This is a genomic window from Sphingopyxis sp. SCN 67-31 (assembly GCF_001725095.1).
On the sequence record NZ_MEFH01000016.1, the window covers coordinates 1 to 57,436 of the forward strand.

51 protein-coding genes, 1 tRNA gene and 1 pseudogene are annotated in these 57,436 nt (G+C 66.1%); 27 read left to right on the forward strand and 26 right to left on the reverse strand.

Translation table 11 applies throughout. The annotated features are described in order from the left end of the window. The first annotated feature begins 80 nt into the window (after positions 1–80). A pseudogene (locus ABS88_RS02400) lies at positions 81–853 on the forward strand (IS5 family transposase). A 13-nt stretch (positions 854–866) separates the two neighbouring features. On the opposite strand, the gene ABS88_RS02405 reads toward ABS88_RS02400, so the two are convergent. Further along, entirely contained in the window at positions 867–1,637 is a 771-nt protein-coding gene (locus tag ABS88_RS02405; RefSeq protein ID WP_286748968.1) for an alpha/beta hydrolase, read from the reverse strand. A gap of 100 nt (positions 1,638–1,737) precedes the next feature. Between ABS88_RS02405 and ABS88_RS02410 the strand changes: the two genes are divergently transcribed. Further along, the gene (locus ABS88_RS02410; RefSeq protein WP_076075865.1) at positions 1,738–2,817 is read left to right on the forward strand and encodes a FecCD family ABC transporter permease; all 1,080 of its coding nucleotides are present in this window, start codon (positions 1,738–1,740) and stop codon (positions 2,815–2,817) included. Continuing rightward, positions 2,814–3,593, forward strand: a complete 780-nt coding sequence (locus ABS88_RS02415) for an ABC transporter ATP-binding protein (protein ID WP_076075862.1) — start codon at positions 2,814–2,816, stop codon at positions 3,591–3,593. Before ABS88_RS02410 ends, ABS88_RS02415 begins: the two co-directional genes overlap by 4 nt. Positions 3,594–3,648: 55 nt before the next feature. On the opposite strand, the gene ABS88_RS02420 is transcribed toward ABS88_RS02415, so the two are convergent. From ABS88_RS02420 to ABS88_RS02430, 3 genes are read right to left on the reverse strand one after another with little or no spacing between them, the layout of a single operon-like run. After that, positions 3,649–4,710, reverse strand: coding sequence for a YncE family protein (locus ABS88_RS02420; RefSeq protein ID WP_076075859.1), 1,062 nt, complete (start codon positions 4,708–4,710; stop codon positions 3,649–3,651). Position 4,711: 1 nt separating this feature from the next. After that, the gene (locus tag ABS88_RS02425) at positions 4,712–5,878 is read right to left on the reverse strand and encodes an ABC transporter substrate-binding protein (RefSeq protein ID WP_076077941.1); all 1,167 of its coding nucleotides are present in this window, start codon (positions 5,876–5,878) and stop codon (positions 4,712–4,714) included. A gap of 17 nt (positions 5,879–5,895) precedes the next feature. Beyond that, positions 5,896–8,100 (reverse strand): TonB-dependent siderophore receptor, encoded by a 2,205-nt coding sequence (locus ABS88_RS02430; RefSeq protein WP_286748971.1) that lies wholly within the window; start codon positions 8,098–8,100, stop codon positions 5,896–5,898. A gap of 469 nt (positions 8,101–8,569) precedes the next feature. Between ABS88_RS02430 and ABS88_RS02435 the strand changes: the two genes are divergently transcribed. The 3 genes from ABS88_RS02435 (at position 8,570) to alaS (ending at position 12,539) form a co-directional block, all read left to right on the forward strand. Then, positions 8,570–9,196, forward strand: coding sequence for a glutathione S-transferase family protein (locus ABS88_RS02435; RefSeq protein ID WP_076075854.1), 627 nt, complete (start codon positions 8,570–8,572; stop codon positions 9,194–9,196). Continuing rightward, positions 9,186–9,785 (forward strand): hypothetical protein, encoded by a 600-nt coding sequence (locus tag ABS88_RS02440; protein ID WP_076075851.1) that lies wholly within the window; start codon positions 9,186–9,188, stop codon positions 9,783–9,785. The genes ABS88_RS02435 and ABS88_RS02440 overlap by 11 nt, the downstream gene beginning before the upstream one ends. A gap of 96 nt (positions 9,786–9,881) precedes the next feature. Continuing rightward, the gene (gene alaS, locus ABS88_RS02445; protein ID WP_104959507.1) at positions 9,882–12,539 is read left to right on the forward strand and encodes an alanine--tRNA ligase; all 2,658 of its coding nucleotides are present in this window, start codon (positions 9,882–9,884) and stop codon (positions 12,537–12,539) included. A 58-nt stretch (positions 12,540–12,597) separates the two neighbouring features. On the opposite strand, the gene ABS88_RS02450 is transcribed toward alaS, so the two are convergent. Further along, the gene (locus tag ABS88_RS02450; RefSeq protein ID WP_067105766.1) at positions 12,598–13,011 is read right to left on the reverse strand and encodes a holin family protein; all 414 of its coding nucleotides are present in this window, start codon (positions 13,009–13,011) and stop codon (positions 12,598–12,600) included. Positions 13,012–13,068: 57 nt separating this feature from the next. Further along, on the reverse strand, positions 13,069–13,638 hold the full coding sequence (locus ABS88_RS02455; protein WP_076075844.1) for a glycoside hydrolase family 108 protein: 570 nt from the start codon (positions 13,636–13,638) through the stop codon (positions 13,069–13,071). 70 nt (positions 13,639–13,708) lie between these two features. On the opposite strand from ABS88_RS02455, the gene ABS88_RS02460 reads away from it, so the two are divergent. Further along, positions 13,709–14,686 (forward strand): NADPH:quinone oxidoreductase family protein, encoded by a 978-nt coding sequence (locus tag ABS88_RS02460; RefSeq protein ID WP_076075841.1) that lies wholly within the window; start codon positions 13,709–13,711, stop codon positions 14,684–14,686. A gap of 12 nt (positions 14,687–14,698) precedes the next feature. Here the strand turns inward: ABS88_RS02460 and ABS88_RS02465 are convergent, their stop codons facing one another. Further along, positions 14,699–16,156 (reverse strand): helicase HerA domain-containing protein, encoded by a 1,458-nt coding sequence (locus tag ABS88_RS02465; protein ID WP_076075838.1) that lies wholly within the window; start codon positions 16,154–16,156, stop codon positions 14,699–14,701. Positions 16,157–16,249: 93 nt separating this feature from the next. Between ABS88_RS02465 and ABS88_RS02470 the strand changes: the two genes are divergently transcribed. Further along, positions 16,250–16,510 (forward strand): hypothetical protein, encoded by a 261-nt coding sequence (locus ABS88_RS02470; protein ID WP_076075835.1) that lies wholly within the window; start codon positions 16,250–16,252, stop codon positions 16,508–16,510. A gap of 160 nt (positions 16,511–16,670) precedes the next feature. Here ABS88_RS02470 and ABS88_RS02475 read toward each other — a convergent pair whose 3' ends face one another. Then, on the reverse strand, positions 16,671–19,340 hold the full coding sequence (locus tag ABS88_RS02475) for a TonB-dependent receptor plug domain-containing protein (protein WP_076075832.1): 2,670 nt from the start codon (positions 19,338–19,340) through the stop codon (positions 16,671–16,673). 42 nt (positions 19,341–19,382) lie between these two features. Next, positions 19,383–21,005 (reverse strand): serine hydrolase domain-containing protein, encoded by a 1,623-nt coding sequence (locus tag ABS88_RS02480; protein ID WP_076075829.1) that lies wholly within the window; start codon positions 21,003–21,005, stop codon positions 19,383–19,385. A gap of 210 nt (positions 21,006–21,215) precedes the next feature. On the opposite strand from ABS88_RS02480, the gene ABS88_RS02485 reads away from it, so the two are divergent. The 4 genes from ABS88_RS02485 (at position 21,216) to ABS88_RS02500 (ending at position 26,064) form a co-directional block, all read left to right on the forward strand. Further along, positions 21,216–21,881, forward strand: a complete 666-nt coding sequence (locus tag ABS88_RS02485) for a response regulator (RefSeq protein WP_067105752.1) — start codon at positions 21,216–21,218, stop codon at positions 21,879–21,881. A gap of 3 nt (positions 21,882–21,884) precedes the next feature. Continuing rightward, positions 21,885–23,378, forward strand: a complete 1,494-nt coding sequence (locus ABS88_RS02490) for a sensor histidine kinase (protein WP_076075827.1) — start codon at positions 21,885–21,887, stop codon at positions 23,376–23,378. 65 nt (positions 23,379–23,443) lie between these two features. Beyond that, positions 23,444–24,868 carry a CapA family protein gene (locus tag ABS88_RS02495; protein ID WP_083675109.1) on the forward strand — a complete coding sequence of 475 codons (1,425 nt, stop codon included), beginning with the start codon at positions 23,444–23,446 and terminating at the stop codon, positions 24,866–24,868. A 56-nt stretch (positions 24,869–24,924) separates the two neighbouring features. Continuing rightward, positions 24,925–26,064 (forward strand): NAD(P)/FAD-dependent oxidoreductase, encoded by a 1,140-nt coding sequence (locus ABS88_RS02500; RefSeq protein ID WP_076075824.1) that lies wholly within the window; start codon positions 24,925–24,927, stop codon positions 26,062–26,064. Positions 26,065–26,184: 120 nt separating this feature from the next. Here ABS88_RS02500 and ABS88_RS25000 read toward each other — a convergent pair whose 3' ends face one another. Next, entirely contained in the window at positions 26,185–26,286 is a 102-nt protein-coding gene (locus ABS88_RS25000; protein ID WP_104960323.1) for an MgtC/SapB family protein, read from the reverse strand. 313 nt (positions 26,287–26,599) lie between these two features. Between ABS88_RS25000 and ABS88_RS02505 the strand changes: the two genes are divergently transcribed. The 5 genes from ABS88_RS02505 to ABS88_RS02525 all read left to right on the forward strand — a co-directional run bounded on the left by ABS88_RS02505 (position 26,600) and on the right by ABS88_RS02525 (position 28,965). Then, positions 26,600–26,842: a KTSC domain-containing protein gene (locus tag ABS88_RS02505; protein ID WP_234002615.1), complete on the forward strand. Its 243-nt coding sequence runs from the start codon at positions 26,600–26,602 to the stop codon at positions 26,840–26,842. Positions 26,843–27,057: 215 nt separating this feature from the next. After that, positions 27,058–28,050 (forward strand): ornithine cyclodeaminase family protein, encoded by a 993-nt coding sequence (locus ABS88_RS02510; RefSeq protein ID WP_199775068.1) that lies wholly within the window; start codon positions 27,058–27,060, stop codon positions 28,048–28,050. A 179-nt stretch (positions 28,051–28,229) separates the two neighbouring features. Then, positions 28,230–28,469 (forward strand): hypothetical protein, encoded by a 240-nt coding sequence (locus ABS88_RS02515; protein ID WP_104959508.1) that lies wholly within the window; start codon positions 28,230–28,232, stop codon positions 28,467–28,469. Positions 28,470–28,480: 11 nt separating this feature from the next. Next, on the forward strand, positions 28,481–28,714 hold the full coding sequence (locus tag ABS88_RS02520; RefSeq protein ID WP_104959509.1) for a metallothionein: 234 nt from the start codon (positions 28,481–28,483) through the stop codon (positions 28,712–28,714). 23 nt (positions 28,715–28,737) lie between these two features. Beyond that, on the forward strand, positions 28,738–28,965 hold the full coding sequence (locus ABS88_RS02525) for a hypothetical protein (RefSeq protein ID WP_286748975.1): 228 nt from the start codon (positions 28,738–28,740) through the stop codon (positions 28,963–28,965). Between the two features lie 22 nt (positions 28,966–28,987). Here ABS88_RS02525 and ABS88_RS02530 read toward each other — a convergent pair whose 3' ends face one another. Genes ABS88_RS02530 through ABS88_RS02555 form a run of 6 tightly spaced genes read right to left on the reverse strand, consistent with a single transcriptional unit; the run spans position 28,988 to position 36,588 of the window. Then, positions 28,988–30,187: a thiolase family protein gene (locus ABS88_RS02530; protein WP_104959511.1), complete on the reverse strand. Its 1,200-nt coding sequence runs from the start codon at positions 30,185–30,187 to the stop codon at positions 28,988–28,990. 3 nt (positions 30,188–30,190) lie between these two features. Next, entirely contained in the window at positions 30,191–32,263 is a 2,073-nt protein-coding gene (locus ABS88_RS02535) for a 3-hydroxyacyl-CoA dehydrogenase NAD-binding domain-containing protein (RefSeq protein WP_286748976.1), read from the reverse strand. Between the two features lie 31 nt (positions 32,264–32,294). Continuing rightward, on the reverse strand, positions 32,295–33,122 hold the full coding sequence (locus tag ABS88_RS02540) for a mycofactocin-coupled SDR family oxidoreductase (RefSeq protein ID WP_104959513.1): 828 nt from the start codon (positions 33,120–33,122) through the stop codon (positions 32,295–32,297). Then, complete coding sequence (locus ABS88_RS02545) at positions 33,119–33,928, reverse strand: SDR family oxidoreductase (protein ID WP_104959514.1); 810 nt, start codon at positions 33,926–33,928, stop codon at positions 33,119–33,121. The genes ABS88_RS02540 and ABS88_RS02545 overlap by 4 nt, the downstream gene beginning before the upstream one ends. Beyond that, on the reverse strand, positions 33,909–35,462 hold the full coding sequence (locus ABS88_RS02550; protein WP_286748977.1) for a long-chain-fatty-acid--CoA ligase: 1,554 nt from the start codon (positions 35,460–35,462) through the stop codon (positions 33,909–33,911). The genes ABS88_RS02545 and ABS88_RS02550 overlap by 20 nt, the downstream gene beginning before the upstream one ends. A 10-nt stretch (positions 35,463–35,472) precedes the next feature. After that, entirely contained in the window at positions 35,473–36,588 is a 1,116-nt protein-coding gene (locus ABS88_RS02555) for a CaiB/BaiF CoA transferase family protein (protein ID WP_104959516.1), read from the reverse strand. Positions 36,589–36,732: 144 nt separating this feature from the next. Between ABS88_RS02555 and ABS88_RS02560 the strand changes: the two genes are divergently transcribed. Continuing rightward, positions 36,733–39,060 (forward strand): TonB-dependent receptor, encoded by a 2,328-nt coding sequence (locus tag ABS88_RS02560; RefSeq protein ID WP_158682138.1) that lies wholly within the window; start codon positions 36,733–36,735, stop codon positions 39,058–39,060. 100 nt (positions 39,061–39,160) lie between these two features. Next, entirely contained in the window at positions 39,161–39,811 is a 651-nt protein-coding gene (locus ABS88_RS02565; protein ID WP_104959518.1) for a TetR/AcrR family transcriptional regulator, read from the forward strand. Here ABS88_RS02565 and ABS88_RS02570 read toward each other — a convergent pair. From ABS88_RS02570 to ABS88_RS02600, 7 genes are all read right to left on the reverse strand, one after another. Further along, on the reverse strand, positions 39,781–41,349 hold the full coding sequence (locus tag ABS88_RS02570) for an AMP-binding protein (protein ID WP_104959519.1): 1,569 nt from the start codon (positions 41,347–41,349) through the stop codon (positions 39,781–39,783). The genes ABS88_RS02565 and ABS88_RS02570 overlap by 31 nt on opposite strands. A 10-nt stretch (positions 41,350–41,359) precedes the next feature. Continuing rightward, the gene (locus ABS88_RS02575) at positions 41,360–42,526 is read right to left on the reverse strand and encodes an acyl-CoA dehydrogenase family protein (protein ID WP_104959520.1); all 1,167 of its coding nucleotides are present in this window, start codon (positions 42,524–42,526) and stop codon (positions 41,360–41,362) included. A 76-nt stretch (positions 42,527–42,602) separates the two neighbouring features. Further along, complete coding sequence (locus tag ABS88_RS02580) at positions 42,603–43,484, reverse strand: SDR family NAD(P)-dependent oxidoreductase (RefSeq protein WP_199775069.1); 882 nt, start codon at positions 43,482–43,484, stop codon at positions 42,603–42,605. Further along, positions 43,481–44,167, reverse strand: coding sequence for a 2-oxo acid dehydrogenase subunit E2 (locus ABS88_RS02585; protein ID WP_104959522.1), 687 nt, complete (start codon positions 44,165–44,167; stop codon positions 43,481–43,483). The genes ABS88_RS02580 and ABS88_RS02585 overlap by 4 nt, the downstream gene beginning before the upstream one ends. A 1-nt stretch (position 44,168) precedes the next feature. Continuing rightward, on the reverse strand, positions 44,169–44,408 hold the full coding sequence (locus tag ABS88_RS02590) for a biotin/lipoyl-containing protein (protein WP_158682140.1): 240 nt from the start codon (positions 44,406–44,408) through the stop codon (positions 44,169–44,171). Positions 44,409–44,410: 2 nt separating this feature from the next. Beyond that, positions 44,411–45,427: an alpha-ketoacid dehydrogenase subunit beta gene (locus ABS88_RS02595; RefSeq protein ID WP_104959524.1), complete on the reverse strand. Its 1,017-nt coding sequence runs from the start codon at positions 45,425–45,427 to the stop codon at positions 44,411–44,413. Next, positions 45,424–46,392 (reverse strand): thiamine pyrophosphate-dependent dehydrogenase E1 component subunit alpha, encoded by a 969-nt coding sequence (locus ABS88_RS02600; RefSeq protein WP_158682142.1) that lies wholly within the window; start codon positions 46,390–46,392, stop codon positions 45,424–45,426. The genes ABS88_RS02595 and ABS88_RS02600 overlap by 4 nt, the downstream gene beginning before the upstream one ends. 214 nt (positions 46,393–46,606) lie before the next feature. Here ABS88_RS02600 and ABS88_RS02605 point away from each other — a divergent pair, with 214 nt between their 5' ends. From ABS88_RS02605 to ABS88_RS02620, 4 genes are all read left to right on the forward strand, one after another. After that, positions 46,607–48,085 (forward strand): acyl-CoA dehydrogenase family protein, encoded by a 1,479-nt coding sequence (locus tag ABS88_RS02605; RefSeq protein ID WP_158682144.1) that lies wholly within the window; start codon positions 46,607–46,609, stop codon positions 48,083–48,085. After that, a complete protein-coding gene (locus tag ABS88_RS02610) occupies positions 48,082–48,537 on the forward strand; it encodes a MaoC family dehydratase (protein ID WP_104959527.1) in 456 nt (151 codons plus the stop codon). Before ABS88_RS02605 ends, ABS88_RS02610 begins: the two co-directional genes overlap by 4 nt. A gap of 151 nt (positions 48,538–48,688) precedes the next feature. Further along, positions 48,689–49,930 carry an acetyl-CoA hydrolase/transferase family protein gene (locus ABS88_RS02615; RefSeq protein ID WP_104959528.1) on the forward strand — a complete coding sequence of 414 codons (1,242 nt, stop codon included), beginning with the start codon at positions 48,689–48,691 and terminating at the stop codon, positions 49,928–49,930. After that, entirely contained in the window at positions 49,927–51,246 is a 1,320-nt protein-coding gene (locus ABS88_RS02620) for an MFS transporter (protein WP_104959529.1), read from the forward strand. The genes ABS88_RS02615 and ABS88_RS02620 overlap by 4 nt, the downstream gene beginning before the upstream one ends. Before the next feature lie 181 nt (positions 51,247–51,427). Here the strand turns inward: ABS88_RS02620 and ABS88_RS02625 are convergent. Further along, a tRNA-Pro gene (locus ABS88_RS02625) sits at positions 51,428–51,504 on the reverse strand. Between the two features lie 266 nt (positions 51,505–51,770). On the opposite strand from ABS88_RS02625, the gene yajC reads away from it, so the two are divergent. From yajC to secF, 3 genes are read left to right on the forward strand one after another with little or no spacing between them, the layout of a single operon-like run. Continuing rightward, complete coding sequence (gene yajC, locus ABS88_RS02630; RefSeq protein ID WP_067105717.1) at positions 51,771–52,100, forward strand: preprotein translocase subunit YajC; 330 nt, start codon at positions 51,771–51,773, stop codon at positions 52,098–52,100. A gap of 49 nt (positions 52,101–52,149) precedes the next feature. Then, a complete protein-coding gene (gene secD, locus ABS88_RS02635; RefSeq protein ID WP_076075822.1) occupies positions 52,150–53,763 on the forward strand; it encodes a protein translocase subunit SecD in 1,614 nt (537 codons plus the stop codon). A gap of 12 nt (positions 53,764–53,775) precedes the next feature. Continuing rightward, a complete protein-coding gene (gene secF / locus ABS88_RS02640) occupies positions 53,776–54,756 on the forward strand; it encodes a protein translocase subunit SecF (protein WP_076075819.1) in 981 nt (326 codons plus the stop codon). Positions 54,757–54,769: 13 nt separating this feature from the next. Here secF and ABS88_RS02645 read toward each other — a convergent pair whose 3' ends face one another. Both ABS88_RS02645 and ABS88_RS02650 read right to left on the reverse strand, forming a co-directional pair. Then, positions 54,770–55,933, reverse strand: coding sequence for a glycosyltransferase (locus tag ABS88_RS02645; protein WP_076075817.1), 1,164 nt, complete (start codon positions 55,931–55,933; stop codon positions 54,770–54,772). A gap of 296 nt (positions 55,934–56,229) precedes the next feature. Then, positions 56,230–56,790 (reverse strand): helix-turn-helix domain-containing protein, encoded by a 561-nt coding sequence (locus tag ABS88_RS02650; RefSeq protein WP_076075814.1) that lies wholly within the window; start codon positions 56,788–56,790, stop codon positions 56,230–56,232. Between the two features lie 105 nt (positions 56,791–56,895). Between ABS88_RS02650 and ABS88_RS02655 the strand changes: the two genes are divergently transcribed. Next, a complete protein-coding gene (locus ABS88_RS02655) occupies positions 56,896–57,378 on the forward strand; it encodes a DUF6456 domain-containing protein (protein WP_311879805.1) in 483 nt (160 codons plus the stop codon). Positions 57,379–57,436: the final 58 nt, after the last annotated feature.

Sequence of the window (57,436 nt, forward strand, 5' to 3'; positions counted from 1 at the left end):
CCTAGGTTTCGTTTACATTCAGGATTTCCATTGGCGCAGGATTGTGATTCAAGCTGCTGGCTGTTTGGAGGTCGGCATGGATGGATCGACAGGAAGTAAGCGACGCGCTTTGGGAGCGGATTGAACCTCATTTGCCGGGCAAGGCAGGCGATCCTGGCCGGACGGGCCGAGACAATCGGCTGTTTGTCGAGGCGGTCTTGTGGCTGGCGCGGTCGGGAGCGCATTGGCGCGTTCTGCCGAAGGAGTTCGGGCGCTGGCACACGGTGTATCAGCGGTTCAACCGCTGGTGCCGCAATGGGGTCTGGGAACGGCTTTTTGCGGCGCTGAGCGATGATGCCGACTTCGAGTACATCCTCGTCGACAGCACCATCGTGCGGGCGCATCAGCATAGTGCCGGTGCCCCAAAAAAAGCGATCGATCCGAAGATCGGTTTGAAGCTCACGCGCTGGGCCGATCAAAAGGCGGCCTGAGCACCAAAATCCATGCTGCTACCGACGCTTTGGGTAACCCGATCCGCTTCCTCCTGACAGGCGGAGAGCGCAACGACATCACCCAGATCGAAGGCCTGCTCGACGGATTGCAGGCCAGACATGTTCTCGCGGACAAGGGATATGACGGGCAGCGCGCCATGGACGCCATCGCCGCCAGCGGCGCAAAACCAGTCGTCCCGCGGCGCCGAACAACCGCGCAATGGCGCAGCTTCGACTCCCATCTCTACAAAGAACGTAATCTCATCGAACGCTTCTTCAACAAGATCAAACACTTCCGACGCATCGCAACCCGATACGACAAGCTCGCCAGAAACTACGCTGGCTTCCTCAATCTCGTCGCAGCCATCAAATGTGCCGCGTGAATGTAAACGTCGCCTAGATGGCGGCGGATATGATCGACGCATGATCTTCTTCGGCAAGCATCCGGTACTGGATGTTCGCGGGGCCGAGACGGTCCGCGAGTAGCGCCGCCATGTCGCGGGCGCGCGCCACCATCTGCCGCTCGGCCCGCCGGTTGCGGACCGCATCGCTGTCCTGCCGCGCGGCCTGCCAGGGCGGCAGTTCCTCCTCCCACTCGCCGACGCAGAGCAGGACGCGCTGGCCGCCGAGCGGTGCGTTCCGCAAGGCGTCGCGCAGGCCTTCGGGGTCCCACCAGATCGACGGGCTGATCGCGGCGATCGCGGCGAACAGATGCGGGCGATGCGCCAGCATCCACAGCGCATGATAGCCGCCGAGCGAATGGCCGAAGAGGGTCAGGCGTCGCGGATCGAGCCGCGCGTGTGCCGCGACGGCGGCGAACACATCGGCCTCGACGAAACGCGCGAAATCCGACGCCCCGCCGCGCGCGCCGAAATCGCGTTCGCGATGACGGTCCTGCGGGTCGCGGTCGGGCGACGACAGGCCGATCAGGATCATCGGTCCGGTTCCCGTTGCGTCGGGACGGCGACTCATCCGCCGCAAGGCTTCCACCGCGGTCGCGAAGCAGCCTTCGCCGTCGAGCATCAGCATCGCGGGCCAGCCCCCGACGGGTGCTTCGCCCGCCGGGACGTGGAGGTCGACGCGATAGGCCGCATCCCCGCGCGGCAGGCTCAGCGACAGGCATTCGGCGATGCGTGGATCGGTGGCGGGGGTGGCGGAAGCGGTCATGGTCCGATTAGGGCTGGAATTGCGAGCGGTTTTCAATAAGGCGGATGGCATCGATGCGCCGTTCGATCAACCCATGCCAATCCAAGGGAAACAAAATGTCATGATCCGGTTAGCCGGACCCTCTCCGACGATGAAAGCCATGCTGGTCGATTATCGGCGCACGGTGCGGCGGCGCGTGATGGTCATCGCGCTGATCGCGGCAATCGCGGTGGCGGCTTTCGTCGCCGATCTGGTGACCGGCCCGTCGGGGATGGGGGCGCGCGACGTGCTGTACGGCATCGCCTATCCCGACCGGATCACGCCGGGACAGCGGGCGATCATCTGGGACGTGCGATTGCCTTATGCTATGATGGCGGTGATGGTCGGCGCATCGCTGTCGCTCGCGGGCGCCGAAATGCAGACGATCCTCGACAATCCGATGGCGAGTCCCTTTACGCTCGGCGTGTCGTCGGCCGCTTCCTTCGGTGCGTCGCTGGCGATCGTGCTGGGGATCGGTCTGCCGTTCGCGGGAAGCTGGGCGGCCGACTGGATGGTGTCGCTCAACGCCTTTCTCTTCGCTTTCCTCGCGATGCTGCTGCTTCAGGCGGTCGCGCGGCAGCGCGCGGCGGGCGCACAGACGCTCGTCCTGCTCGGCATCGCGCTCGTCTTCGCCTTCAACGCGCTGACCTCGCTCGTGCAGTTCCTCTCGTCGCAGGAAGCGTTGCAGCAGCTCGTCTTCTGGACGATGGGGTCGCTGTCGCGTGCGACGTGGAGCAATGTCAGCGTGCTCGCGCTCGTCCTGCTCGCCGTCGCGCCCTTTTCGCTGGCATCGGCCAGGGCGCTCACCGCGCTCCGGCTCGGCGAGGACCGGGCGCAGAGTTTCGGGGTCGACGTCGGGCGGCTGCGTTTCCTGTCGCTCTTTCGCATCAGCCTGCTGGCCGCGACCGCGGTGGCCTTCGTCGGCGCGATCGGGTTCATCGGTCTCGTCGGCCCGCATATCGCGCGCATGCTGCTGGGTGAGGATCATCGCTATCTGCTGCCGGCCAGCCTGTTCACCGGTGCCGCGATCATGTCGGTCGCGTCGGCGCTGTCGAAGCTGCTGGTGCCGGGGGTGCTGATGCCGGTCGGCATCGTGACCGCGATGATCGGCGTCCCGATCTTCCTGTTCCTGATCTTTCGCAGCGGAAGGCAGGGGGCATGAGCGCCGGCATCCAGGTCACCGACCTGTCGGCGGGATATCGCGACCGCGCGGTGATCGAGCATCTGTCGCTGCCGCCGATCGCGCGCGGCGAAACGGTCGCGCTGCTGGGCCCCAATGCGGCGGGGAAGAGCACGCTGCTTCGTGCGCTCGCCGGCCTGACGCCCGCGCGCGGCTCGATCCGGCTCGACGGGGACGAACTCAACGGCCTGCCGCTCGCCGACCGTGCGAAAGCGGTGACTTACATGCCGCAGACGCTGCCGCAGGGAATCGCGCTCACCGTGCTCGAAACGGTGATCGGCGCGCTCGAAGCGTCGCCCACCGGGCAGGGCCATGGTGGCGATGCGGCGGAGCGCGCGATGGCCGTGCTCGGGCGGGTCGGGATCGAAGCGCTGGCGATGCGCGGAATCGATCAGCTGTCGGGCGGGCAGCGGCAACTCGCGGCGCTCGCGCAGGCGCTCGTGCGCGCACCGCGCCTGCTGCTGCTCGATGAACCGACGAGTGCGCTCGACCTCAATCACCAGGTGCGCGTGCTCGATCTGGTGCGTTCGCTGGCGCGCGAGCAGGACATGATCGCCGTGCTCGTGCTTCACGACCTGCAGGCGGCGGCGCGGATCGCCGACCGCGTCGTGGTGTTGTCCGAAGGGCAGGTGGCCGCCGCGGGGCCGCCCGAAGAAGCGATCACGCCCGCGGTGCTGGCCGACGTCTGGCGAGTGCGGGCGCGCATCGATCATTGCGAGCGCGGGTCGCTGCGCATGGTGATCGACGATATATTGTAAGGAAGCCGCCCGTTCCGCTTGGGATCGGGCGGCTTTCGATTCTTTCCGCGGCCGGTCAGGGGCGGATCAGCGTGACCGTGTCGCCCTTCGGATCGTCGACCGGCGGCGTCCCCGGTGCGGCGTCGCGCGGCAGGCCGCGCGCCTTGTTCGTCACATAGACGCTGTTGTCGGCGCGATTGATCGCGATCGTCTGCGGGAAGGTACCCGTTTCCAGATCGGCGAGCTTCTCATAGGTTTTCGCATCGACGACGCTAACCGTCCCGGCGCGGCGGTTCGCGACATAGATCTGGTCCACGGCGCCGTTGTAGGCGACGCTGAGCGCGCCTTCCCCGGTGGGGACCGCCTTGATCAGCGAGCCGTCCCTTGCGTTGATCACGCCGAGCACGCCGTTGCCCTGGTTGGCGACGAACAGGCGCTGTGCCGTGCCGTCATAGGCAACGTTGATGGCATTCTCGCCGCCGCTCGGCCAGCGGGCCTTCACCGCGCCGCTGTCGCTGTCGAGGACGATCACGTCGTTGCTGCTCATGCCGGTCGAGAAGATCCGCTTTTTCGCCGGATCGAGCGCCAGTCCGGTGAGCGAAATGCCCGGCACCGCGATGACGCGGTCGAGCGTGTTGCTCTTGCCGTCGATCACCCAGATGGCGCTGGGCGTGTCGCTGCCGCGCATCGCGCCGACGACGGTGACATAGACCTTGTTCGCGCCCTCATCGACGGCGACCTGACGGACGTGGGCCTTTTCGCCGACCTTGACGGTTCCGACGACCTTGCCCGTTGCGAGGTCGACTGCCGATACCGATCCGTTGCGCGTATCGGTGCCGTAAAGGGTCTGCGTGGTCTGGTTGATCGCGAGGCCGTAGAGCGGGCTGGTCGAGACGTCGATCGACCCCTTCGGCTGCAGAGTCTTGCCGTCGAGGCGGACGATCGCGCCCTTGTCTTCGCCGCGCGGGCCGACCGCTGCGATATAGATGTCGTTGTCGGCGCCGTTCTGCACGATCTCGTAGAGCCCGCCCGGAGCGACCTTGACCGAGCGGTCGACCGCCGGCTCCGCCCATGCGGCCGTTGCACCAGCTAGCGTGACGAGAGCCACCGACAGTTTGAAGGCATTGCGCATAACCATGTCATTCTCCTGTTGAAGCGGGGGAGGGCTGGAGATCGGTCCAGTAGCTTCCGGTGTAGGGGACCGCGAGAAACCGCCTGTTGATTGTGTCGAGCGTCGCCTGCGGATCGAGATCGCCGAACAGGTCGGGATGTATCCACCTGGCGAGCGCCTCGGTCGCGACGATGTCGATGGGCGAATTGATCATCTGGTGCGACAGGCCGTGGACGCGTCCGGCGCGCACCGCCGACAGGCTGGCGATCCCGCGGCGTTCGGTCACCTTCCGCAGCGACGCGCGCGACCGCGCCTCGTCATATTGCGGGCCGACGACGAAGCCGCCGGCCTTTTCCAGATGCGGGCCGCCGGTGGCGATGTAGACGTCCGGATTGCGGTCGATGACATATTCGAGGTTGAGCTTGCCGAACGGCGCCTTGATCACATCCTCGCCGATATTCCTGCCGCCGACGAAGCTGATATAGTCGCCGACGTTGCCCTTGCCGGGCGAATTGCAGCAATCGGGGCCGTTGCCGGCATGCGCCTCCAGAAACACCGTCGGGCGCTTGTCGGCGGGGATGGCGGCGACGCGCTTGCTGATGACGTCGAGCTTGTCCTGACGGAATTTGTTGTAGGCCGCCGCCTGCTCCTCGCGACCGATCAGGCGCCCGAGCAGGGTCAGGCTGCGCGCCTGGTTTTCGAAGGGGTGCGAGAAAAAGTCGATGAAGACGACATCGACGCCGGCGCCGGTCAGTTGCGCGACCTGCGCGTCGGTCGGGCCGGAACCCAGCGAGACGACCGCCGCTTTCGGCGCCGCGGCGAGCACCGCCTCGACGCTGAACTCGTCGGACGAGTTGGGCGTCCTGGGCAGCGTGGCGAGCTTCGGAAAGCGCGCGACATAGGCTTTATACTGTTCGGGGCTGATCCGGTTGACGTCGCCCGACCACCCCGACAGCAGGCTGACCGGATCGGGATGGATCAGCGACAGCGCGATCAGGTAGCGGCCGTCGTCGATCGTCAGCGGCGTCGCAGGCAGCGTCAGGTCGAGCGGGCGGTCGCGCAGGTCGGTGAGCGGGGCATCCGCGCCCGCCTTGCGCCTGTCGTCGGCCTTGCCGCAGCCGGCAAGCACCAGCGGCAGGGCGCCGAGCAGCGTCAGCGCCGCGCGCCGCGACGGGATCGATCGTTCGATTTGCATCCGATGAATCTCCATCGTCACCAGCGATATTGCAGGCGCGCGGTCGCGGTGCGGCCCTGGCCGTAATAGCAGGCCTGCGTCGCGGTGCAGGTCGCGACATAGCGCTTGTCGGCGAGGTTGCGGACGTTGACCGCGAGCGACAGGCCCGAATCGGGTACGTCGTAGCGGAGGAACGCGTCGAAGAGCGTGTAGGAAGGGATCGCGAAGAGCGGGTCGTTGCTGACGAGCCCCCAGCTGTCCCCGGTGTAGCGCACGCCGCCGCCGAAACCGAAGCCGTCGAGCGGTCCGGCCTTGATGCGATAATCGGCAAAGAGCGATGCCTGCCAGTCGGGAATCTGCGGCAGGGCATTGCCGATCTGCGCCGCCGCGCCTTCGGTCACCTTCGCCTTGATCCGCGTCGCCGTGGCGATCAGCGTGAGCGCGTCGGTCGGCGTCGCGCGGCCTTCGAATTCGAGCCCGCGATAGCGTCCTTCGCCAAGCTGGACCTGACAGGGCGTCAGGGTCGGGCCGCAGCGGGTCCCCGCCGGATCGGCCGTCAGCAGGTTCTGCTGCGTGATCTGGAAAGCCGAAAGCGTCAGATAGATGTTCTGCCCGGGCGGCTGATAGCGCAGGCCGAACTCATATTGCTGCCCCGTCGTCGGCACGAAAGGGCGGCCGGTGGCATTGGTCACCGGATCGTTCTGCAGCGGCAGGAAGGATTCCGAATAGCTGGCGTAGGGGGCGAGACCGAAATCGAAGAGGTAGACGCCGCCGATGTTCCAGGTGAAGGCCTCCGCCTTCAGGCGAAAACCCGTGTTGTTCAAGCTGTTCGACAGATTGTCGGTCGCCCAGTCGTTGCGTGCACCGATCGAAAGGCGCAGATTGCCGACCGAAAGCTGGTCCTGCAGATAGAGGCCGGTCTGTTTCGACACGGCGCCGCCATAGATCTGCGGACTCAGCGCCGTGGCATAGCCCGAGGCACCGCGCGGAACGGGGTCGAAAATGTCGAGGAGCGGCAGCACCAGCGCCGGCGCGACGCCATCGCGGTCGTGCGACCAGTCGGTGTGGAAATAATCGACGCCGCCCAGCACGACATGTTCGATCGCGCCGGTCGCGAAGCGCGCCTCGATCTGCGTATCGGTCGCCCAGCCTTCGGATTCGCCGCGCCCCTGCACCGCGCGCCGCTGAATCGTCTGGCCGGGAATGCAGCCGGGGATGTTGGCGGGACAGGCGGTCAGCGTGTCGCCGCCCATCACCACCGCGCGATAGAAGCTGTCGATCTTCGTATAGCGCGTGTTGTTGCGGATCGCGAAGCCGTCGCCGAAGCGATGCTCGAAGAAGGAGGCGACCAGATACTGGTCGCGGTCGAAATCGTTCCAGCCGGGCTCGCCGAGATTGGCGTCGAGCGGGATATACTTGCCGTTCGACGCGTTGAGCGTGCCGCGCATCGGCAGGAACTGGAAGGTCGAAGCGCCCTCGTCGCGCTGATACTGGCCGAGCAGCGTCCATGTCGTGTCGGCGCCGAGGCGGAAGGTCACGCTCGGCGCGATGTAATAGCGCGAGTTCGGCATGTCCTTCGCGCGCGTTTCGCCATGCGAGGCGAGGCCGACGAACCGCACCGCGACATTGTCCGACAACGGTGCGCCGACATCGGCGCCCGCCAGCAGGCGCGCACGGTCGAGGTCTCCGAAGGCCTGGCCCTGGAACAGCACCTCGCCATGCGCGCGGAAGGTCGGCTTCTTGGTAACGAGGTTGACGATCCCGCCGGGCGCGGTCTGGCCGTACAGGACGCTCGACGGACCCTTCAGCACATCGACCTGTTGCAACCCGAACGGGTCGAAGGCGGGGCGCGTCCACTGTCCCCCCGCGGGAAGGCGCAGACCGTCGACGAAATTGTTGTTGCTGCCGAAGCCGCCGGCGCCGAAGCCGCGGACCGTGATCTCGTCGACCCGGTTGTCGTTGCCCTGCGGCTGCGCCTGCACCCCCGCGACATAGGAAAGCGCGTCGGACACCGTATCGACCGCGCGAATATCCATCTCGGCGCGATTGACGACGGTGATCGTCTGCGGATTTTCGATCAGCGGCGTGTCGGTCTTGGTGCTGGCCGACGCGGTGCTCTGGCCGGTGGCGATCACGACGATCTCGTTCGACATGGCGTCGCTGCCGTCGCCGGCATTCGTCTGGGCGGCGAGCGCAGAGGGGACGAGCGCGGCAATGGTCAGGCCGGTAAGGCGGGCACGCATAATGGGCTCCTGTGAATGCCGCTCCCATCGGCGGCTTCCTGTCCGCTAATAGGAATTAGTCGCATTAGCAACACTCCTTTGTGTCAAATCATGTCGGATGAGCGATGCCACTTGCGGGCTGGTCGGGCGAAACGGGGCTGGGAGCGGCCGAAAGGTTCGTTCGCGCGCGCGGCTTCGAAAGCCGATGAGCGTAACCTTCGATCTTTCGCCGCTTTGCCGATCTCGATCCCTCGCAGGTTTTCCCATCGCAGACCCGACATTGCTTCCATCCGAGCCCGATTGCGTTCTATGGTCGGTTGGGATTTGGCGTTCGGCGCGCTGCCTCATCCGTTCGTCATGCTGAACTTGTTTCAGCATCCATGGCCGGACCCCTCCTTTTGCGCCGCCTTTCAGGTGAGGGGCAGACCATGGACCCTGAAACAAGTTCAGGGTGACGAAAGGGACAAACCGTGCCGCGAAAGGAGAATCGATGAGCCTGATCGTCCACCACCTCAACAACAGCCGTTCGCAGCGCATCCTCTGGCTGCTCGAGGAAATCGGCGCGCCATATGACATCCGCTTCTATGACCGCGACCCGGCGACCAACCTCGCGCCGCCCGAACTGCTGGCGGTCCATCCGCTCGGCAAGTCGCCGGTGATCGAGGACGACGGCCGCGTGATCACCGAGTCGGGGGCGATCGTCGAATATCTGTGCGAGCGGCACGGCGGCGGGCATCTGGTTCCCGCGCACGGCACCGACGATCATGTCCGCCATCTCGAATGGCTGCATTTCGCCGAGGGATCGGCGATGACGCCGATCCTGCTGCGCATCTACACCGCGCGGCTCGGCGAGGCGGCGGCGGTCCTCGAACCGCGGATCGTGCAGCAGCTCGATGCGCATTTCGCCTATATGGAAAGCCGTCTCGGCACGAACGGCCATTTCATCGGCGACAGCCTGTCGGCCGCCGACATCATGCTGAGCTTTCCCGCCGAGATCGCGATCATGCAGGGCATGGCGCCGCGCTACCCGAAGCTGGCGGCGTTCGTGAACGCCTGCCACGACCGTCCGGCGTGGCGCCGCGCGCGCGACAAGGGCGGCGCCTATTATGGCTATTGATACTGCTCCCGTCCGGCGCATCGCATTGGCGATCGGCGCGGCGCTGTTCGCGGCCGGCCCCGCGATGGCGGCGCCGCCGCAGCTCGGCCCGGAGGTCGAGCGCGATGTCGTCGCGCCCGAAGGCGTCGCCTTCGCGCCCGCCGCGGCCGACGAGGAAGGGGCGATCGACCGCTTCGCCGCCTATGTCGCGGCGCTGGCGAAGCGCGATTACGATGCGGCCTATGCGATGCTGCGCCTGTCGCTGCAGGCGTCGAGCCCGCGGCTCGAATGGGAGATGAACCTGCGCAAGCGCGGCACATTGTGGGCCGACGGGAGGCTGCGCATCCTGCGGCTGAGCTGGTATCTCGACCCCGCAGGGCAGCCGCCCGGCGTCTATGCCGCGTTCGATTTCCGGGGCGACCGGGCGGATGGAACGATGGACTGCGGCTATGTCGTCGTCCATCGCGCCGCGCCGGGCGCCGGCTTCACCATCGTGCGCACCGATACCTCCGAAGTGCCGCCCGAACTGATCGAGGAGGGCGTGCCCAAGGCCGACGTGCTGCACCAGCTTCCCTGCTATCTGGGCAAGGGGATCGCGACGGCTTTCTGATGCGGAGGCGCCTGCCGCTGAACGGATGGAAGGCCGATAATCGTGCGGACCACTAATCACCTTGTCGCACCGCGCCAAAATCCCTAATTCGCGCGCATGACATCGACCAACGACATCCGCCGCTCCTTCCTCGACTATTTCGCGGGCGAAGGGCACCATATCGAACCGTCGGCGCCGCTGGTGCCGTTCAACGACCCGACGCTGATGTTCGTCAACGCGGGGATGGTGCCGTTCAAGAATGTCTTCACGGGGCTGGAGAAGAAGCCCTACAGCACCGCGGCTTCGTCGCAGAAGTGCGTCCGCGCGGGCGGCAAGCACAACGACCTCGACAATGTCGGCTATACCGCGCGCCATCACACTTTCTTCGAGATGCTGGGGAATTTCTCGTTCGGCGACTATTTCAAGGAACAGGCGATCCACCATGCCTGGACCCTCGTCCACAAGACGTGGGGCCTGCCCGCCGACAAGCTGACCGCCACCGTCTACCACACCGACGACGAGGCGTTCGACCTGTGGCGCAAGATTTCGGGGCTGCCCGAGGAACGGATCATCCGCATCCCGACCAGCGACAATTTCTGGTCGATGGGCGATACCGGTCCGTGCGGGCCGTGCAGCGAAATCTTCTATGATCATGGCGATCATATCTGGGGCGGCCCGCCGGGATCGGCCGAAGAGGACGGCGACCGTTTCATCGAGATCTGGAACCTGGTGTTCATGCAATATGAGCAGCTGCCCGGCGGCGAGCGCGTCGACCTGCCGCGGCCCAGCATCGACACCGGCATGGGACTGGAACGTCTTGCGGCGGTGCTGCAGGGCGTCCACGACAATTACGACATCGACACCTTCCGGGCGCTGATCGCCGCGTCGGTCGACCTGACCGGCGTTCCGGCCGAGGGCGCGACGCAGGCCAGCCACCGCGTGATCGCCGATCACCTGCGCGCGTCGAGTTTCCTGATCGCCGACGGCGTGCTGCCGTCGAACGAGGGGCGCGGCTACGTGCTGCGGCGTATCATGCGCCGCGCGATGCGCCACGCGCACCTGCTCGGCGCGCGGGACCCGCTGATGCACCGGCTGCTGCCGGCGCTGACCACCGAGATGGGCGCCGCCTATCCCGAGCTGATCCGCGCGCAGGCGCTGATCTCCGAAACGCTCGAGCGCGAGGAGATCAAGTTCCGCCAGACGCTCGACAAGGGGCTGCGGCTGCTCGACGAGGCGACGGTGGGAATGGCCAAGGGCGCGACGCTGCCCGGCGACGTCGCCTTCAAGCTCTATGACACCTACGGCTTTCCCTACGACCTGACCGAGGATGCGCTGCGCGCAGAGGGCATCGCGGTCGACCGCGCGGGTTTCGACGCCGCGATGGCGCAGCAGAAGGCAGCGGCGCGCGCGGCGTGGAAGGGCAGCGGCGAAAAGGCGTCGGACGAAATCTGGTTCGACCTCGCCGAAGCGAACGGCGGCACTGAATTCACCGGCTACACCTCGACCGAGGGCGAGGGCGAGGTGATCGCGCTCGTTCGCGACGGCGTTCCGGTCGAAGAGGCGAAGGCGGGCGACACCGTCGTCGTGCTCACCAACCAGACGCCCTTCTATGGCGAAAGCGGCGGCCAGATGGGCGACGCCGGAACGATCGACACGCTGGGCGGCGCGAAGGCGACGGTGCGCGACACGAGCAAGCCGCTCGGCCGGCTGCACGCGCATCAGGCGACGCTCGAGGCGGGCAGTCTCAAGGTCGGCGACACGGTGCGGCTGAGCGTCGATGCCGCGCGCCGCGACCGCATCCGCGCCAATCACAGCGCGACGCACCTGCTGCACGCGGCGCTCCGCAACCGGCTGGGCGCGCACGTCACGCAGAAGGGCAGCCTCGTCGCCGAGGACCGCTTCCGCTTCGACTTCTCGCACCCCAAGGCGCTGACCGCCGAGGAGATCGCCGACGTCGAGGCGCAGGTGAATGCGCATATCCGCGCCAACGAGCCGGTGTCGACGCGCCTGATGACCCCCGACGATGCGATCGCGGCGGGTGCGATGGCGCTGTTCGGCGAAAAATATGGCGACGAGGTGCGCGTGCTCAGCATGGGCAAGGCCGACGACCGCAGCTATTCGGTCGAACTGTGCGGCGGCACCCACGTCCGCGCGCTCGGCGACATCGCCCTGTTCAAGATCGTCAGCGAAAGCGCGGTGTCCTCCGGCGTGCGGCGCATCGAGGCGCTGACCGGCGAAGCGGCGCGCCAGTGGCTGATCGGGCGCGACGAGGCGCTGAAGGCGGCGGCGGCGGCGCTCAAGACCGCGCCCGACGAAGTGCCCGCGCGCGCCGCGGCGATGGCCGAGGCGCTCCGGAAGGCGGAGCGCGAACTGGCTGAGGCGAAGAAGGCGCTCGCGCTCGGCGGTAGCGGGGGCGGCGGCGCGGCAAGCGGCGGCCCGGCGGTCGACGAGGTCGGCGGCACGAAGTTCCTGGCACAGGTCGTCGATGGGCTCGACCCCAAGGGGCTGCGCGGCGCGGTCGATGACATGAAGAAGCAGGTCGGCAGCGGCGTCGCGATGCTCGTCGCGGTCAACGACGGACGCGCCTCGGTCGCGGTCGGCGTGACCGACGATCAGGCGGGCAGCCGTAGCGCGGTCGACCTCGTCAAGGCGGCGGTGGCGGCGCTCGGCGGGCAGGGCGGCGGCGGCCGTCCCGACATGGCGCAGGGCGGCGGCCCCGACGGCGCCGCGGCCGAAGCCGCGGTCGCGGCGGTCAAGGCCGCGCTGGCGGGGTAGTCATGCGCCTGATCTCCCCTCCCGCAGGCGGGAGAGGAGGCAGCCTACCCGCAGGCGATCAGCCTTCGATCCCCTTGGCTTTGCCCCATGCCCTTGCGGCGGTGTAGCCGAGGTAGCCCGTGCCGAAGAGCGCGTAGAGCGATTCGGGGATGCCGGCGAGATAGGCGTTCATGCCGTCGGCGATGCCTTGGGCCATCTCCGGCCGTGCTGCGGCGATCAGCCCCATCGGGATCGCCCACAGCAGCAGCGCATACATGACGTAGAGGAAGCTGGGCCGCGCGCGGCTGGTCCACGGGTCGGCGCTGTTGGCCTCGGCGATGATCGCGCTCATCCGGGTGCGGATCGTTTCCAGTTCCTGGCTGCCTTCGAGTTTCAGCAGTTCGAGCTTGGCGCGGTCGCGCGCCTCCGGATCGGGAATGATCTTGTCGATCAGGCCCGCGACGGGACCGATCAGCCCTTCGAAGATGCTCATGTCGATTGTTCCTTTCCGTAAGAGAATCCGTGCAACTTCACTGTGAATCGCATCGGGTCAGTTCTGCCCGATGCGGTTGGCGAGCCAGCCGTAGAGAAAGGCTTCCTGGCTCGGGCGGCGTTCGGCGAGCGCGATGTAGCGTTCGCCCTGCAGCGCCTCCATCGCGCGGAGCAGGATGGTCTCGCCGCCCTTGCCGCGCGCGGCGAGAAAGCCGTCGAGCGCCGACAGGGTGCGCGGGCCGATCAGCCGGTCGACCGCGATATCGGGATAGTCGCGCGCGCCGCGGTTGAGCGCGTTGAGCGCGCGCTGGAGAAAGCCCGTCGCGGTCGCGGTGCCCATGTTGACGCCGGTGTCGAACAGTTCGGCCGCGATCCGCGGTGCACGCAGCGCGACCCGGTCGAAACGCGGTTGCAGCCAATAGCGGCGGCGATAGATCGCGGCGGCCACCGTGCGCGGCAGCGCGCGCATGTCCCCGGCATAGCCCTCGGCGCGCGCGACCGCTTCGGTGATTCCCCAGCAGGTCGGGCCGCCGCGGTCGGCCGGGTGGTTTACATATCGGCCCTCGCGGTCGATGACGGCATCGATCAGGGTGTCGGCATCGCAGGTCGATGGATCGGCATTCGGCATGTTTCACTCCTGTGGTTTTTAGAAGTCATAAAACGAACCATATAGGGATAATATAGGAAAGGCTTTTTTGATGCGTGCGTTGCAGGTTCGCGAACTGCTGCCCGATCATGCCGGCGTCGCGCTTGCCGACCTGCCGGTGCCGCAGCCGGGACCGGGCGAGGTGCGAGTGCGGGTGCGCGCGGCGGCGGTCAATTTCCCCGACCTGCTGATGACGCGCGGCGCCTATCAGCTCAAACCCGACCTGCCCTTCGTTCCGGGGCTCGAATTCGCGGGCGAGGTCGATGCCGTCGGCGAGGGGGTGACGGCTTGGCACAAGGGCGACGCGGTGGTCGGCGGCAACCGCTTTGGCGCGATGGCCGAACATATCGTCACCCCGGCCGCCGCGCTGCGGCCGAAGCCCGACCGGCTGGGATGGGAGGCCGCCGCCGCCTGTCCGGTCGCCTATCTGACCGCCTATGTCGCGCTCGTTCGCTGCGCGCGCGTCGAGCCCGGCGACTGGGTGCTGGTGCACGGTGCTGCGGGCGGTGTCGGGCTGGCGACGGTCGACCTTGCGAAGGCGCTCGGCGCGCGCGTGATCGCGGCGGCGAGCAGCGAAGCCAAGCGCGCGGCAATCGCGCGCCTCTACGCCCCCGATGCGCTGATCGCCGCCGATCCGGGGTTCCGCGACACGGTGAAGGCACTGACCGGCGGGGCCGGCGCCGATGTAATCTTCGACCCGGTGGGCGGCGACGTGTTCGACGAATCGACGCGCTGCATCGCCTTTGGCGGGCGCCTGTTGGTGGTCGGTTTCGCGTCGGGCCGCATTCCCGCGGTTTCGGCGAACATCCCGCTGATCAAGGGGTTTTCGGTCGTCGGCGTGCGCGCTGGCGAATATGGCCGACGCTTTCCCGCGCGAGGGGTCGAGAATATCGCGGCGGTCGACCGGCTGGCGGCCGAGGGGACGATCCGCCCGCACGTCCACGCCGCCCTCGACCTTGCCGACTGGCGCGAGGCTTTCGCGATGCTCGAACGGCGCGAGGTGATCGGAAAGGTCGTGCTGCGGCCGTGAAGGGACGGCGGGTCAGGCCGCTTCGGTCGCCAGCCCGAGTTCGGGAATGTGGACCGAGCGCTGGCCGCCGAAGCTCGACCGCACCACGATGACGCCCTGTTTCTCCATATAGTCGAGCAGCCGCCGCACGCGCCCCTGCGACCGCGTCCCATAGGCGCGGCCGAGCGCTTCCTCGTCGGGGCAGGGCGCCCCGTCCATCGCCGCGCGGGCGATGAGCAGGAAGGGCGCGAGCATGTCGTCGGGCAGCCGCGCCGCCGCGCCGAGCAGGTCGCGCCAGTGCGGATCGGCCGGGTCGAGGATGCCGCCCTTCGCCAGCGCGAAGCGACGGCGGAACTCGGCTAGGTCGAACGGCGCGGCGCGCAGGCGCTGCATCCGGCAACGCACCGAGAAATCCTGATAGAGGATCGTCTCCGGCTGATAGGCGCTTTCGGCATCGCCGAGCATGTCGCGCAGCACCGCCTCGACCACCGCGCCGGCATCGATGCTGTCGGCGGCCGCGGGCGCCGATATGTCGTCCGCGGCGGACGCGTCGGCTTCGTGATGGGCGATGCGCTCGATCACCTCGGCCGCGGCGACCGGGACGGGACGCAGGGGCGCCGGCGGGGGCGCCGCGCTCTCCATCTCGGCGAACAGCATCGTGCGCATGTCCTGCGGCTCGGCGTCGGGCAGCGGCAGCAGGCTATGAGTTCCCGCGCGGCTGCGCGTCTCGGTTGCGCCGATGCGGATCGCGACCGGGCGCCGCGCGATCGCGGGACCGAGGCCCAGGAAATGCCCGCGTTCGAGGTCGCGGATCGCCTCCGCCTGCCGCCGCTCCATGCCGAGCAGGTCGGCGGCGCGCGCCATGTCGATGTCGAGGAACGTGCGCCCCATCAGGAAGTTGCTTGCCTCCGCCGCGACATTCTTGGCGAGCTTGGCGAGGCGCTGGGTCGCGATGGCGCCGGCCAGGCCGCGCTTGCGGCCGCGGCACATCAGGTTGGTCATCGCCGACAGGCTGGCGCGGCGCACCGCGTCGGACACGTCGCCCGACGCGCTCGGCGCGAACATCTGCGCCTCGTCGACGACGACGAGCGCGGGAAACCAATGCTCGCGCGGCGCGTCGAACAACGCGTTCAGAAAGGCGGCGGCGCAGCCCATCTGCGCCTCGATATCGAGCGCTTCGAGGTTGAGGACGACCGAGGCGCGATGCTCGCGGATGCGTGCGCCCATCGTCGCGATCTCGCGCTCGTTATAGTCGCCGGCGTCGATCGCGACATGGCTGTAGGCGTCGGCGAGGGTGACGAAATCGCCCTCCGGATCGATCACCACCTGCTGGACGAGGCCCGCGCTCTGTTCGAGCAGGCGGCGCAGCAGGTGCGACTTGCCCGACCCCGAATTGCCCTGGACGAGCAGGCGCGTGGCGAGCAGTTCCTGCACCTCGATGCGCACACCCTGACCGCGCTCGTCGATTCCGATTTCGATGCTGTTGTTCACCCCGCTGCCCCTAATCCGCGGCCCGTCCGAAGACAACCGAGCGGCGGCCGCGGCGTTGGAATATCGCGCGCGGTCTGCCACAAGGGCGCGGCCATGGATTTCGACGACCAGCTCTTTCGCTATTTCGGCACCCGCGACATGGGCGCGATTCCGCCCGCGGCGCTGGCGGCGGGGACTGAGCGGATGCGCGTTGATCTGGCGCTGGAGACGCATGCGGGCCGCCGCTTTGCGCTGTGGGCGCTGCTCTATATGCTGGGCGCAGCGCCCGATCTGGAAGTCGCCTTTCCCGATGCGGCCGACCGCGATTCGGCGCGCGATTTCATGGACATGATCGACCGCGCACAGGACGAATGACGCGGGTTCGCGTGGGCTTGTGGTTGCGGTCTTAGCGCAGCCAAGCGGCAGAGTGGCGGGACGAGACCTCCGCCCCCCGTTCGCCCCGGCGCCGGAACGGCAAAAAGGTGGGCACCCCATGGGATGCCCACCTTTCCCTTCGCCTCGATGCTATCGGGGGTCAGAGGCGAAGCTTGGCGCCGACCGTCACATAGGTGCCGATCGAGTCGTAGTGGACCGATCCGGCGGGGCTCAGCGGCGGATCGCGATCGAACAGGTTGTTGACGTTGGCGAAGAGCGTGAACCGCTCGTCGATATTCGCCTGCGCATTGAGGTCGACATAGACCCGGGCGGAGGTGTCGTTGTTCGAGATGTTCAGCAGATGGTTGTACTGCCCGCCGCCGACGTAGCGGACGCGTGCGGTAAAGGTCGCATGATCGTCGCCATAGGTGACGCTGCCGGTCCCGCGCCAGTGCGGCGTGCCGAAGGTGACGTCGCCGACGTCGCCGGCGCGGTCGATGACCGAGATGCCGTCGTCGATCACGACCTTCGACACATAGGTCGCCAGCGCCCGCAGGCGAAGCGTCCCGCCGCCGACCGGCTGCTGATAGCTCGCCTCGATATCGACGCCGCTGGTCTTGTACTGTGCAAGGTTCAGATAGGTCGAGTTGATCTCGGTCGGGCGGCCCTGGCCGTCGCGCGTGATCTGCGAGCAGGCGTTCTGGTTGCCGTTGCCGCAGGCGGTGATGACGTCCTGGGCGTTCGGCGAGGTGATCGCATCGCGCAGCTTGATGTCGAAATAATCGACCGCGAGGTTGAAGCCCGGCAGGAAGGTCGGGGTAAAGACCGCGCCGAGCGTCAGCGTGCTGCCGATCTCGGGCTTCAGGTTCGGGTTGCCGCCGCCGTAGCGCGTGACGCTGTACGACTGGCCGTTCTCGGACACCGTCGAGAAGGTGGTCGTGCGCGTCGTGAACAGTTCGGCAAGGCTGCCCGAGCGGATGTCGCGCGAGCGTGAGACGCGCAGCAGCAGATTGTCGAGGATGCGATCGGTGGCGCCGATCTTCCACGACCAGATGCCGCCGCTGGTGCTATAGTGGCTGTAGCGCGCGGCGGCGCTGAAATCGAGCTTGCTGAACGGCTGGTCGAGCAGCGGTATCGCGACTTCGCCGAACCCTTCCTGCACGTTGAACCCGCCGTCGAGCGGCGAGAAGTTGAAGCGGCTGAACCCGCGCGCCGTCGAGATGGGATCGATGCTGTTCGTCACCTGCTTTTCCCAGCGCGCCTCGCCGCCGAACGCGATCGAGACCGGGCCGGCCCAGGTCGAGAAGGGGTCGCCGCGCAGGCTGGCGCCCATGCTGTCGAGCTTGGTCGTGTAGACGACCTTGGCGAGGTCGCCGAACACATAGTCGATCGCGGCCGGATCGGCGCGACCGGCACCCAGGATGTTGAGCGGGCGGCACGCGGTGTTCGGGTCGGTCAGCGCGACCGCGCAGACGATGTCGCTGCCGACGCGGACCGCATCGAGCGCTTCCGTCATCTTCGCGCCGACGATCTGGTTGTGATAGCTCTGCATGTTGCGCAGTTCGCCATGGTTGTAGTAGGCGGAATAGCGCCACGCGCCGTCGGCGAAGCTGCCGTCGACGCCGATGCCGCCCTCGACGTTCTGGCGGTAGTAATCGAAGGTGCGCATGCCGTAATCTTCGAACACGCGGCCGATCCTGACCGTCGTCTCGCCCGCGCCGAGCTGGCTGCGGATGCCGTCGAGATAGGGGTTCGAAGCTTTCAGCGTGTAATTGCCATATTCGGCATAGAAGGGATATTTGGCCCAGATGCGGCTGTAGAGCCCGTCGATCCAGAAGGTCGCGTCGCCGACCTCGAAGCTGGCGCGGGCATAGCCGTTGACGCGCTGATAGGGGTTGGCGAGCGACTTCTGGTCGCCGATCCCGCGCCCTTCGCCGCCAACCATCAGCGTGCCGTCGCCGTTGATCATGCTGCCGTACTGATAGGGGCGCAGCGAGCCGTCGGCCGCGAAGGTCATGCCCTTGAGCGCACCGGTGGTGATCAGGCCGTCGAGGCCGGTATTCGCCGGATTGACGTCGCGGATCAATATCTGTTCGGTGCTGCCGGCGGGCGTGAACAGGTCGGCGCTGCCGACATTCTTGCGCGCGTTGCGGCTGAGGATGCCCTCGTCGTTCTGATATTCGCCGCCGATCATGAAATGGCCGCTGCCGCCCGCGAACTCGGTGCCGAAGCTGCCGTTGATGCTGTAGCGATAGCCGTCGCCGCGCGTCGACAGGCCGTTCTGGACGCCCAGCTTCAGGCCCGACAGATTGTCGTCGAGGATGATGTTGACGACCCCGCCGATCGCGCCCGAACCCCAGGCCGCGCTGGCGCCGCCGGTGACGATCTCGACGCGCTTGACCATGTCCTGCGGAATGCTGTTGAGGTCCGACGCGCCGTTGAAGCGGCGGTTGTTGAGCAGGGTCAGCGTGCGCGTGGCGCCCAGGCCGCGAAGGTCCATCGCCGAAGTGCTGGAATTGGTGTTGGCGTTGGTGCTGTTCGGCGACACGGTGGCGCGGAACTGCGGCAGGTCGTTCAGCACCTGCGCGATGCTGGGCCGCGCGCCCTGCGCCAGTTCGGATTCGCCGACGACGGTCGTCGGGGTCGGTGCGTCGAAGCCCTTGCGGTCGATACGCGAGCCGGTGACGACGATCGCCGAATCGGCGGCGGCGCCCTCGTCGCCGGCTTCCTGCGCCGCGGCCGTGCCGCCGCAGGCCAGCGCGAGCATCAGCCCCGCCGCGGCGCTGCCGCCCATCAACAGGGTTTTCAACCCGGTCCGATCGTTACGCATAGATATTCCCCTTTTTTGAATGTCGTTGAATGAAAGCGGCGGTCAGTCCGCGCGCGTGAAAAGCAGGTCGAAGGCGCGGTTCTCGCCGAAGCGGAGCGCGGTGACGGCACCCGCGGCATCGCGCTGGAACTTGACGATAATGCGCGAGGCGCGCGGCGTGGCGGCGCCGGTGAACACGTCGCGATAGGCCGGTGCGAGCGGCTGGCCGGTCCAGCGCGGACCGCTGTAGACAAGCTGGCCGCCGCTGGCCTGGAAGCTGAGGCAGGTTCCGGTTTCGACCGAGCAGAAGCGGCCGACATAAGGCGCGGGATCGAGCGCGGTCACGGCGTCGACCTTGCGATAGGGAATCTTTTCCCCCTCGCGCGTTTCGCGGACCAGGCTGCCCTTCGCGCCGAAGGCGAAGATATCCTCGCGCAGCATCCAGCGCCCCGGCCCGAACGGAACGAGTGCGCGGCCGTCGGCGCGCAGGCCGCCCTTGTCGTCGACCTCGAAACGCAGCGGCGCGCCGCTCACGCTGTCGGCATAGAGACCGGTCGGGGCGGCGCCGCGCGGCACATAGGTCCTGGCGTTGTCGGGCGGCAGGAAGATATCGGCGGCCGCGCGCCCCAGCGCCGGCGCATCGGCATCGCCCGCGTTGCAGAGCAGCGATACGGCGAGCCGCTGCGCCGGATAGCGCGCCATCCAGGCCCGATAGCCGCCGGTCGACCCCGAATGGCCGACCTCCTGCTGCCCGCGATGGTCGAGATTCACCAGCGCGAGCGCATAGGCGATCGGCGTTCCGTCGTTGAGCTTCGTCGTCTGCTGCATCTGGGCGGTGAAACCCGGCCCGAAGAAATCGCTGTCGAGCGCCGCCTGCCATTTGACGAGGTCGCCGACGGTGGTGAGCAGGCCGCCATTGCCATAGGCGTCCTCGATCACCTGTTCGTTGCGCCAGACGCCGTCTTCGAACTCATAGGCGCCGGTGCGGCCGGGCACGATATCGCCATGGTCGTCGCGCCAGCGCGTGCTGGTCATGCCCAGCGGGACGAAGATGCGGTCGCGGGTGAAATCGGCGAGCGACTGCCCGCTGACCCGGTCGACGATGATCGCCAGCAGGTTGTAGTTGCTGTTGCTGTAAAGATAGTGGCTGCCCGGCGCGAAATTGAGTTCGGCCTGACGCGCGGCGATCCGCAGCACGTCATCGTTGTTCGCGGTGCGCGAATTGCGCGGCCAGCCCTCGATCGCTGAAACCGATCCCCAGTCGCGCAGGCCGCTGGTGTGGTGCAGCATGTGCGCGATCGTGACCGGTGCGGCATAGGCCGGCATTTCGGGAAGATATTTGCGAATATCGTCGTCGAGCGACAATTTGCCCTCGCGCGCCAGCATCAGGATCGCGGCGGAGGTGAATTGCTTCGAATCCGAACCGGCTTCGTAGATGCTGTCGACGGTGGCAGGCACCCCGAGTTCGAGGCTGGCCATGCCATAGCTTCGCATCGCGATCGGCTGTCCGCCCCGCGAGATGGCGATCGCGCAGCCCGGCGTATCGTCGCGCGCCCAGCGTGCGAACAGTCCATCGAGCTGCGCAATGGTGGCGGCGTCGCCGGGCGCGGGCGCCTGAGCCACGGCCGGCGTCGCGCCGCACAAGGCCAAGGTCGCCCCCGCAAGCAGAGGCAGGCTGGTCTTCATATCCGATTCTCCCGTGGCGCTACGGACAAGGTTCGAGCGCGCCTCCCTAATCGAGGTCGCTGTCACGAAGCTGACACCAACGACGGCGGCCCGGCTTTCGGGTAATGAATGGAAAATTATCGGAGCCGGGCGTGACATTTCCGTATGCGGAGATAGAGGCTGGCCGTAATTTCTATCGCAACAGGGCAGGAGGCGAAGCGGAATCGGATCATGCGCGTGCTGTTGGTGGAGGATGACGAGCGCCTGTCGCGCGGCATGGCCGCCTCGCTGGAGGCGGCCGGCTTCGCGGTCGATTGCCTGGCCAATGGCGAAGACGCGCTGCATCTCGCCGAAAGCGAGCCCTACAGCGCGATCATCCTCGATCTGGGACTTCCCGACATGGACGGGCTCGACGTGCTGGGGGCGCTGCGCACACGCGGGGTGACGACGCCGATCCTGATCCTGACCGCGCGCGACATGATCGACGACCGGGTCACCGGCCTCGATCGCGGCGCCGACGATTATATGGCCAAGCCGTTCAGTCCGCGCGAACTCGAATCGCGCCTGCGCGCGCTAGTCCGCCGCAGCCAGGGCACCGCCGACCCGGTGCTGCGGATCGGCGCGCTGTCGTTCGACCGTTCGAGCCGGACGGTGACGCTCGACGGCCGGGCGATCAATCTGCGCCGCCGCGAACTCGCGGTGCTCGAAACGCTGATGGGGCGGCCGGGCAAGGTGATCCCGAAGGAAAGGCTGGCGGCGGAAGTCTTCAATTTCGACGATGCCGTGACGCCCAACGCGCTCGAAGTCTATGTCGGGCGCCTGCGCCGCAAGCTGCAACCGTCGGGCCCCGCGATCCGCACCGTGCGCGGCCTCGGATATATGATCGAGACCGATTGACCGATGCGCCGTCTTCCCCCCTCGCTGCGCTTTCGCCTGACCGCCGCCGTTCTCCTGCCGCTCACGGGGCTCGTGCTGTTCTTCGGCATCATCACGACGCTGGTCGCGCGCAACAACGAGGCCGATACCGTCGACCGGGTGTTGATCGGTTCGGTGCGCACCCTGAGTCTCGCGTACAACAGCCCGGCGGCCGACCGCGAACGGCTGATCCCGCTCGCGGTTCACCTGCTCAAGCGACGCGCGCGTCCGGTCGTGCATTACAGCGTCTGGCGCGGCGAGCGGCTGATCGCCGGCGACGCGGCGCTGCGCCCGCCCGCCGACTATAGTCCGACCGACGACGGCACGATCGACCGCCATCCCCCGACGGTCTTCACCAACGCCTATCGCCAGACCCGGCTGGTGCGCGGCTATCTCGACCCCGCCGATGCGCGCGCGGTGACGCAGGCCGCCTATCTGCGCGATGGCACATTGCACGGAAAGCCCGCGCGGATCGCGATGGAAATTCGCCGCGCGCACGGCGACGACCGGCTGATCGCGATCCAGATCGCCGATTATGTCGACGACCGCCTGGCGCACGAGCGCGCCTTCCTGCGGCAGGTCCTGATGATCGGATTGACGGCGCTGTTCGTGACCGGCCTGCTGTTCTGGCTGGCGATCCGCTGGGGTCTGCGCCCGCTCGGCACGCTGACCGAACAGGTCGAGGCGGCACGGCGCGCCGCCTCTCCCTCGGTCCGGCTCGATGCGGACGAGGCGACCCCGACCGAAATCCGTCCCTTTGTCGCCGCGTTCAACGGACTGATGGCGCGGCTGGAACGCGCGAGCGAATCGCTGCGCCAGTTCACCTCGAACGCCTCGCACCAGATGCGCACGCCGCTTGCGGTCGTGCGCGTGCAGCTCGACGTGCTCGAACGCTATGGCCCGCAATCGCGGCAGGGGCAGGCGGCGTTGACCGACATTCCGCACGCCATCGACACGCTCGAACAATTGCTGCGCCAGTTGATCGCGCTCGCGCGGAGCGAGGATCAGGGGATGATATCGGTGCAGCCGTTCGACCTCGCCGACATCGCCGCCGGCGTGACGGGCGAGCGCGCCGCGCAGGCCTCGGCCGACCGGCTCATCAGCTATGAAAAGGAGGGCGAGGGTCCGGTGATGGCAATGGGCCAGCCCACGCTTGCCGCCGAGTTGATCGGCAATCTGCTCGACAATGCGATACGCTACAGCCGCCCCGGGGGGATGGTCTCGGTCTGCCTGACGAACGACGCGCGCGGGCCGCTGGTCGAGATCGACGACGACGGCCCCGGCATTCCCGAGGCGGAGCGTGAGAAGGTTTGGGATCGCTTTTACCGCATCCAGGGACGCGGGCAGCCGACGGGGACCGGTCTGGGCCTGCCGATCGCGCGCGCGCTGGCGCAGCGCATGGGCGCGCAGATCGAACTGGCGGACGGCCGGAGCGGCCGGGGATTGTGCGTGACGGTGCGTTTTCTGCGCGCCGATTGACCGGTGACAGGTTGGTGTCAGCGCCGCCGCCTATTCGCTATGCTTCACATCAGGGGAGCATCCGCATGTCGACCAATTTCGCCCGTCCCTTTGCCTGCCCCAAGGTCCTGCGCATCCTGTTGCTGGCCGGATCGGCCGCGGCGGCGCTGACCGGGCTTTCGGTCCATGCCCAGCAGCGCGGCGGCCAGACGCTCGAAACCGTGCCGGTCCCCAGCACGCCGATCGCGGGCGATTTCAGCCTCGCCGCCGTCGGCGACCTCATCTATCTGCGCCCGATGCTGGCGACGCTGGAGAAGCAGGCACCCGAAATGCTGCGCATCCTGCGCGGTGCCGACGTGACCTTCGGCAATTTCGAGACCACCGCGCTCGACCTCGCGACCTTCAAGGGGTCGCCGCAGGCCGAATCGGGCGGGACCTGGATGCTCGCCGATCCGGCAGTGCCCAAGGACGTCGCCGCCATGGGCATCGATATCGTCGGCCATGCCAACAACCATGCGACCGACTGGGGCGTTGAGGGGATGATCGAGACGCTGAAGCTGCTCGACGCCGCGAAGCTGGTGCGCGCCGGAACCGGACGGACGATGGCAGAGGCGCGCGCGCCCGCCTATTATGACGGGCCGCAGGGGCGCGTCGCGCTCGTTTCGGCGACGACGACCTTCACCCCCATGACCCCCGCCGCCGACCCGCTGGGCCGGGTGCCGGGCCGTCCCGGCGCCAACACGATCCGCAGCACCGAGATCGGGCAGGTGTCCGAAGCCGACCTTGCGGTGCTGGCGCGCATCACCGGAACGAAGGCGGGCGCGACGGTGCGGATCAAGGGCCGCGACTTTCGCGCGGTCGATGCTCCGACGACCCCGATGACGATCGGCTACGATCTCAACCGGAAGGATCTGGACGCCAATCTGCTCGCGGTGCGGCAGGCGAAGCAGAACGGCAATTTCGTCGTCTTTTCGCTGCACAATCACGAACCCGGCAACGCCAGCCAGACCCCTGCCGATTTCGCGCCCGGTCTTGCCCGCCAGATCATCGATGCGGGCGCGGACGTCTATATGGGGCACGGGCCGCACCAGCTTCGCGGTATCGAGATCTATAAGGGCAAGCCGATCTTCTATTCGCTCGGCAACTTCGCGATGATGAACAATTCGCTCGACGAGGTGCCCGCCGACATGTTCGACCAGTTCGGCGTCACGCCGGGCAGCGTTACGACCCCCGAACTGCTCCAGGCGCGCAACGCGAAGAGCTTTTCCGATCCCAACCTCTATGAATCGGTGATCGCGACTACGCATTTCCGCGACGGACGGCTGACCGAGGTGCGCCTGTATCCGATCGACCTCGGCGTCACCGCGACGGGCGCGGCGCGCGGCGTGCCGAACATGGCCGACGCGGCAACCGGCGCCCGCATCCTCGAACGGCTCCAGCGGCTGTCGGCGCCTTTCGGCACGCGGATCGACATCGTGAAGGGCGTCGGCATCATCCGCGTCGCGAACTAGGCCGGGCGAGACCCGTGCCGCGCCCGCCGCCGGCCACCGTTTCATAGGAGTGAGACTTGCAGACCGCCGATTTCCTGATTGTGGGCGGCGGCATCGCCGGCGTGTCCGCGGCGGCGCGGCTCGCCCCGCACGGCCGGACCATCCTGCTCGAGGCCGAGGACGGTTTTGGCTATCATTCGAGCGGCCGCAGCGCGACCTATTATCATTTCGGCATCGGCAAATCGGTGGTGCGCGGGATGACGGCGTTCAGCCGCGCGCATTTCGAAACCGTGGGCGCCAACGGCACCGCGCTGTCGCGTCCTTCCTCCGCGCTGTTCATCGCGCCGCCGGAGATGCTTGCCGGGCTCGACGCGCTGGAGGCGGAGATGCGGCCCTATAGCGACGGGCTCGAGCGCCTCGACGCCGATGCCGTGCGCGCCGTCATGCCGGTCCTGCGTTGCGGCGGCGACGGGATCGTCGCCACAGTGCTCGACCGGACCGCGCGCCGCCTCGACAGCGAGGCGCTGCAACAGGATTACCGCGCCGCGATCAAGCGCGAAGGCGGCCGGTCGATCGCGGGCGCCCGCGTCGTCGCGATCGCCCGCGACGGCGCGGCCTGGGTCGCGACCACCGCGGCCGGCGATCGGTTCGCCGCCCCCGTCCTCGTCAACGCGGCGGGCGCCTGGTGTGACGAGGTCGCGCGGCTGGCGGGCGTCGCGCCGTTGGGCCTGCAACCGCTGCGCCGCACGATCATCGCCTTCGACGCGCCGCCCGGTCAGGAGGTTCGCGACTGGCCGTTCACCAAGACCGCGGTCGACGATTTCTACATGCTGCCCGAATCGGGGCGCCTGCTGGCGTGCCCCGTCGACGAAGTGCCGAGCGAGCCGACCGACGCCCAGCCGGAGGAATATGACATCGCGCTCGCGGCGGCGAAGGTCGAACATTATACGTCGCTTGCCGTCCGGCGGATCGGCCATAGCTGGGCGGGGCTGCGCACCTTCACGCACGACCGCGTTCCGGTCGCGGGCTTCGCCCCCGACGCCGACGGCTTCTTCTGGCTTGCGGGTCAGGGCGGATATGGCCTTCAGACCGCCCCGGCGATGAGCGCGATTGCCGAGGTGCTCATCACCGGCGGCGCATGGCCCGCGGGTCTGACCGACTGGGGCATCGCACCCGCCCATCTTGCGCCCGAACGGCTCGGGGTCGGGGCCGTCTAACGAGCGTGTGGCGTCGCCGTCGTGCGTCAAGCTTGCTGGGGGTGGATGTCGAAACCGGTGATGCCCGCGTCCCCGCGGATCGCGGCGACGAGGGCTTCGGCTTTCTCTTCCTCGAAGCCGTCACGACAGCGAGACGGGGATATGCGTGCGCAGTCCGGCCGGGCTCGCGCGATATTCGCGCTCGCCCCCGATCACCGCACCGGCGACGACGGCACCGGCGATCGGTCAGAGGAGATCGGGGCTGAGCATGTCCATGGCCTAACCGACCCCCCGCATGAGCCCGGGGACGAGCGGGATGCGCGCCGCGCCCGCGGCGTGCGCGGCATCGCGCGCGTCATTGCCCGCGCTCTGACCGCGGCGAACACCCCACAGTGTCGAGGAACAGCGCGGCGTCATGTTCGCGAAATATCGATTTGCATGATCAACCAACGCAAGCCGCGTCTCCCGGTTGCTCGACGCGGACGGCCCGCACCCCGATCGCAACTTTTCGGGCAGGGCTTCATTTCGACAGGGTAGGGCAAGGATAGGGACTGCAATGCGCACCTGCCGGATCGACCAATCCTCGATGATCGATCGCGCGGCGTTCGATCCGGATACGTCCATCCTTTGCATCCGCTTTCGCAATAGCGGCATCTATTTCTATTTCGACGTTCCGGAGGAACTGTTCGACGACTTGTGTCGGGCGGCGTCGGCGGGGACCTTCTTCAACGATCGGATCAGGGACCGGTTTCGCTGCGAGCGCGACCCCGAACGCCGCCGCTTCCGTCCCGATGGCTAGCCGGCAGTCCGGTGAGCGAGCCTTTCCTCCTGGACAAGCAACGTCGTCGTGCGTCGGGGACCTCCGCCCTCCCGAGCCTGGCTGTCGGCGTGCCTTGCGAATTGTCGGGCTCGCATGGCTGGCGGGCTTTTGTTGCGCTGGTATAGGGCAAACCGACCAGCAGCATGCCGGCGGAACTCCGGTTGCTTCGCTTTGACGACGAACCGGGGGGTGGAATGAGCATCGAACTGCGCGTCTTGTCCGGTCCCGAAATCCGCGAAATGCTGCCGATGTCGGCGTGCATCGAGCTGATGGAAACCACGATGGTCGCGGTGTCAGAAGGGCAATCGCTGCTGCCGCTGCGCAGCATCATGACGATGCCCGGCGACATCGGTGCGCTCGGGATCATGCCGGGCTATCTGGCGACCGCCGATATGTACGCGGTCAAGCTGCTCAGCCTCTTCCCCCGCAATGCCGGCACCGGCCTTTCGTCGCATCTCGGGATGCTGGTGCTGTTCGAAACCGGCCACGGCCACCCGGTCGGACTGCTCGACGCCGCCGAGATCACGGCGATCCGGACGGCCGCCGCCAGCGGCATGGCGACGCGCCTTCTCGCCCGCAGGGAAGCGACGCGACTGGCCATATTGGGCACCGGCGAACAGGCAAGGCGACATGTCGAGGCGATGATTGCCGTCCGGCCGATCGCGGACATCCGCATCTGGGGCCGCAATCCCGCGAAGGCGCAGGCTCTCGCCGCATCCTGTGCCGCCACCTATGATGTCGGCTGTCGCGCCGTCGAACAGGTGGCCGATGCCGTGGCGGGCGCCGACATCGTCTGCACCACGACCCATGCCTCCGAACCGATCCTGCCGGGAGCGTGGATCGAACCGGGCACGCACCTCAACATCGTGGGCTCAAGCATTCCGAGCACCGCCGAGATCGATGGCGATCTGGTCGCGAAGTCGCGCTTCTTCGTTGATTATCGGGATTCCGCGCTCAACCAGGCCGGCGAATATCTGCGCGCGATCGCCGCGGGTCTGATTGGTCCCGATCATATCCTCGGCGAGATCGGTGAGGTCGCGTTGGGCAAGGTGGCGGGACGCTGCAGCGACGACGACATCACGATCTACAAATCGCTGGGCATCGCCGCGCAGGACATTGCGGCGGGACATCATGTGCTGGCCCGCGCTGCCGACCGGAATATCGGACAATGTGTTTCGTTCGGTTGAGGGTCTTGTCGGCCTCGGTTTCCTTTCATTCTTGATCGGCGGCACCGAATGCGCGTCCGCACAAGTTGATCCATTTGAAGTTTTGCCGATTTTTGCGGCGCTCCCCTTGCTCCATGGGGAACTCCCCCATCGAGGGGCGCGTCTCTCCTGCATCTTGGAACGCCCGCAGGAGCTCGAAGATGGCGGAAAAGGACAAACGCGCCGACGGCGATGCCCGGTCCGAGCAGGCCGAGGGCGCTCCGACGCCGGGCGGACTTCCGCGGGAGGATGTCGAGGATCGCGATAATGTCGGCATCGTGAAGGCCGGGGACTATCCGCCCGATCAGCGCGCGTCGGCCGAGACCGCTGGCCTCGGACGGGACCGCGGCGAAAAGGGCAGGCCGGCGACGCCGCGTGCGAAGTCGAACCGGAGCGATTAGAGGAGGTTGTGATGGCGATCTGCGATCAATGCGGCAACGATTATGACAAGAGCTTCACCGTCGAACTCGGCGGGAAGACCTCGACCTTCGACAGTTTCGAATGCGCGATCGAAGCGCTGGCGCCGCGCTGCGTCCATTGCGACTGTCGAATCATCGGACATGGCGTGGAAGAGGGCGACGATATCTTCTGCTGCGCACACTGCGCCGGACAGAGCGGCGGCACTCAGATCAGGGATCGGGCATGACGGATAATCGGCATATCTGGGATTTGCGCGGCACGCTGACGCGCGCGCATGACGAAGAGAGCGGCATCGAATTGCCGCTGCTGGAAGATGATCTGCCAGCGGCGAGGCCGCTTCGCGAAATTCTTGTCGCGTTCCATCGGGCATCGCCGCAGGACCGCGAACATTTCACGCTCGTGCTGGAAAACGGCCAGGCGTTCAGTGCCGACGACATATCCGAACTTCTCTCGCGTCCTGATTCGCCGTTCCGCTGAAGCCTGTCTCATGGCGCGAACCTCAGTCGGCCACCTCGAACAGGCCGGCCGCGCCCATCCCTCCTGCCGTGCACATGGATACGACGACCCAGCGTATGCCGCGGCGGCGACCTTCGAGCAGGGCGTGGCCCACCAGCCTGCTTCCCGTCATCCCGAACGGATGCCCCACTGCGATCGCGCCGCCGTTGACGTTCAATCGAGCATCGTTGATGCCCAGAAAGTCGCGGCAATAGAGGCATTGGCTGGCGAACGCCTCGTTTATCTCCCATAATCCGATGTCATCGATCCCGAGCCCCGCACGTTGCAGCAGCTTGGGGATGGCATGGATCGGACCGACGCCCATCTCCTCCGGAGCGCAGCCCGCCGCCTGAAAGCCCCGATAAAAGCCCAATATCTCTTTGGCCTCCGCCTCTGCGGTCGACCGCTCCATCAACAATTGCGCCGATGCGCCATCGGACAACTGGCTGGCGTTTCCTGCCGTGACATGCTGTCCCTGTGCGATCAACTCACCGCCCTGGAACACGGGCTTCAGTCCGGCGAGCGCCTCTTTCGTTGTATCGCCACGAACACCCTCGTCGCGATCGATCCGGACCTCCTCGACACCCGAAACCATTCCTTCCCTGGAGCGAAGCGCGCGTTCCACGGTTATGGGCACAATCTCGTCGGCGAACAGGTTGCGCTCGATTGCTTCCGTGGCGCGGCGATGGCTCTCCGCCGCGAAGCCGTCCTGTGCGTCCCGCGAAATGCCATAGCGCTCGGCGACGAGTTCGGCCGTTTCGATCATGGCCATATAGGCGTGCGGTTGTCCCGAAATGACCGATCGGTTCTGGATCGGGGGCGGCGCCTGCGGAATGGCGAGGCTGACGCTCTCCATGCCACCCGCCAGAGCTATGTCGATATCGTCGGCGATAATGGACCGCGCCGCCAGTGCGATTGCGGACAGGCCGGACCCGCATTTGCGATCGAGCGTCATCGCGGGAATGCTGATCGGCAGACCGGATGCGAAAATCGACATCCGGCCAAGATTGGATCCTTGGGAGCCGTGCTGAAGGGCCGTGCCGAAATAGACATCGTCTATCCGCGCGGGATCGATGCCGGAACGTTCGACCGCGGCTTTCAGCACATGGCTGGCCAGCACCGGGGCTTCGGTGATGTTGAAGGCGCCCTTGTGTGCCTTGCCGATTGCAGTACGGGCGGTTGCGACGATGGCTACTTCACGCAAGACTCAATCCTTTCCGCCTAGGGTTCGGGACCATTCTCCGCCGCTTGCCGCGACATGGCGGAGCAACGCTGACGGCTGCCATCGGGGGCCCAACTCGGCACCCAGGCGCTCCGCCATCGCAACCACGCGGTCCAGCCCGGTCTGTTCGCCCCAGTACATCGGTCCTCCGCGATGCGCCGGGAAGCCATAGCCGTTGACCCACGCTACATCGATATCGCTGGCGCGCAGCGCTATGTCTTCCTCGATCTCGCGCGCGCCTTCGTTGATAATCGGCAGGAACAGACGGTCGCGAATCTCTTCGTCGGTGAAGCTTCGTTGCCGGATCCCCAGCTCGCGCGCGGCTGCCTGGATAATGGCGAGGGCTTCGGGGTCGGTGATGCGTTTTCGGCCTTCATATCGATAGAATCCGGCCCCGCTTTTTTGCCCCAGGCGCCCGGCCTCGACCATCTTTTCGATCAGCGGGGACAGCCGCTCCTCGGGCGGCAGCGTCCTGGCTCTCACGGATCGTACCAATGCGGCCACGTCTAGCCCCGCCATGTCGCGCATGGCCACCGGGCCCATAGGCATGCCGAACGCTTCCGCCACATGATCGATCTGTTCCGGGCTGGCGCCCTGCTCCATCAGAAATTCGGCCTGGCCGGTATAAAATTGAAGGGAGCGGTTGGCGATGAAGCCATCGCAATTCCCCGCAAGCACGGCAACCTTTCCCAACCGCCTGGCAAGCGCCATTCCCGTGGAAAGCGCCTCCGGGCTGCTGGCGCCCGACCGCACGACCTCAACCAGCTTCATGACGTGCGCGGGCGAGAAGAAATGCAGGCCGATAACCCGCGACGGGTGGTTCGACGCGGCTGCCATCCGGTCGATGTCCAGCGAACTGGTGTTGCTTGCAAGGATGGCATGGGCGGGAGTCACCTCGCCAAGGCGCGCGAAAATGCTTTCCTTGATCGCCATCCTTTCGGGGGCGGCCTCGATCACAAGATCGCAGGAAGAGAAGCTCCGATAGTCGGTATGAAAATGAATATGATTCTGCGCGGCGTGGCGCGCCGCATCGCTCATCGCGCCGCGTGCCACCGCACCCGCATGAATTTGTGCGATCCGTTGCTGCGCGGCCGACGTGGCATCCTGATCGACGTCGACAAGAATGACATCGATACCGGCATTGGCAAGGGCGACCGCAATGCCCGATCCCATCAGTCCGCCGCCAACGATTCCTGCCCGCGCCACCTCCAAGGCCGGAGCAGGGTTGCTTCCGAGCGCCTTGGCGGCGTCGCGCTCGGCAAAAAACGCGTAGGCGAGCGCTCTGTTCTGCTCGCCCCCCTGCAACGCGTCGAACTGCGCTCGTTCAAATGCCACGCCCTCCGCCCCAGGCAAGCGGCATGCGGCCTCGATGCAATCGACGATGGCATCCGGCGCCAGACGCCCGCGAGCACGCTTGCGATTGTTCGTCCGGGCATCCGTGAAGATCGCGGCATCGACGTTTGCGATGGCGTGGCTCCTTTCCAGAATCGGCGGCGGAACGTCGCCAGCGGCAAGCCGGTCGCGCAGAAAGCGGGCGGGTGCGTCGTGGGTGTCGGTCACGATCGCGTCGAATATGCCGAGATCGGACGCTTCCTTTGCATCCAGGCGCCGGCCGGAAAGTATGACGTCGAGCGCGACCCGTGGCCCGCAGAGCCGGGTAAGGCGCTGCGTGCCCCCCGCGCCCGGCAACAGGCCGAGCTTGACCTCGGGCAAACCGACCGTTGCATCGGGGAGCCCGACACGAAACGTGCAGGTCAGCGCGAGTTCGAGGCCGCCGCCCAAAGCGCTTCCATGTATGGCAGCGACGCTGGGCTTGCCTGCCTCGATCATGTCTTGGATATCCCGCACGGTCGGGGATTGCAGGTGCATGCCTTGCTGAAGTTCCTTGATGTCGGCACCCGCTATGAAGGTCTTGCCGATCGTCCGAAGTATGAGTCCGTCCACGAGAGGGTCGGCATTGGCGGCCGCAATCGCCCGGGCCAGCCCCTGCCTAACGGTCAGGCTCAAGGCATTGACCGGCGGATGGTCGACCGAAATGAATGCGAGCCCGTCGCTCACGTGGATATCTACTGGACCCACCTTCATATCCTCACTTGATCAGGAAACCGGCATCGACCGGAAGCGCCACGCCGGTTATGAAACGCGCCTCGTCGGAACACAGCCAGAGTATCGCATTCGCCACATCCTCCGCTTCCACCCATGGAGTCGGCAGAATATTGATGCGCGCGGCAGCTTTCTCGATGTCCGCAGCGGTCGGATGCTCAAGATCCGGTCTGAACAGCCGGAAATGAGCCTCATGCTCTATCATCGGGGTCCGGACGGTCGTCGAACACACCGCGTTCACGCGTATCCATTTCGGTCCCAACTCTGCGGCCAGGGATTGCATCAGGCCGATGACACCGTGCTTCGCCGCCGAATAATGCGAAACGCCGGGAAGCGCCTTGATGCCGGTGGCAGAGGCGGTGAAAATGATCACGCCATTTTCTGTCGCGCGCAGATGGGGGATGGCGGCGCGGCAGGTCCGCCAGGCCCCCGAAAGATTGACCTCGATCATTCGGTCCCATTGCTCTGTCGTCAACTGGTCGGAAGCACCCATTCCGGAAATTCCGGCGTTGGCGATCACGAAGTCGAGCCGGCTGAATGTTTTGACACCGCAGTCGATGGCATGCTCGATCGCCGCCAGATCCCGGATGTCTCCGTGCTTTGCGACGATCTGCCGGCCTTGCGCCTGAACGGCGGCGACGGTTTCTTCGAAATCGGCGGGTATCGAGGAAGGTGAATCCGGTGCGACCGCGCCGCATATGTCGAGGGCGATAATATCCGCTCCTTCGCGGGCGAATGCGACCGCGACCGCCCGGCCTTGCCCTCGCGCCGCCCCGGTGACGAACGCCACTTTCCCTTCAAAACGTCCTGTCATGCCCTGACCTTTTCAGGCGCCCATGCGTGAATGCCTGCACCCAGATGCGCGCCACCGTCGATTTGCAGCAACTGTCCGGTGATCAGTTGCGCCGCGTCGCTGGCGAGAAAGGCCACGAGCTCTGCAATGGCTTGCGTGTCGGTGCCGCGACCGAGCGGGATGGCGTCCATTCTTTCGAGCGCGCGTTCCCGCGCCGTCGGATCCAGATTCTCGGTAAAGACGATTCCGGGGCCGATGCAGTTGAGGCGGATTCCCTGGCTACCCCATTCGAGCGCGAGCGTTCTCGTCAGGCCGAGAACGCCCGCGCGGGCTGCAACGCCGTGGGCGGCGCCCATGATGCCCCGATCTATGCCGGTGAGCGACATATTGACGACGGCGCCGCGGCGTCTGGCCAGATGCGGGTGCGCCGCAAGGATAAGGCTGAAGACGGCGGACAGATTGAGATCGATCACGGCATCCCAGCCGCGTCGCGAAATCTGCGTCGCCGGAGCATAGAACTGGCCACCGGCATTGTTCACCAGCAGGTCGATTCCATGATCCCCCGCCACTTGCGAGATCATCTCGGCCGCCATGTCCGCGTTTCGCACGTCACATGCGACGGCCGCGACGCAACCGCCTCGCTCCCCGGCTTGCTTCGCCGTTTCCTCGAGCGTTTCAAGATGCCTCCCGACCCCCGTCACATGCGCTCCGAGCGCAGCAAGACGAAGCGTAATGGCCCGACCGATACCGCTCCCGGCACCTGTGACCAGACAACGCCGCCCGGCGAGGCATGCATCGGCGAGAACCTCAGCTGATCCGCCGCTCATGGCCGCTCCAATAGATATCTCGAAGGGTTCGCTTGAGGATTTTTCCGGACGCGTTGCGCGGCATTTCCTCAACAAAATCGATGGATTTCGGGCATTTGTAGGCGGCAATGCGTTCGCGCGCCCACGCGATCAGCTCCGCCTCGTCGGGCCGTTCGCCGCGCGGCAGCACGATGGCCTTTACCGCTTCGCCCCACCGCGCGTCGGGGACGCCGATGACGGCGACGGCATCCACGGACGGATGCGCGGCCAGGACATGTTCGATCTCGATCGGATAGACATTCTCGCCGCCCGTCACGATCATGTCCTTGATGCGGTCGGTGAGGAACAGATAGCCGTCGTCGTCGAGAAACCCGGCGTCTCCGGTCCGGAGCCAGCCGTCGCCGGTTATCACCGCGGCCGTTTCCTCGGGTTTTCGCCAATAGCCTTCCATCATGCCGGGGCTGCGGCCCCACACCTCGCCGACGACGTGCCTCGGGCAATCGCGGTCGGTTTCGGGGTCCACGACCCGCACGTCGCCCCACGGGACCGCCGTGCCGGCGGAACGAAGGCGCCCGCGATGTTCGTCGTCGAGCGCATGATCCTCGGACCGGAGAATCGTGATCGTGCCGTTGATTTCGGTGAGGCCATAGCCTTGCACGAGGCCGCACGGCAGCACGGTCAGCGCCCGCGCCAACACCGGTTCGGTTATCGGCGCCGCGCCATAGAGTATCTTGCGCAGTCGCGACAGGTCGCGTGGCGGACTGTTCTCGATGGCTCCGATCACCTGCTCGAGCATGATGGGCGCCATCATTGCATTGGTCACCTGCTCCGATGCCAGCAGATCGGCGACCGCATTCGCTTCGAACTCCGAGACCAGTATGTCATGCCCTCCGCACGAGAGGGCGAGCAGTCCCCAGCAGGCGCCGGCGGTGTGGAAGGTCGGCATGCAGACAAGGCTGACGCTATGCTCGTCAAAGGCCCACGCCTCGGCGGCACCGGGCATGATCGACCAGAGGCTTTGATGGGTGAAGGCGACGCCCTTGGCATGGCCGGTCGTTCCCGACGTGTAGCAGATCATGCAGATGTCGCCCTGACGGGAAACACGCGCCCGCGGAGCGTCGTCGGCGGATCGCATCCGGCGGGCGTAGCCGTCGGCAGAGGGGTCGTCGAAGTCGAGACGGATCGGAGGTTCGTTGAGCCCGCGGCACGCGTCGTCGAGCAGCCCCATGGCCGCCCGCGACGCCAGCGCGACACGCGGCGAGCAATCCTCCAGTTGCGCGGCGAGTTCAGCCGCGCTCAGCCGCCAATTCATGCCGACCGAGATCGCTCCCAGCTTCGCGACTGCGAATATAACGTCGAAATGCTCGGCACGGTTGCGGCCGAGAAAGGCGACGCGATCGCCTTGTGCGACACCCAGCCGGGCGAGCAGATCGGCGGTGCGATTGCTGTCGCGCTCGAGTTGCGCGAAGCTGCGTGTGCGCCCTTCGAAGCTGAGCGCGGGGTGGTCGGGCGTGGCAACTGCGAAGTGGCGCACGATGTCGTCAATGGTCTGCATGATATCCATTCTACAGCCAGACCTTGCCCGACTGCACCGCCATATGCTCGCTGTTGAGCACGGGAGCGGGCGCCAGATCCCCGACACCGGGCAGCGGGGGGCGGAGCCATCCATCGGCCGCGACTATTCTGCGCTCGCTGAGCCAGGGGTCCGCAAGCGCTTCCGAAGGGGTGAGCAGGGGGTCCGCCGGGACGCCGGCTTGCTCTAGCCGCTCGATCCATTGCGCCATGCCGCGGCTGGCGAAGGCGCGCGAAAGGATATCGGCCAAAACGGCGGCCTGGGCCCGGCGCTTGCGCCAGTCCCATTCTTCGCTTCCCGCAGGAAAGACGAAACCTTCCTCGCTCAAGGCGTTGACCAGCGCGCGCCACAGCCGCGGCTCGATGGCGCCGATCGCGATCGCGCGCCCGTCGCCGGTTTCATATATGTCGTTGGCGGGCTCCAGATAACGCGTCCAGGCCGCGTCGTCGCCACGCTCTTGCGCTGACGCCCGCCATGTCAGCCAGTGCAGCATGACTTCCTGCATCGCGATTTCCAGCGTGGCGCCGACGCCCGTCCGCGACCGCTGTATCAGCGCAGCGAGAATGGCCTGGACCGCCATGGCGGCACCGCCGAGGTCGGCGACAGGCATGGCGGGCCGGGTCGATCGCCGCCCTTGTCCCGACCATGTCGTCGGGAGAGCGAGTGCTCCCGACCGCGCCAGAAAATTGAGGTCATGGGCCGGAGCCGTCTCACGCGATCCTCGTCCGAACCCGCTGATCGCGCAATAGACGAGCCGCGGGTTCAATGTCCGCAGCATATCCGCACCGACACCGAGCCGGTCGGCGACACCGGGCCGGAAGTTTTCGACGACCACGTCGGCCGAGCGGGCGATATCGAGCAGTCGCTCTCGCCCTTCGTCCCGCTTCAGATCGAGCTCCACGGACCGTTTGCCGCGATTGTAGCTGTCGAAAAAAGCGCCGTCATAAAGATGTCGGCCCGGTTCTCCGCCGGGCGGCTCCACTTTCAGGACATCGGCCCCCAGCCAAGCCAGGTGCAGAGCGCAAACCGGGCCCGGGAGCAGCATGCCGAGGTCGATGACCCGAATCCCTGCAAGCGGGCTATCAGGAGTGGCTGTGCGGCTGTTCATAACGACCTACTGGGTAGTATGACGCAGGAATGTCCGTCAACCCCTCTTGACAGGGGTAGCTTAAAATACATACTACTGAGTAGGTCATAAAAATTGATCCTGAAGATAATGGGGTCCGGAAATCAATTGTGGGAGGAAATTTACATGCAGAAGCATCTCATACCATCGCTCCTGGCTCTGTCGGCGGGGCTGATTTCGGTGCCTGCGGTCGCGCAGGATTCCGCGGCGGACGCATCCTCTCCGGCTGCTCAGCGCGATCGATCGGGCAACCAGCTCCAGGACATCGTCGTTACGGCCCAGAAGCGTGAGGTCGGCCTGCAACGGTCGGCGATCGCAGTGAGCGCCCTGGGTGGCGAGACGCTCGCGGAAGACCGGATTCTGAGCTTTGAGGACGTCGCCAAACGAACGACGTCGCTGTCTTTCACCGCGATCTCCGGCCTCGACCAGGAATTCAACATTCGCGGCATCACAAACACCCGGCTCGATTCGCCGTCGGCCGACCAGTCAATCGGCATTTTCATCGACGATGTTTACGTCGGGCGCCCCGGGCTGTTCAATTTCGACCTTTATGACGTCGAACGCGTCGAGGTGGTGCGCGGCCCGCAAGGCGTGCTGCTTGGCAGAAATGTGGTGGGCGGTGCGATCAACATCATCACCGCCAGCCCCAGCTTCACGCCGTCCGGCAGCTTCAGCATATCCTATGGCAATCTGGACGACCTGCTGGTTCGCGGGCATGTGACCGGGGGCCTGTCCGATACCGTCGCGGCGCGGTTCTCGTTTCAGACTCATCGCAACAGCGGTTATTCACGCGACCTCCTCAACAATCGGAACCTCGATGATGTCCGCAGCCTCCAGGCTCGCGGACAATTGCTGTTCGAACCGCAGGATTCAGACTTTCGGGCACGCCTGATCGTTGACGTGACCCACGACGAATCGAACGGAATCGCGCAGATCGCTATCGACGGGCCCGATGCGGGCCGTGGACCGTGGAGCGCGGCACGGGAGCAAATCGGGGCTCTGCGCGGCAGGCCGCTCACGATCCGTGAGGCGTTGCCGCAGCATCCGATCTTCGCGGGCGATGCGGCCGCCACGCCCCAGGGCATGGTGCGCGACGCCATCGGCGTCAATGCGCAGATCAGCAAGGGCCTCGGCGACATCGCCACGATCGAAGCGGTGATCGGCTACCGGGACGGCAAGGCCAACAGCCAATATGACCAGACCGGTCTCGGACCCATCAACGGATATGGCGTTATTTCGCCCACGCTGTTCACCACGCCGGTCGGCGAAAGCGAAGATGCGCGCCAGTTCTCCCAGGAACTGCGGATCGTTTCCAAGCCGGTGGATGTCGGTTTCGACTGGATTGTGGGCGCCTATCATCAGCGCGACAATGTCACCAAGATCGACCATTTCTGGGGCGAAGTGCCGATGGTGGCGCTCGATCAGCTTTCCGGCGAATCGCTCTGGCATAACCATGCGATCAGCGAGACCTGGGCGGCGTTCGGCCAACTTGGCTATCGTTTCTCGCCTTCGTTGCGCGCGGTCGCGGGCCTTCGCTATTCGCACGACAAGAAGCGGGGAAGGGTGGCCGGAACGGCGGTCGAGACGGGTGACCGCTTCAATCCCGGCGGAACGGTGCCCCTGTCGCCGCTCGGGGTCGGGCTGGCTACTGGAGAATCCTTCGATGCCGACTATAGCGACAGCTGGAGCAAGCTGACGCCCCAGTTCACGCTGGAGTTCACGCCGACGCCCCGTTTCCTCGTCTATGCGACCTATTCTGCCGGCTACAAGGGCGGTGGATTTGAAGATACGCCTGCAAACGCCATCGCCGCGCGCATCAGCTACGATCCTGAAACCGTCCAGAATTACGAGCTTGGCGCCAAATGGGATTTTCTCGACCGACGCGCTCGCCTCAACGTCGCGCTGTTCCAGATGGATTACCGCGACCTTCAGGTGACGCAGACCGACAGCAATTGCCTTTGCAGCGTGACCGACAACGCGGCCGATGCGCGTATTCGGGGAATCGAGCTTGAGGCTCAGCTGATCCCGATCACCGGATTGCAGCTGTTCGGCAGCCTGACGGTGCTCGATACGAAATATATCGATTTCACCGACTCGCTCGGCAACGACAACACCGGAAAATTCCTGCAGCGCACTCCCAAATCGCAATATAATGTTGGATTCCAGTATGACCTGCCGGTCGGCGCGAACGGGGATGAAATCAGCCTGCGCGCCAACTATACGCACAAGGGCAAATCCTACTGGTTCCCGACCAATGCCCAATATGAGAAGCCTTACGGCCTTCTCGACGCGCGCATCTCCTTCAAGTCTGCGGATGGATGGACGGCGGCCCTGTGGGGCCGGAACCTCACGAACGAGGCCTATCGCGTCAACGTCAACTATGCGCTGAACGACGAAGTGTCGCGCTTTGCCGCCCCGCGCACCTATGGCGCGGAAATCTCGTTCCAATTCTGAAGCGGGCAGGCTGGTCTTGTGGTCAGCCTGCTCGACAAGACTTTGCGGGATGGAGTAGCGCTCGCTAGATAAGCATGAGGGGGAACCGAAGCTGACTGACATGACAGAACCCAAGCCGTCCGGAAAACGCGTTGCGACCAGAGCACGGCCGAACAGGAATGAAGAGGGACGGCAGGAGATTCTGGTCGCCGCCACCGACGCCTTCATGCGCCTTGGATATGCGCGGGCATCGATTGACGAAATCGCCGATCAGATGGGTGCGACGAAGGGCCGCGTCTATCATTATTATCGCAGCAAGGCGGATATCCTCATGGACATCCATCGCCATGTGCTGGAGATGATGTTCGACGCCGTCCAGGCCGAACGCGATGCAGCCGGTAACCCGGTCGAAGCGCTTCGCGCGATGGCGCGGCGCCACGCATTGATCGTGATGGAGAATCTCGCCTTCACGCGCGTCACGCTGTTGTCCACGACCGATTTGTTCGTGAACGAGAAGCAGCAGGATTTCGTAAGCGATATCGCGAAGATCAGGCGCAATTACGAAATGCTGTTCGTCGCCACGCTGGAACGCGGGATGGAAACCGGCGTGTTTCGCCAGACCGACGCAAAGCTGCTGGCCAAGCCGCTGCTGGGGTCGCTCAACTGGACCACGATGTGGTACATTGATCGTGAGCAGACGACCGATGAGGGGCGCGCCAAAATCGCCGACATCATCGTGGATTATATTCTGGAAGGCGTCACGGCGAGATAGCCGGCCGCGACATCCCGCAAAATGTCCTTGCGAACCTTTGTGGCGTTCGCACTGACGGTGACCGGGATGTCGAAATCCATCACGATACGCTCGGGTACCTTGTAGCGTGCGAGTGTGGAGGCGACGAACGACCGCAGATCGGCTTCCGCGACATCGGCGCCCGGACGAAGACGCGCGAAGGCCACCGCGACATCGCCTTCGTTCGGCCGCTTCGCGCCGACGACATGGGCCTCGTCGACCGCTGGGTGAAGGCAAAGGGCGGCCTCGATTTCGGACGGGTCGACCAATGTGCCGCGCAGGCGCAGGGCGTCTCCCATCCTGGCGATGAAATGAAAGCCGTCGCTAGCGCGCTCGCCGAGATCGCCCGTGCGAAACCAGCCGTCTTGCGTGAATGCCGCACGGGACGCGTCGCAGTCGTCAAAATAGCCCTGGGTCACGGTGGGCCCCGCCAACTGGATTTCTCCTTGCCCGCCGATCCGGGCCGGCTCGCCCGAATCCGGGTCGACGACACGAAATCTGGTCGCGCTGTCGAGCAATGGTCCGCCAGCCAGTTCGCGAAGCGCGCGGGGGGCTTCGGGGCCGCAGCCCGCCACGAAGGCCAGCGCTTCGGAGGATCCATAGGCTTGGGCGGCCCGCAGACCGGGACCGCAACGCTCCACGGCATCGATGACGTCCGCGGGCGATCGCCCGGTGAAGGCGCCGAAATAGCAGCTGCGCCAGGATCGCAGGGGTAACGCCGACGGGGCGAGGGCGTCGATGATGGCAAGGATGAGGTTGTCGCCGCCGTGCACATGGGCCACGGCGAGGCGTTCTATCGTCTTCCCGGCCTTTTCCGCGTCGAAGACGGGCATGAGCACCGCGGTTCCGCCCGCCATGAGCGTGGCGAGGGTAATGCCCAGGCCCCAGATCCCGCATAGAGGCAGCGCACAAAGGACGAGATCGCCTCCTTCGATGTCGAACCGGCGGCCTGCGGCGGAAAAGCGTATGGCAAGCGCGGACTGGCGGTGGACGGCGAATTTGGGCTGTCCCGTGGAACCGCTCGTTGCAAGCAGGTTGATGGGGGCGTCGGCGGTCAGGCGCCGGGCGGTCCCCTTGGCGAAGTCGGCGTGTGGCGGCGCGGCACCGGTCAAGGGCAGCTTCAGAACCGGCGCATGCGGACCATCCCCAGCCGCTTCGGCCAGAATTCCGTCGAAATCGACGTCGCAGAAGTCCATCGGGCGGATGATCAACGCTGGTCGCGTTCGACGAAGCAGATGACCGATTTCTGTCGCGCGCCACCGCGTATTGATCGGGACGACGACCACTCCGCTATAGGCCGCGGCCAGCTCGATTGCCGGCCATGCGGCAATATTCGGAAGCCACAGCGCGACCCGATCGCCCTGTTCGAGTCCCCTGGCGGCAAATAGCGCGGCCCAGCAGCGCGCCGCTTCGATCAACGTGCCGTAGCGGACGGGCTCGTCGCCTGTGTCGTGCGTGACGATGAGGGCCACGCGCTCGGAATCTTGTTGCTCGATGCGGTCAAACAGCCCTTCGCGCACGCCTGCCTCCTCAATAGGATCGCGGCAAGCCGACCACTTGCTGGGCGATATAGTTCAGCGCCATTTCCTGGCTGATGGGCGCGATACGCATCAGACGCGCTTCACGGAAATATCGCTCCACGTCATATTCCGCGGCATAGCCCAGACCTCCAAGCGTCTGGACGGCCCGGTCGGCGGCGTAAAAGGCCGCATCGGCGCAAAGGAGCTTTGCCATATTGGCTTCGGCTCCGCACGACTCTCCGCGATCATAAAGCCATGCCGCCTTGCGCGCCAGCAGTTCGGCGGCCTGCAAGTTCGCATGGGCCTGGGCTAGCGGGTGCTGGATGGCCTGGTTGGCGCCGATCGGCCTGTTGAAGACGACGCGCTCATTGGCATAGCGGACAGCGCGGCGCAGCGCCGCGTAACCGATGCCGAGAGATTCATGCGCGAGCAGGATCCGCTCGGGATTGAGCCCGTCGAGAAGATAGCGGAACCCTTCTCCCTCTTTCCCGATGCGGGCCGACGCAGGTACTTCGAGATCGTCGATAAAGACTTCGGTCGAGGCCACGGCATTGCGGCCCATTTTTTCGATCGGCCGGATCGAAATCTTCGAACGGTCGATATCGATCAGGAACAGCGTGATGCCATCGGTGGGCTTCGCGCATTCTTCTCGTGGTTTCGTCCGGGTGACGAGGATCATCTTTTCGGAATCGAGGGCCTTGGTGATCCAGATCTTGCGGCCGTTGATGACATAGCCGTTGTCCGTTCGCCGGGCGAAGGTCCGGATGCGTGTGGTGTCCGTGCCGGCATCGGCCTCGGTCACGGCGAAACAGACATGGCATTCGCCGCTCGCAACGCGGGGAAGGAGCGAGCGCCGCAACTCCTCAGAGCCATGTTTGGCCACGACATTGACGCCAAAGATGCTCAGATGCATGGGGCTGCAGCCATTCATGGCTGCGCCGGAGGCCGCGACTTCCTGCAGCAGGATCGCGGCTTCCGTGATGCCGAGGCCGCTGCCGCCATAGGCTTCCGGAATCGCAATTCCGAGCCAGCCTTTCTCGGCAAAGGCATTGTAGAAATCCCAGGGGAACTCGTGTTTCTCGTCGCGCTCGCGCCAATAGGCATCATCGAATGTTCCGGCGAGCGCTCGTACCGCCGACTGCACTTCTTTCTGGGTATCGCTAAGCTCAAAATTCATGGTCAATCCGCCTGTCGCTGTTCAAAAAGGTCGGTCCGGACGGCCGCGGCCGCATGCGGGAAGGGGATGGCTGTCGCTATCCGACGAACATCCGGTGCAACGTATCGGGATCGAGCGGGGCGCCGGGACGCAGGCCGTCGCTCGAGACGACCTTGTCCCACACCGCCTCCAGGCTGTCGCCGCCAGTGATCCGCGCGCCCGGAGAGACGGCTATATGAGCCGACGCGAACCAGTCGCCTCCCGCGACGATGATGGCTCCGCTGGTCTCGAGGTCGTCCGACGCCAGCTTCAAAACGGCGGGCGTCACCTTGTCCGGCGACAGGTTCGCGGCCAATTCGGGCGAAAGGAGATGCTCCGACATCGGAGTCGTCGCAATGGGCGCCAGGCTGTTGACGAGAATCCCGTAGCGCCTGCCTTCGATCGCGAGGACGTTCGCGAGCCCGATAATGCCCATCTTCGCCGCCGCATAGGATGCCTGGGAGAAATTGCCCCACAAGCCGGAGGGGGACGTCACGAGTATCAGCCGCCCGTGACGCTGTTCGATCATCTTCGGCCAGGCGGCCCGGCACAGATGGTGCGTGCCATGAAGGTGGACGTCGATCACGTCGTCCCACTGGCTTGCGGTGGATTTCGCATAGCTTTGATTGCGCTCGATCCCCGCATTGGAAACGAGGATGTCGATCCGCCCGAAAGCCTCTGTTGCCGCATCGACGATGGCTTGTCCCCCGGCGGCGGTGGCGACGCTGTCGGTGTTGGCGACAGCCTCGCCGCCTTTGTTGCAAATCTCCTTAGCCACCAGATGCGCCGTCGACGCGGGTCCCGTATCGGTTTCCGCGCGGCCGATGTCGTTGACCACGACGCGCGCGCCCGCGCGCGCCAGACCAATCGCGTAGCTGCGTCCCAGACCCTGTCCGGCGCCGGTTACCACCGCGACGCGTCCCGCAAGATGTCCCATCATTCGGCCGCTCCCGTCAAAAGCCCGCGCAGCGAAGCGAGATAACGCGCCGCCGTAAGGCCATCGACCATGCGATGATCACACGCGAGTGTCAGATACATCGTCGGCCGCGCGACGACGGCGCCATCGATCACGAAGGGACGCTGCGCCAGAGAGCCGACGAACAGCAAGGCGCTTTGGCGCTGGTTGATGGTGGGGAAGCCCGTATCGATGCCATAAGCGCCGAGATTCGAAATCGTCATCACGGCGCCTTCGAATTGATCGGGTGCCAGCCGCCGCGCGGCTGCGGCCGCTCGCAATTCGACGATCCGGGCGGATATTTCGGGCAATGTGAGGTCGTTCGCGTCCCGCAGGACGGGAGTCATCAACCCATGGTCGGTGGCGACCGCGACGGCGACTGAAATCGTGTCGGGCCTTTCGATCTTGCCGTTGGCGAATATGCCGTTGAGGGCCGGCTCCTCGACCAGCGCCGCTATGGCGGCATGGACGACGATATCGTTGATCGAGATGCGCGGCGCGACGGGATCGTCCGCAAGCCGCGCGCGTTCCGCCGCGAGGCGTGCCTGCATCGGGGCGGCATCGATCAGGATGATTTCGGCAAAATGCGGTATCTCCGACCAGCTTCGCGCCATCGCGCCCGCCATGGCCTTGGGTACGCCCGCCAGCGTTTCGAGCGTGGTGCCCATGTTAGTCCACCTCGTCGGCGCGTGCGATCACCGTTCCCACTTCGACGACATCCCCGTCGGACACCAGTATCTCGCGCAATATACCCGCCCGTGTCGCCTCGACTTCGGTCAGCGCCTTCTCGGTCTCGCATTCATAGAGCGGGTCTCCCACCTCGAATCGCTCGCCGACGGTTCTGAACCAGGCCGTCACCGTGCCTTCTTCCATGGTTTGGCCGAGCTTGGTCAGTTTGATGTCGAACATGTTCATCCCTTTATCCGAGAGGCGCCCAGCACGGTTTCGACTGCATCGACCACCGCCGCGACGGGCGGAGTCAGCAAGCCTTCTAGATCGAGATTCTGTGGCACATAGGTATCGACTCCGCCCACGCGCACGGGGGCGGCGTGAAGCGACGCAAAGCAGTTTTCCACGACCTTGGCGACCAGTTCGCCCGCCAGGCCGCCCGTGACCGGCCCCTCGTGCACGACGACGAGGCGTCCGGTGCGTTTCACCGATGCCAGGATGGCGTCCAGATCCAAAGGACGAATACCCCGCGGATCGATCACTTCGCAGGAAATGCCCCGATCGTTCAGCAGCCCGGCCGCTTCGAGCGCGATGGTGGCCATGCGCGACCAGGCAACGATGGTCACGGCATCGCCCTTGCGCAGCGTCGCGGCAACGCCGAGCGGCACGATATAATCGCCATCGGGCACCGGACCGCGTCGATTGTAGAGGGACTTGTTTTCGAGAAACAGCACGGGGTCGTCGTCCCGGATCGCCGCCTTCAGCATTCCCTTCGCATCGGCGGGCGTCGCCGGCATCGCGACCTTCAGGCCGAAGCTGTGCCAGAAATATTGTGCCAGCGATTGGGAATGTTCGGGACCAAGTCCCCCGACGACGCCCTCGGGCGCGCGAATGACGAGCGGCACGGTTTGCTTGCCGCCATGCATGTAGCGCCACTTTGCGGCCTTGTTGACGATTTCGTCCATCGCGATCAGGGCGAAATCCGCATATTGCAGTTCCACGATCGGGCGCGCCCCGGCGAGCGCTGCGCCCACGCCGCCGCCGACGATGAAGGCTTCGGAAATCGGCGTATCGAAGACGCGATCGGTTCCGAACATGTCGGACAATCCCTTCGAGACGCCGAACACGCCTCCGAATGGGCCGGCGTCTTGCCCCATCATGAAAACGCGCTCGTCGCGCTGCATCTCCTCGATCAGCGCCTCGCGCAGCGCCGCGCGGTAGCTCAGCGTACGCACGCCATTGGCCGGCTCTTCGCTCATGCGGCGCCTCCCGCGCTCAACAGTCCTTCGAAAATTCGCTCGGGCCCGGGCTTGGCGGCCGATAGCGCATGCTCGACAGCGCGTTCCATCGCCTCTGCCTCCTCGGCCCGGATCTGGTCGAGACGATGCTGTTCCACACCTCTTTCGAGAAGCCTCTGCGCCGCGATCGCCTGAGGATCGCGCGTTTTCATCGCTTCCAACTCCGCTTTGTCGCGGTAAGTCTGGGGATCGCCTTCATAATGCCCGCGAAAGCGGAGGGTTTTCGCCTCGATCAACGTGGGGCCATCGCCGGCCCGTGCGCGGCCCACCGCTTCCTCCACGGCATCATGCACCGCCTCTACATCCTGTCCGTCGACGATTTTGCTTGGCATTCCATATGCCAGCGCCCGGTCCGCCACATTTTCGACGGATGTCGCGTCCCGATGCGCGACCGAGACCGAATAACCGTTGTTCTCGCAAAGCCATACCATCGGCAGCTTCCAAAGCGCTGCGGCATTGGCCGCTTCATGGAAGGTCCCCCGATTTGCGGACCCCTCGCCGAAAATGTGGACGGAGACCCGGTCGTCGCCAAGCTTGCGAGCCCCAAGGGCCGCACCCGCCGAGAGAACGAAGCCGCCGCCGAGCGTCCCGCTCGATCCCATCAGGCCAAGCGAGGGGTCGACGGCGTGCACGATGCCCGCCCCGAGGCCGCCCGTCGCGCCGTCCACCCTGCCGAGGAAATCCCCCAGCAGCGGCCCGACCTGCATGCCCTTCGCAAGCAGCTGGGTTACGCCGCGGTGGCTGTAGAACAGCATGTCGTCCGGCCGCAGCGCAGCGCATGTTCCAGTGCCGATCGCTTCCTGCCCGCGTCCCGAATGCAGCAAGATGCGAGCCGTGCCATCCTCGATGAGGCGAAGCACGGCGCGCTCGAGCAATATCGAACGCTCCATGATCCGATAGGCATGCAAGAGCCGTTCGTCAGACATTTGGGCCAAGCGTTCTACTCCCTTTGCTGCCGGCATTCGCGCCGCGAATGTCGCTGTCACGATGCCCGACCAAGCCCCGCATCGCTATTGACCTACTGAGTAGTATGTGTAGATATCCACTGTCAAGCGGCAGGGCGTTCCGGTCTCGTCGCGCCCGAAGCCAAATGAGGTGAAACCCATGAATTCCACTGCGCGAACAGGTGCTTCCGCTTATATGGACGATCAAGCCCTTATCGATCGGGTCGATCGGCTGTGTCGCGACACGCTTGTGCCTATCGTGCGTTCATGGCCCGAACACGACCGCACCTGTCGCCCGCTGATCGAAGCGCTGGCGAGGGAAAATCTGTTCGGACTGGCCCTCCCGGAGGCCTATGGCGGTGCCGGCCAGCTCGACCGCTATTCGCATCTGTTGTGCCTGCTGCGCGAACGCTTCGGCTATCATGAGCCGCTGATAGATACGCATTTTGCCATCCAGGGCCTTGGCACCAGCGCCATCCTTCGCATGGGCAGCGATGACCAGCATGCGCGCTATCTGCCGGGTCTGACGTCGGGCAGCATGCTCTTTTCCTTTGCGCTGACCGAACCTCACAGCGGATCCGACGTTCTCGGAATGAAGACCCGTGCCCGCCGGGACGGCGAGGACTGGATCATCAATGGCTCGAAGATGTTCATTTCCGGCGCACCCGACGCCGATGTCTATATCACCTTCGCCCGGACCGGCGGCGAAGAGGACCGGCGCGCGGTGACGGCCTTTCTCATCGAAAAGGATACTCCCGGTTTCACCGCGCGCGGCGATATCCACCTCCAGGCTCCGCACGCGATCGGCTACCTCGATTTTGACGAATGCAGGGTGTCCGACAGGCAACGGCTCGGGGAATCGGGCGACGGGCTTCGGGCTTCCCTCGGCACGCTGGAGATCTTCCGGCCGTCGGTTGGCGCGGCAACCGTCGGCATGGCGCGGCGCGCGCTGGATCTCGCGCTCGACGTGGCGAAAAGCCGCCAGGCCTTTGGCGCGCCTCTCGCGGCGCTGCCTGGCATCCGACTCAAGCTGGGGCGCATGGCGGCGCTCGTCGCCGGCGGGGCCGCCCTGGTCGCACGCGCCGCGCAGCTTCGCGATGCGGGTCAGCGCACGGTCGTCGAAGGCGCGATCGCCAAGGCTTTCGCGACCGAAGCCGCGCTCGAGGTGATCCACGATTCCCAGCAGATCCACGGCGGACGCGGCGTGATCGTGGGTCAGGAGATCGAGGCGCTCGTTCGCGCCGCCCGGCCCACGACGATTTATGAGGGGGCGTCCGAGGTGCAGCGATCGATCATCGGCCGTGCGGAAGCCAGGCGGGGCGAGGCGGGCGGCGCTCGCGGGCTGACCGCACCCCCGCCCGGAAAGCTCGGCGATCTGCTGGGGGCAGTACGGGCGAGCTATGAAGCCTGGCTTGCCAGTGCTGCGGGGGGGCAGTCGGACGATCCCGCCTTCCATGTTCGCCTGGCCGAGAGTGCGATGGCGATCGAAGCGGCGGAAACGGTCGCGGACGGCGATGCGCGCATGTGGCTGGCGCTGGCCGCGGCGCGGACGCTGGCGGGCGACATTCAGCGCACCGGCAGCCGGGTCTCGACCGCGACGCTTGGCGATGCCGCGGCTGGACTGGGTGCGTCGGAGGACGCGATCGCGCTGCGCCTTGCGGATTCGCTCCTGTGAGCGGCCTGTGGTTCGAGCAGTTCGAGGTCGGCCAGCGGTTCGAGCATCCGTGGCGGCGTAGCGTGACCGAATATGACAACATGCTCTTTTCGAATCTGACGCTGAATGTTCAGCCGCTGCATATCGACTTTGAATTCGCGAAGACGACCGAATTCGGAAGACCTCTTGTGAACTCGCTCTTCACGCTCGGTCTGATGATCGGGATGACCGTGAATGATACCACCCTCGGCACGACGGTCGCCAATCTCGGGATGTCCGACGTGCGCTTTCCCAAGCCGGTCTTTCACGGCGACACGATTCGCGTCGTCACGATCGTCAAGGACAAGCGGGAGAGTGGCTCGCGCCCCGATCAGGGCATCGTGACCTTCGTTCACGAGGCTTATAATCAGGCCGATGAACTGGTGGCCGTGTGTGAGCGGGCCGCGCTGATGCACCGTATGCCCGCGGCATGATCGCCCCCTCGCTCCATTTGCTCATCTCCGCGCCGGCGAACGGCCTCGATGTCATCGACAAGTTGGCGCGGAGGTCGGCCGATCGCTTCGTGATCGACGGGCCTGCGGTAAGGCAAGCCGAAGCTGTGCCGACCGGAGCGAGTGACCGGGGGTGAGGCGCGTCGCGCCTGGAGCGATTGATTTCGCGGCGCTCGTACGTCCGGGCGATACAGTCCTCTTTGCCGAATGCGCGTCCGAGCCCCGGTCCCTTGCGGAAGCCTTTCTGGCGCAGCGATACGCGCTGACGGACGTCTCGGTTTTCGTCGGCATGGGCCTTGCCGGCACGTTTCGGGCCGAGCATGCCGACGCCATCCGCTTTCGCAGCTATGGGGCGTTGGGCACGACGCGGCGGCTCGCGGACGCGGCGGTGCTGGACATCGTACCCGTTTCCATGGGGCGCATTCCGCGATTGCTCGCCGCGCGCCGCATGGTTTTCGATGTCGTGATGATCGCTTTGCCGCCGCCGCGACCGGACGGAAGATATTCGCTCGGGCTGACGGCTCTTTATTTGCGTGATGCCATTCGTCACGCGCGCGTGGTCATTGCAGAGGTCAGCAGCGCGCTGCCTACGCTGCACGGCATCTCCGTGGGGCCGGAGGATATCGACGTGATCGTTCCGACTGATCGCGCGCCGCCGGAACTCGCGGTACATCCGCCCGACGATGTCGCACGCAGGATCGCCGGCCATATTGCCCCTTACGTCGAGGATGGCGCGACCTTGCAACTGGGCGTCGGCAGCGTACCCGAAGCCTTGACCTACCTTATCGGGGATCGCCGCGACCTTGGCATTCACAGCGGCCTTTTGAGCAAGGGATTGGCGGGCCTGATCGAGCGCGGCGCGGCCACGGGCGCACGGAAAAGCCGCAAGCCCGGAATCGCGACGATCGGTTCGGTGATGGGCGATGCCGCCCTTTACAGGTTCGTGGAACGTAATGCCGCCATCGAACTGGCCGGTGTGGATGAAACGCACCTCGGGGCGATCGAACAAGACAATATGGTCGCGGTGAACGGTGCCTTGTCCGTCGATTTGCAGGGACAGGTGAATGGAGAGATGGCGGGATCACGCTTCGTCGGCGCGATCGGGGGACAGCCCGACTTCGCGCGGGCCGCGGCGCAAGCTCCTGGAGGACGCAGCATAATCGCGCTCAACGCGAGTCCCGGCGACGGGTCCGCAAGCGGGATCACGGCGCGGCCCCTCGCGCGCGTTTCCACGCCGCGCACCGACGTCGACGTCGTGGCGACGCAATTCGGTGCGACGGAACTGCAGGGATGCGATGAGGCCGAGCGGCGGCGGCGTCTGATCGCGATCGCCGATCCGCGGCACAGGGACGCATTGGAGCGCGGCATCATATGACGAAAGGCGACGGCGCACCCACTGCACCCCTTCCGCTCTATCCGCCCGGTCGAACGGCGTGGTGGACGGTCGCCGTGCTGTTTGCCGCCTATCTGATTTCCTTTGTCGATCGGGTGCTCATCGGGCTGCTCGTCGAACCGATCCAGGCGGACCTCGATCTCAGCGACACCGAATTCGCCTTGTTGCAGGGGGTGGCCTTCGCGCTCCTCTACACGCTGCTCGGCCTGCCTTTCGGATGGCTGGCGGATCGTTTCTCGCGCCCTATGCTCGTCGCCGCCGGCAGCGCCATCTGGTGCGCCTCCACGGTTGCGTGCGGATTTTCGCATAGCTTTGGGCAGCTTCTGGCGGCGCGCCTGGGCGTGGGCGCGGGAGAGGCTGCCTTGCCGCCTTCCGCCATCTCGCTGATTTCCGACTCCTTTCCGCCGGAGAAGCGTGCCCTGGCGATGAGTGTCTATACCGCGGCATCGAGCATGGGCGCAGGCGCGTCCCTGATTGTCGGGGGCCTGGTGGTCGCTCTAGTCGCATCGACCCCAAGCTTCGCCATGCCGTTCGTCGGCGACATCGCATCCTGGAAAGCTGTCTTCATCATCGTCGGAGCGGGCGGATTCATCGTCACGGCGGCGGCGCTGACGATGACCGAACCGCGCCGTGGATCCGGCGCTTCGCTCAAGCCGCAGGGCGGACCATCGCTCTACGCTCATCTGCGGCTGCACCGCCGGTCGCTGGGGCCGCTCCTGATGGCGATGACGCTCTATGCCGTTCTCGCCTATGGGCTTCTGGGCTGGATTCCCGCCTTCTTCATGCGGAGCTACGGCATGTCCCCGGGCGAGGTCGGTCTGCAATACGGGCTGGTGCTGTTGCTTTTCGGCGGCGCCGGCGGGCTGTTCGGTGCCTGGCTCGCCGGCAGGATTCCGGCGCGGTGGGGGACGCCCTCGCTGATCGCATGCGCCGGCGCTGCGGCGTTGGTCGCTCCGTTGATGGCGCTCGGCTTTGCCAGCAGCACTGCCTCGGCGGCCCTCGCGTGGCTGGCGGCGGGCCTGTTCGCCTATACCGTGCCTTCCGGCCTCGGCATCGCGGCTTTTCAGGCGGCTATTCCGCCTCATCAACGGGGCATGGCCGCGGCGCTCTATTATCTGCTTATCGGATTGATCGGCATGACGTTCGGGCCGCTTGGCGTGGCCTTGATGTCGGACCTGTTGTTCGGCGCGGATGGTTTGCGGTGGTCGCTTGCGGCGCTGGTGGCCCTCTGCGCGCCGGGCGCCGCCATATTATTCTACGTTTCGGCGCGGCAGGACATGCCTGTTTCCGGGGATTGATCCCCGTTGATGGCCTCCGGGATTCGGACGACAAGGGAGCGCTTACGAGCCTTCCCGAGCGGCCAGGTGTTCTGGATTGACCGCACCACCAGTGCACCACCAGCGGGTGGCGAATAGGCGCGAATCGAAGTCCAGCCGCCAAGCGGACTCGCATAAGCGATTGAATATAATCGAAGAAAATTGGTCGGGACGAGAGGATTCGAACCTCCGACCCCCACACCCCCAGTGTGATGCGCTACCAGGCTGCGCTACGTCCCGACCGGCCCGATTGGGCAGGCGAGGCCCCTAGCGCGGCTTGACCGGCGATGCAAGGCTCTCCTGAGGAGAGCCGGAGGCGATATGCGACGGACGGATGGCGACCCTTGATCGGCGCTGTCCGGTCCCCATCTTGCCGCGGCCTGTCGCGGGGAGGGCTCAAGCCGCCGGTTGCGCGCGCCGCCCCTGCGTGATAGGCGCCGCGCCAGATTTCTATGCGCCGGCCCTTCCTGCGGGCGGCGGCGCTTTCGAACGGAAAGTTTTCATCCATGTCGACGACACTGCTTCTGACCCAGGCGGCCGGATCGGGGGGCGGGGCCGCCAGCCTGCTGATGCTGGCGCCCTATGTCCTGATCTTCGTTGTGTTCTGGTTCTTCCTGATCCGCCCGCAGCAGGTGCGGATGAAGGAACATCGCGCCAAGATCGCGGCGGTGAAGCCGCGCGACCAGGTCGTTACCGGCGGCGGCATCGTCGGCAAGGTGACGCGCGTCGACGATGATTTCGCCGATGTCGAAATCGCGCAGGGCGTGAAGATCAAGGTCGTCAAATCGACCCTGTCGGACGTTCTCCAGCCCGGCGGCAAGCCCGCCAACGACTGATGCGGCGGCGGCGACCGCCGCTTCCGCCCAGACCAACGGAATCCCAGTCATGCTCGATTTCCCGCGCTGGAAGACCCTCGGCATCAGCCTCATCCTGCTGGCCGGCATCCTCTTTTCCATTCCCAGCTTCCTGCCGACGAAGGCATTCGAAAGCCTTCCCGGCTTTGCCCAGATCAAGGTCAACCTCGGCCTCGACCTTGCGGGCGGCAGCCACCTTCTGCTCGAGGCCGACGTCGCCGACCTGCAGAAGACGCAGCTGGCCAACATGGAAAAGACGGTGCGTACCGCGATGCGCGGCGAACGCGGCGCCGACGACGACATCGCGATCGGCGAACTGTCGAATGCGGGCGGCAAGATCAGTTTCCTCGTCCGCGACCAGACGAAGCTCGATGCCGCGCGCGAGCGGCTGTTTGCCGAGACGCAGGGCGCCGGGCTGACCGGCCAGCGCGACTGGAACATCGACGTCGTCGACACGACGCGCATCGTGCTGACCCCGACCCGCGCCGGGCAGGCACAGGCGGTCAGCCGCGCGATGGATACCGCGCGCGACATCATCGACCGCCGCGTCAACGCGCTCGGCACGCGCGAGCCGACGATCATCCGCCAGGGTGACGACCGGGTCGTCGTCCAGGTGCCGGGGCTTCAGGACCCGAAGGCGCTGAAGGACCTGATCGGCAAGACCGCGCGGCTCGAATTCCGCATGGTCGACGCCAACGCCGACCCGAACGAGGCGATGCAGGGCCGCGTGCCGGTCGGCAGCGAGATCGTGCCTTATGCCAAGGGCGAAGGCGGCGGGGCGCCTTTCGAGGTGTTGAGCCGACAGGTGATGATCAGCGGCGAGCAGCTCATCGACGCGCGGCAAAGCTATGATCCGCAGTCGAACCAGCCTGTGGTGACGATCCGGTTCGACGCCGCGGGCTCGAGCACTTTCGCGCGCGTCACCGCGCAGAATGTCGGCAAGCGCTTCGCGATGGTACTCGACGGCCAGGTGCTTTCGGCGCCCTCGATCAACGAGCCGATCCTAGGCGGCAGCGCGCAGATTTCGGGCAGCTTCTCGGTCGCCAGCGCCAATGCGCTCGCCATCTCGCTGCGCTCGGGCGCGCTGCCGGTGAAGATGACGGTGGTCGAGGAACGGACGGTGACCCCCGAACTCGGCGCCGATTCGATCGAGAAGGGCGTGATCGCCGGGATCATCGCGACCGTCGCGGTGCTGGTGCTGATGCTCGTCGTCTATGGCCGCTTCGGCGTTTATGCGAACATCGCGCTGATCTTCAACGTCTTCCTGATTATCGCGACCATGGCGGCGTTCAACGCGACGCTGACCCTGCCGGGCATCGCGGGCTTCGTGCTGACCATCGGTGCCGCGGTCGATGCGAACGTGCTGATCAACGAGCGGCTTCGCGAGGAGTTGAAACGCGGACGCCGGCCGTTCCAGGCGGTGGAGCTGGGCTATACCGAGGCGAGCCGCGCGATCTTCGACGCCAACGTCACCAACGTCATCGCGGCGGCGCTGATGTTCTGGTTCGGGTCGGGCCCGATCAAGGGGTTCGCGGTGGTGCTGACCATCGGTATCGTGACCAGCGTCTTCACCGCCGTCACCGTTACGCGCATGTTCGTCGCGCACTGGCTTCGCGCCAAGCGCCCGACGGCGATCCATATCTGAGGGAGCTGAACGATGCGCCTGCTGAAACTCGTCCCCGACGATACGAACATCGACTTTCTGCGCTGGCGGAAGGTCGCCTCGACCATGAGCTTCCTGCTCGTGGTCATCTCGATCGCGCTCGTCGCGGTGCGCGGGTTGAACCTGGGCGTCGATTTCGTCGGCGGCCAGTCGGTCCGCGTCGATTTCGTGGGCACGATGCCGCCGATCGAAGAGATCCGGAGCGAGGTGGACAAGATCGGACTCGGCGAACCGACGATCCAGCAATTCGGTTCGGACAGCGCGGTGTCCATCCGCACGGGATTGCCCGAAGGCGACAAGGAAAGCGCCGATCGTGCCGGCGAGCAATTGGTCGCCGGGATTCACAAGGCTTTCCCCAACGCGAAAACGGGCGCGGTTGAAACCGTTTCGGGCAAGGTATCGGACGAACTGCTGCGAACCGGCGCGATCAGCCTGGCGCTCGCGGTGCTGGGCATCTCCATCTACATCTGGATCCGCTTCGAATGGCAGTTCGGCGTCGGGGCGCTCGGCCGCCTGTTCCACGAGGTGTCGCTGACCTTCGGCTTCTTTGCGGTGACGCAGTTGCAGTTCGATCTCAACAGCGTCGCGGCGCTGCTGACGATCGTCGGCTATTCGCTCAACGACACGATCGTCGTCTATGACCGGATTCGCGAGAATCTGAAGAAATACCGCAAGATGGAAATTATTCCGCTGCTCAACCTCAGCATCAACGAAACGCTGTCGCGCACGGTGATGACCAGCGTCGCGATGTTCCTGGCGCTGGGCGTGCTGCTCGTCTTCGGGCCGGACGTGATCTTCGGCTTCACCGCCGCGATGCTGCTCGGCGTGTTCGTCGGCACCTATTCGTCGGTGCTGATGTCGACGCCGGTGCTGGTCTGGCTGAAGGTCGGCCCGCACAGCTTCGTGCCGCGCACCTCGGCCGCGACCAGCGGCGCCGAGCGTGTCGCGCGCTCGGACGACGGCGCGGTGGTCTGATACCCGGCGGGGCCTATCGTCCCGCGCAGCGACGCAGATGGTCGGCGAGTTCGCGGCCGTTGCGGTCCCAGTCGAAGCGGCCGGCGAGGCTGGCCGCGACCTCCGCTTGCCCGGTCGGCGCCGCGAGGATTGCGCGCACCGCCGCGGCGATGGCGTCGGGCGTGCGCTCGACAATGCGCCCGGCGGCCGGTGAAGCGACGAGTTCGGCCGCGCCGCCCGCGTCGCTGATCACGATCGGCGTACCGCAGGCGAGCGCCTCGACCCAGGCATTGGCCAGCCCTTCGCTGACCGACGGCATCACCACCGCATCGGCGGCGCGATAGAGCGTCGGCAGGTCGGCGTTGGCGACCGGGCCCATCATGTGGACCCGCCCGGCGACGCCGAGCCGCTCGGCAAGCGCGCGATAGCGGCCTTCTTCTTCCCCCGCGCCGGCAAGCCAATAGTGCACCCCCGGCAGCATGGGCAGCGCCTCGATCACCAGTGCCTGGCCTTTGCGCGGGATCAGCGCGCCGACGGTGGCGATGACGGGATCGGTCCCGATGCCGAGCGCCGCGCGCGCGGCGGCGCGGTCGCCGGGGCGGAAGCGCTCGCCGTCGATGCCGGTGTAATGGATCGCGACCTTGCCGGGATCGATTCCGATCGCCGCCATGTCGCGGCGCATCGCTTCGGAGACGGCGAGTAGCCCGGCGGCCCCGTCGGCGGCGGCGAGCAGCTGGGCCTTCGTCGCTGCGGCATGGCCGAAATGGCTGATGTCGGCGCCGCGCGCCTTGACCGAGAAGGGCAGGCCGAGCGCCGCCGCGACCCGCATCGCGGCGGGGCCGTCGGGATAGAAGAATTGCGCGTCGACGACGTCGAACGCCGCGCCGCGCACCGCCGACAGCACCGCGCGCGCCACCAGCGCGGGGTTGAAGCGTGCGCCATGGCGCGGGATCAGCGGGAAGTGCGGACGATGCACGGCGATGCCGTTCCACGTCTCGGTTCGCGGCAGGCTGCGCAGCGCGCGATAGCGCGGGTGGAGCGACAGCGGGAAGGGCGGCAGGCCGACCGGCGCGACGACGGTCAGGGCGATGCCCGGCTGCTGCGCCAGCGCGCGCAGGCTCCTTTCGACGAACAGCCCGAAGTTCGGCCGCGCCGCGTCGGGAAACAGCGTGGCGATCGAGAGGATACGGAGCGTCACGGCGACGGATAGACGGAATGCGTCATTGCGAGGAGCCGAAGGCGACGCGGCAATCCCAAGCGTGCGCGAACCGCCCTGGATTGCTTCCCCCGGATCGGGTCGGCGTACATAGCCTTCAGGCAAGTAAGGGCCTGTGCCCCGGCGAAAGCCGGGGTCCAAACGGGGCAGCGCTGTGCCATCTGGACCCCGCATCTGGACCCCGGCTTTCGCCGGGGAACGGTTACCTGTGGAAAAGGAATAATTGCCGATCGGGTCCGGGGTCGCAAGGGCGAGAGGCTGGAACATGGGAGCGAACCTCACAGCGTGCGGATCAGCCGCACCGCGACCGCGGCCCAGAGCGGATTGCTCACCACCTGCTGCCGCTGCCCGACCCCGAGCGGCAGCAGATGAAGCTTTTCGCCGTCGACGTTGAGCAGGCGGGCGAAGATGTAGCGCCCGGCGGGGCGCGGCACGAGCAGGTCGCGGTTGAGCGCAGCCGTCCAGTCGCCCTCGATCCGCCGGCACCAGATTTCGTCGCCCGCGCGATAGTCGCCGATCGACGAGGTGACGCGCACCGCGACCATGTCCTCGCCCGGCCGCGCGGTCAGCGCCTGCTCGACCCGCGTCGGTGCCTGCGCGCCGTCGGCGCCGAGCAGCGCGGTGATCGTAAGCTGCGCGTCCTGCGGAAGCCGGACGAGTTCGGCCGCCTCGACGCCGAGCGCTTTCGCGATCCGGTTCATCCAGCCGAGCGAAAGGGTGCGCGTGCCGGTTTCGAGCCGGCCGATCGTCTGCGCGGTCGTCGGCGGGTCGCATCGCTGCGCGACCTCTTCCAGCGTCAGGCCCTTTGCGCGGCGGACGGTGCGGATGCTGTTGATCATGGTGCGGCTCCGATAACCAAATCGGTTTTTTCTTTCCTACAAAATATCCAGATGTCAAGCGCGGTTTGAACGCGAATCTTTCCGGACACCCCAAAGGAGAAGCCGATGACCGCACGCCGCCTCGAAACCCGCCTCCATCCCGACGACCGGATCGATCCTGGCAAGACGGGGCCGCAGGTGATGCGGCATGTCACGGTCAATGTCGCCGAAAGCCCGATCGCCTGGCTCGCCGCGCGCGGGTTGCTGACCGCGCCGCAGCTTGCCGCGGGCGAACGGCTGCGCGCCGATTATGAGCGCGCGGGGCTGGCGGCGCGGGTGACGATGCGCTGGGATGCGGCGCCGCCTGCGAAAAGCCGCGGCGGCGCGCGGGCATCGGACGCCTCGCTCGCCCGGATCGATGCGCACCGGCGCTTTCACGCGGCGATCGACCATGTCGGGCCGGGGCTCGCCGACATCTGCTGGCGCGTGATCTGCGCGGGCGAGGGGATCGGCGGCGCGGAAAAGGCGCTCGGCTGGCCGGCGCGGTCGGGCAAGCTGGTGCTGGGGCTGGCGCTCGACCGGCTGGCGCGGTTTTACGGGATAGGGTGATTCCGGATGGGGGCGGCTGCAAGCGAACCTCTCTGATCGTCATCCCTGATCAAGTCCG

Coding starts and splice junctions, on each gene's coding strand:
- ABS88_RS02405 (WP_286748968.1), bottom strand. CDS start 1,637: ATGACCGCTTCCGCCACCCCCGCCACCGATCCACGCATCGCCGAATGC.
- ABS88_RS02410 (WP_076075865.1), top strand. CDS start 1,738: ATGATCCGGTTAGCCGGACCCTCTCCGACGATGAAAGCCATGCTGGTC.
- ABS88_RS02415 (WP_076075862.1), top strand. CDS start 2,814: ATGAGCGCCGGCATCCAGGTCACCGACCTGTCGGCGGGATATCGCGAC.
- ABS88_RS02420 (WP_076075859.1), bottom strand. CDS start 4,710: ATGGTTATGCGCAATGCCTTCAAACTGTCGGTGGCTCTCGTCACGCTA.
- ABS88_RS02425 (WP_076077941.1), bottom strand. CDS start 5,878: ATGCAAATCGAACGATCGATCCCGTCGCGGCGCGCGGCGCTGACGCTG.
- ABS88_RS02430 (WP_286748971.1), bottom strand. CDS start 8,100: ATGCGTGCCCGCCTTACCGGCCTGACCATTGCCGCGCTCGTCCCCTCT.
- ABS88_RS02435 (WP_076075854.1), top strand. CDS start 8,570: ATGAGCCTGATCGTCCACCACCTCAACAACAGCCGTTCGCAGCGCATC.
- ABS88_RS02440 (WP_076075851.1), top strand. CDS start 9,186: ATGGCTATTGATACTGCTCCCGTCCGGCGCATCGCATTGGCGATCGGC.
- alaS (WP_104959507.1), top strand. CDS start 9,882: ATGACATCGACCAACGACATCCGCCGCTCCTTCCTCGACTATTTCGCG.
- ABS88_RS02450 (WP_067105766.1), bottom strand. CDS start 13,011: ATGAGCATCTTCGAAGGGCTGATCGGTCCCGTCGCGGGCCTGATCGAC.
- ABS88_RS02455 (WP_076075844.1), bottom strand. CDS start 13,638: ATGCCGAATGCCGATCCATCGACCTGCGATGCCGACACCCTGATCGAT.
- ABS88_RS02460 (WP_076075841.1), top strand. CDS start 13,709: ATGCGTGCGTTGCAGGTTCGCGAACTGCTGCCCGATCATGCCGGCGTC.
- ABS88_RS02470 (WP_076075835.1), top strand. CDS start 16,250: ATGGATTTCGACGACCAGCTCTTTCGCTATTTCGGCACCCGCGACATG.
- ABS88_RS02475 (WP_076075832.1), bottom strand. CDS start 19,340: ATGCGTAACGATCGGACCGGGTTGAAAACCCTGTTGATGGGCGGCAGC.
- ABS88_RS02480 (WP_076075829.1), bottom strand. CDS start 21,005: ATGAAGACCAGCCTGCCTCTGCTTGCGGGGGCGACCTTGGCCTTGTGC.
- ABS88_RS02485 (WP_067105752.1), top strand. CDS start 21,216: ATGCGCGTGCTGTTGGTGGAGGATGACGAGCGCCTGTCGCGCGGCATG.
- ABS88_RS02490 (WP_076075827.1), top strand. CDS start 21,885: ATGCGCCGTCTTCCCCCCTCGCTGCGCTTTCGCCTGACCGCCGCCGTT.
- ABS88_RS02495 (WP_083675109.1), top strand. CDS start 23,444: ATGTCGACCAATTTCGCCCGTCCCTTTGCCTGCCCCAAGGTCCTGCGC.
- ABS88_RS02505 (WP_234002615.1), top strand. CDS start 26,600: ATGCGCACCTGCCGGATCGACCAATCCTCGATGATCGATCGCGCGGCG.
- ABS88_RS02510 (WP_199775068.1), top strand. CDS start 27,058: ATGAGCATCGAACTGCGCGTCTTGTCCGGTCCCGAAATCCGCGAAATG.
- ABS88_RS02515 (WP_104959508.1), top strand. CDS start 28,230: ATGGCGGAAAAGGACAAACGCGCCGACGGCGATGCCCGGTCCGAGCAG.
- ABS88_RS02520 (WP_104959509.1), top strand. CDS start 28,481: ATGGCGATCTGCGATCAATGCGGCAACGATTATGACAAGAGCTTCACC.
- ABS88_RS02540 (WP_104959513.1), bottom strand. CDS start 33,122: ATGACAGGACGTTTTGAAGGGAAAGTGGCGTTCGTCACCGGGGCGGCG.
- ABS88_RS02545 (WP_104959514.1), bottom strand. CDS start 33,928: ATGAGCGGCGGATCAGCTGAGGTTCTCGCCGATGCATGCCTCGCCGGG.
- ABS88_RS02550 (WP_286748977.1), bottom strand. CDS start 35,462: ATGCAGACCATTGACGACATCGTGCGCCACTTCGCAGTTGCCACGCCC.
- ABS88_RS02555 (WP_104959516.1), bottom strand. CDS start 36,588: ATGAACAGCCGCACAGCCACTCCTGATAGCCCGCTTGCAGGGATTCGG.
- ABS88_RS02560 (WP_158682138.1), top strand. CDS start 36,733: ATGCAGAAGCATCTCATACCATCGCTCCTGGCTCTGTCGGCGGGGCTG.
- ABS88_RS02565 (WP_104959518.1), top strand. CDS start 39,161: ATGACAGAACCCAAGCCGTCCGGAAAACGCGTTGCGACCAGAGCACGG.
- ABS88_RS02575 (WP_104959520.1), bottom strand. CDS start 42,526: ATGAATTTTGAGCTTAGCGATACCCAGAAAGAAGTGCAGTCGGCGGTA.
- ABS88_RS02580 (WP_199775069.1), bottom strand. CDS start 43,484: ATGATGGGACATCTTGCGGGACGCGTCGCGGTGGTAACCGGCGCCGGA.
- ABS88_RS02585 (WP_104959522.1), bottom strand. CDS start 44,167: ATGGGCACCACGCTCGAAACGCTGGCGGGCGTACCCAAGGCCATGGCG.
- ABS88_RS02590 (WP_158682140.1), bottom strand. CDS start 44,408: ATGTTCGACATCAAACTGACCAAGCTCGGCCAAACCATGGAAGAAGGC.
- ABS88_RS02595 (WP_104959524.1), bottom strand. CDS start 45,427: ATGAGCGAAGAGCCGGCCAATGGCGTGCGTACGCTGAGCTACCGCGCG.
- ABS88_RS02600 (WP_158682142.1), bottom strand. CDS start 46,392: ATGTCTGACGAACGGCTCTTGCATGCCTATCGGATCATGGAGCGTTCG.
- ABS88_RS02605 (WP_158682144.1), top strand. CDS start 46,607: ATGGACGATCAAGCCCTTATCGATCGGGTCGATCGGCTGTGTCGCGAC.
- ABS88_RS02620 (WP_104959529.1), top strand. CDS start 49,927: ATGACGAAAGGCGACGGCGCACCCACTGCACCCCTTCCGCTCTATCCG.
- yajC (WP_067105717.1), top strand. CDS start 51,771: ATGTCGACGACACTGCTTCTGACCCAGGCGGCCGGATCGGGGGGCGGG.
- secD (WP_076075822.1), top strand. CDS start 52,150: ATGCTCGATTTCCCGCGCTGGAAGACCCTCGGCATCAGCCTCATCCTG.
- secF (WP_076075819.1), top strand. CDS start 53,776: ATGCGCCTGCTGAAACTCGTCCCCGACGATACGAACATCGACTTTCTG.
- ABS88_RS02650 (WP_076075814.1), bottom strand. CDS start 56,790: ATGATCAACAGCATCCGCACCGTCCGCCGCGCAAAGGGCCTGACGCTG.
- ABS88_RS02655 (WP_311879805.1), top strand. CDS start 56,896: ATGACCGCACGCCGCCTCGAAACCCGCCTCCATCCCGACGACCGGATC.